This window comes from Jeotgalibacillus sp. 10bf12, assembly GCF_055597105.1.
Genome location: NZ_CP200276.1, coordinates 403699 through 461369 on the forward strand (window position 1 = coordinate 403699; position 57671 = coordinate 461369).

At 45.3% G+C, this 57671-nt stretch carries 52 protein-coding genes, 4 pseudogenes and 2 riboswitches (2 of these 58 only partly in view); of the genes and pseudogenes, 24 read left to right on the forward strand and 32 right to left on the reverse strand.

Annotated features, from left to right (window positions below; genetic code table 11):
* The 4 genes from DH10bf12_RS01865 to DH10bf12_RS01880 form a co-directional block, all read right to left on the reverse strand.
* Window positions 1–747, reverse strand: partial view of a carbohydrate ABC transporter permease gene (locus DH10bf12_RS01865; protein WP_471736930.1) — the 5' portion only. 147 nt of this gene lie to the left of the window's left edge; 747 of the gene's 894 nt are visible here — the first part of the coding sequence; its start codon is at window positions 745–747; its stop codon lies off the left edge, out of view.
* Between the two features lie 282 nt (window positions 748–1029).
* A complete protein-coding gene (locus tag DH10bf12_RS01870; protein WP_471736931.1) occupies window positions 1030–2355 on the reverse strand; it encodes an ABC transporter substrate-binding protein in 1326 nt (441 codons plus the stop codon).
* Window positions 2356–2415: 60 nt separating this feature from the next.
* Window positions 2416–3333, reverse strand: a complete 918-nt coding sequence (gene murQ, locus DH10bf12_RS01875) for an N-acetylmuramic acid 6-phosphate etherase (protein WP_471736932.1) — start codon at window positions 3331–3333, stop codon at window positions 2416–2418.
* Between the two features lie 6 nt (window positions 3334–3339).
* A complete protein-coding gene (locus tag DH10bf12_RS01880) occupies window positions 3340–4302 on the reverse strand; it encodes an N-acetylglucosamine kinase (RefSeq protein ID WP_471736933.1) in 963 nt (320 codons plus the stop codon).
* Between the two features lie 283 nt (window positions 4303–4585).
* Here DH10bf12_RS01880 and nagA point away from each other — a divergent pair, with 283 nt between their 5' ends.
* From nagA to DH10bf12_RS01895, 3 genes are all read left to right on the forward strand, one after another.
* Window positions 4586–5743, forward strand: a complete 1158-nt coding sequence (gene nagA / locus DH10bf12_RS01885; protein ID WP_471736934.1) for an N-acetylglucosamine-6-phosphate deacetylase — start codon at window positions 4586–4588, stop codon at window positions 5741–5743.
* On the forward strand, window positions 5725–6447 hold the full coding sequence (gene nagB, locus DH10bf12_RS01890) for a glucosamine-6-phosphate deaminase (protein ID WP_471736935.1): 723 nt from the start codon (window positions 5725–5727) through the stop codon (window positions 6445–6447). Before nagA ends, nagB begins: the two co-directional genes overlap by 19 nt.
* 72 nt (window positions 6448–6519) lie before the next feature.
* Window positions 6520–7677: a GGDEF domain-containing protein gene (locus tag DH10bf12_RS01895; RefSeq protein WP_471736936.1), complete on the forward strand. Its 1158-nt coding sequence runs from the start codon at window positions 6520–6522 to the stop codon at window positions 7675–7677.
* A gap of 38 nt (window positions 7678–7715) precedes the next feature.
* On the opposite strand, the gene DH10bf12_RS01900 is transcribed toward DH10bf12_RS01895, so the two are convergent.
* The 4 genes from DH10bf12_RS01900 to DH10bf12_RS01915 form a co-directional block, all read right to left on the reverse strand.
* A complete protein-coding gene (locus DH10bf12_RS01900; protein ID WP_471736937.1) occupies window positions 7716–8324 on the reverse strand; it encodes a DUF421 domain-containing protein in 609 nt (202 codons plus the stop codon).
* Between the two features lie 51 nt (window positions 8325–8375).
* Complete coding sequence (locus DH10bf12_RS01905) at window positions 8376–8741, reverse strand: DUF2512 family protein (protein ID WP_471736938.1); 366 nt, start codon at window positions 8739–8741, stop codon at window positions 8376–8378.
* 120 nt (window positions 8742–8861) lie between these two features.
* The gene (locus tag DH10bf12_RS01910) at window positions 8862–9305 is read right to left on the reverse strand and encodes a threonine/serine exporter family protein (RefSeq protein WP_471736939.1); all 444 of its coding nucleotides are present in this window, start codon (window positions 9303–9305) and stop codon (window positions 8862–8864) included.
* Window positions 9306–9320: 15 nt separating this feature from the next.
* Window positions 9321–10082: a threonine/serine exporter family protein gene (locus DH10bf12_RS01915; RefSeq protein ID WP_471738170.1), complete on the reverse strand. Its 762-nt coding sequence runs from the start codon at window positions 10080–10082 to the stop codon at window positions 9321–9323.
* Between the two features lie 287 nt (window positions 10083–10369).
* On the opposite strand from DH10bf12_RS01915, the gene DH10bf12_RS01920 reads away from it, so the two are divergent.
* Together DH10bf12_RS01920 and DH10bf12_RS01925 are read left to right on the forward strand one after the other, a co-directional pair.
* Window positions 10370–10831, forward strand: coding sequence for a helix-turn-helix domain-containing protein (locus DH10bf12_RS01920; protein WP_471736940.1), 462 nt, complete (start codon window positions 10370–10372; stop codon window positions 10829–10831).
* On the forward strand, window positions 10815–11987 hold the full coding sequence (locus DH10bf12_RS01925; RefSeq protein ID WP_471736941.1) for a PstS family phosphate ABC transporter substrate-binding protein: 1173 nt from the start codon (window positions 10815–10817) through the stop codon (window positions 11985–11987). Before DH10bf12_RS01920 ends, DH10bf12_RS01925 begins: the two co-directional genes overlap by 17 nt.
* Before the next feature lie 184 nt (window positions 11988–12171).
* Here DH10bf12_RS01925 and DH10bf12_RS01930 read toward each other — a convergent pair whose 3' ends face one another.
* The 12 genes from DH10bf12_RS01930 to DH10bf12_RS01985 form a co-directional block, all read right to left on the reverse strand.
* Complete coding sequence (locus tag DH10bf12_RS01930; RefSeq protein WP_471736942.1) at window positions 12172–13170, reverse strand: acrylyl-CoA reductase family protein; 999 nt, start codon at window positions 13168–13170, stop codon at window positions 12172–12174.
* A 20-nt stretch (window positions 13171–13190) separates the two neighbouring features.
* Entirely contained in the window at window positions 13191–13775 is a 585-nt protein-coding gene (locus DH10bf12_RS01935) for a DNA-3-methyladenine glycosylase (RefSeq protein ID WP_471736943.1), read from the reverse strand.
* A 325-nt stretch (window positions 13776–14100) separates the two neighbouring features.
* Window positions 14101–14301 (reverse strand): cold-shock protein, encoded by a 201-nt coding sequence (locus DH10bf12_RS01940; protein WP_041123677.1) that lies wholly within the window; start codon window positions 14299–14301, stop codon window positions 14101–14103.
* 673 nt (window positions 14302–14974) lie between these two features.
* The gene (locus DH10bf12_RS01945) at window positions 14975–15937 is read right to left on the reverse strand and encodes an ABC transporter ATP-binding protein (RefSeq protein ID WP_471736944.1); all 963 of its coding nucleotides are present in this window, start codon (window positions 15935–15937) and stop codon (window positions 14975–14977) included.
* A 13-nt stretch (window positions 15938–15950) separates the two neighbouring features.
* A complete protein-coding gene (locus DH10bf12_RS01950) occupies window positions 15951–16859 on the reverse strand; it encodes a C40 family peptidase (RefSeq protein WP_471736945.1) in 909 nt (302 codons plus the stop codon).
* Complete coding sequence (locus tag DH10bf12_RS01955; protein WP_471736946.1) at window positions 16856–17956, reverse strand: dipeptide epimerase; 1101 nt, start codon at window positions 17954–17956, stop codon at window positions 16856–16858. The genes DH10bf12_RS01950 and DH10bf12_RS01955 overlap by 4 nt, the downstream gene beginning before the upstream one ends.
* On the reverse strand, window positions 17956–18876 hold the full coding sequence (locus DH10bf12_RS01960; protein WP_471736947.1) for a S66 peptidase family protein: 921 nt from the start codon (window positions 18874–18876) through the stop codon (window positions 17956–17958). Before DH10bf12_RS01960 ends, DH10bf12_RS01955 begins: the two co-directional genes overlap by 1 nt.
* 310 nt (window positions 18877–19186) lie before the next feature.
* The gene (locus tag DH10bf12_RS01965; protein ID WP_471736948.1) at window positions 19187–20821 is read right to left on the reverse strand and encodes a peptide ABC transporter substrate-binding protein; all 1635 of its coding nucleotides are present in this window, start codon (window positions 20819–20821) and stop codon (window positions 19187–19189) included.
* A gap of 84 nt (window positions 20822–20905) precedes the next feature.
* Window positions 20906–21934 (reverse strand): ABC transporter ATP-binding protein, encoded by a 1029-nt coding sequence (locus DH10bf12_RS01970; RefSeq protein WP_471736949.1) that lies wholly within the window; start codon window positions 21932–21934, stop codon window positions 20906–20908.
* A gap of 211 nt (window positions 21935–22145) precedes the next feature.
* Entirely contained in the window at window positions 22146–23099 is a 954-nt protein-coding gene (locus tag DH10bf12_RS01975; RefSeq protein ID WP_471736950.1) for an ABC transporter permease, read from the reverse strand.
* Window position 23100: 1 nt separating this feature from the next.
* Window positions 23101–24033 (reverse strand): ABC transporter permease, encoded by a 933-nt coding sequence (locus DH10bf12_RS01980; RefSeq protein ID WP_471736951.1) that lies wholly within the window; start codon window positions 24031–24033, stop codon window positions 23101–23103.
* 12 nt (window positions 24034–24045) lie between these two features.
* Window positions 24046–24867 (reverse strand): M55 family metallopeptidase, encoded by an 822-nt coding sequence (locus DH10bf12_RS01985; RefSeq protein WP_471736952.1) that lies wholly within the window; start codon window positions 24865–24867, stop codon window positions 24046–24048.
* 614 nt (window positions 24868–25481) lie between these two features.
* Between DH10bf12_RS01985 and tnpA (DH10bf12_RS01990) the strand changes: the two genes are divergently transcribed.
* From tnpA (DH10bf12_RS01990) to tnpC (DH10bf12_RS02000), 3 genes and pseudogenes are all read left to right on the forward strand, one after another.
* Window positions 25482–25808 (forward strand): IS66 family insertion sequence element accessory protein TnpA, encoded by a 327-nt coding sequence (gene tnpA / locus DH10bf12_RS01990; protein WP_471736260.1) that lies wholly within the window; start codon window positions 25482–25484, stop codon window positions 25806–25808.
* Window positions 25805–26163 (forward strand): annotated as a pseudogene (tnpB, locus tag DH10bf12_RS01995) (IS66 family insertion sequence element accessory protein TnpB). The gene tnpA (DH10bf12_RS01990) and the pseudogene tnpB (DH10bf12_RS01995) overlap by 4 nt, the downstream one beginning before the upstream one ends.
* An 89-nt stretch (window positions 26164–26252) precedes the next feature.
* Window positions 26253–27802 (forward strand): annotated as a pseudogene (tnpC, locus tag DH10bf12_RS02000) (IS66 family transposase).
* Window positions 27803–28101: 299 nt separating this feature from the next.
* Here tnpC (DH10bf12_RS02000) and DH10bf12_RS02005 read toward each other — a convergent pair.
* Window positions 28102–28851 (reverse strand): sugar phosphate isomerase/epimerase family protein, encoded by a 750-nt coding sequence (locus tag DH10bf12_RS02005; RefSeq protein WP_471736953.1) that lies wholly within the window; start codon window positions 28849–28851, stop codon window positions 28102–28104.
* A 177-nt stretch (window positions 28852–29028) separates the two neighbouring features.
* Between DH10bf12_RS02005 and DH10bf12_RS02010 the strand changes: the two genes are divergently transcribed.
* The 4 genes from DH10bf12_RS02010 to DH10bf12_RS02025 all read left to right on the forward strand — a co-directional run bounded on the left by DH10bf12_RS02010 (window position 29029) and on the right by DH10bf12_RS02025 (window position 34891).
* Window positions 29029–31149 (forward strand): beta-propeller domain-containing protein, encoded by a 2121-nt coding sequence (locus DH10bf12_RS02010; protein WP_471736954.1) that lies wholly within the window; start codon window positions 29029–29031, stop codon window positions 31147–31149.
* A gap of 313 nt (window positions 31150–31462) precedes the next feature.
* Window positions 31463–32266 carry a Cof-type HAD-IIB family hydrolase gene (locus tag DH10bf12_RS02015; protein WP_471736955.1) on the forward strand — a complete coding sequence of 268 codons (804 nt, stop codon included), beginning with the start codon at window positions 31463–31465 and terminating at the stop codon, window positions 32264–32266.
* Complete coding sequence (locus DH10bf12_RS02020; protein WP_471736956.1) at window positions 32267–32950, forward strand: pseudouridine synthase; 684 nt, start codon at window positions 32267–32269, stop codon at window positions 32948–32950.
* Window positions 32951–33070: 120 nt separating this feature from the next.
* Window positions 33071–34891: a mechanosensitive ion channel gene (locus DH10bf12_RS02025; RefSeq protein WP_471736957.1), complete on the forward strand. Its 1821-nt coding sequence runs from the start codon at window positions 33071–33073 to the stop codon at window positions 34889–34891.
* Between the two features lie 320 nt (window positions 34892–35211).
* Here DH10bf12_RS02025 and DH10bf12_RS02030 read toward each other — a convergent pair whose 3' ends face one another.
* The 6 genes from DH10bf12_RS02030 to DH10bf12_RS02055 form a co-directional block, all read right to left on the reverse strand.
* The gene (locus DH10bf12_RS02030; RefSeq protein WP_471738171.1) at window positions 35212–36165 is read right to left on the reverse strand and encodes an ABC transporter permease; all 954 of its coding nucleotides are present in this window, start codon (window positions 36163–36165) and stop codon (window positions 35212–35214) included.
* Between the two features lie 22 nt (window positions 36166–36187).
* On the reverse strand, window positions 36188–37729 hold the full coding sequence (locus tag DH10bf12_RS02035) for a sugar ABC transporter ATP-binding protein (protein WP_471736958.1): 1542 nt from the start codon (window positions 37727–37729) through the stop codon (window positions 36188–36190).
* Window positions 37726–38880, reverse strand: coding sequence for a sugar ABC transporter substrate-binding protein (locus tag DH10bf12_RS02040; protein ID WP_471736959.1), 1155 nt, complete (start codon window positions 38878–38880; stop codon window positions 37726–37728). Before DH10bf12_RS02040 ends, DH10bf12_RS02035 begins: the two co-directional genes overlap by 4 nt.
* Window positions 38881–39110: 230 nt before the next feature.
* Window positions 39111–40160: an S-methyl-5-thioribose-1-phosphate isomerase gene (mtnA, locus tag DH10bf12_RS02045; RefSeq protein ID WP_471736960.1), complete on the reverse strand. Its 1050-nt coding sequence runs from the start codon at window positions 40158–40160 to the stop codon at window positions 39111–39113.
* Window positions 40157–41371 carry an S-methyl-5-thioribose kinase gene (mtnK, locus tag DH10bf12_RS02050; protein WP_471736961.1) on the reverse strand — a complete coding sequence of 405 codons (1215 nt, stop codon included), beginning with the start codon at window positions 41369–41371 and terminating at the stop codon, window positions 40157–40159. Before mtnK ends, mtnA begins: the two co-directional genes overlap by 4 nt.
* Before the next feature lie 15 nt (window positions 41372–41386).
* Window positions 41387–42049 carry a sulfite oxidase-like oxidoreductase gene (locus tag DH10bf12_RS02055; RefSeq protein ID WP_471738172.1) on the reverse strand — a complete coding sequence of 221 codons (663 nt, stop codon included), beginning with the start codon at window positions 42047–42049 and terminating at the stop codon, window positions 41387–41389.
* Window positions 42050–42301: 252 nt separating this feature from the next.
* A riboswitch (SAM riboswitch) is annotated at window positions 42302–42422 on the reverse strand.
* A gap of 518 nt (window positions 42423–42940) precedes the next feature.
* A riboswitch (SAM riboswitch) is annotated at window positions 42941–43050 on the forward strand.
* Between the two features lie 76 nt (window positions 43051–43126).
* Here DH10bf12_RS02055 and DH10bf12_RS02060 point away from each other — a divergent pair.
* The 8 genes and pseudogenes from DH10bf12_RS02060 (at window position 43127) to DH10bf12_RS02095 (ending at window position 50345) form a co-directional block, all read left to right on the forward strand.
* Window positions 43127–44344 carry a 2,3-diketo-5-methylthiopentyl-1-phosphate enolase gene (locus tag DH10bf12_RS02060; protein ID WP_471736962.1) on the forward strand — a complete coding sequence of 406 codons (1218 nt, stop codon included), beginning with the start codon at window positions 43127–43129 and terminating at the stop codon, window positions 44342–44344.
* Between the two features lie 4 nt (window positions 44345–44348).
* A complete protein-coding gene (locus tag DH10bf12_RS02065; RefSeq protein WP_471736963.1) occupies window positions 44349–45014 on the forward strand; it encodes a 2-hydroxy-3-keto-5-methylthiopentenyl-1-phosphate phosphatase in 666 nt (221 codons plus the stop codon).
* Window positions 45011–45640: a methylthioribulose 1-phosphate dehydratase gene (locus DH10bf12_RS02070; protein ID WP_471736964.1), complete on the forward strand. Its 630-nt coding sequence runs from the start codon at window positions 45011–45013 to the stop codon at window positions 45638–45640. Before DH10bf12_RS02065 ends, DH10bf12_RS02070 begins: the two co-directional genes overlap by 4 nt.
* 2 nt (window positions 45641–45642) lie before the next feature.
* Window positions 45643–46185 carry a 1,2-dihydroxy-3-keto-5-methylthiopentene dioxygenase gene (locus DH10bf12_RS02075; RefSeq protein ID WP_471736965.1) on the forward strand — a complete coding sequence of 181 codons (543 nt, stop codon included), beginning with the start codon at window positions 45643–45645 and terminating at the stop codon, window positions 46183–46185.
* 349 nt (window positions 46186–46534) lie between these two features.
* Window positions 46535–46861: an IS66 family insertion sequence element accessory protein TnpA gene (gene tnpA, locus DH10bf12_RS02080; RefSeq protein ID WP_471736260.1), complete on the forward strand. Its 327-nt coding sequence runs from the start codon at window positions 46535–46537 to the stop codon at window positions 46859–46861.
* Window positions 46858–47216: pseudogene (tnpB, locus tag DH10bf12_RS02085) on the forward strand (IS66 family insertion sequence element accessory protein TnpB). Before tnpA (DH10bf12_RS02080) ends, tnpB (DH10bf12_RS02085) begins: the two are co-directional and overlap by 4 nt.
* A 39-nt stretch (window positions 47217–47255) precedes the next feature.
* A pseudogene (tnpC, locus tag DH10bf12_RS02090) lies at window positions 47256–48852 on the forward strand (IS66 family transposase).
* Between the two features lie 350 nt (window positions 48853–49202).
* Window positions 49203–50345 (forward strand): CAP domain-containing protein, encoded by a 1143-nt coding sequence (locus DH10bf12_RS02095; RefSeq protein WP_471736966.1) that lies wholly within the window; start codon window positions 49203–49205, stop codon window positions 50343–50345.
* A 43-nt stretch (window positions 50346–50388) separates the two neighbouring features.
* Here the strand turns inward: DH10bf12_RS02095 and DH10bf12_RS02100 are convergent, their stop codons facing one another.
* Genes DH10bf12_RS02100 through DH10bf12_RS02110 form a run of 3 tightly spaced genes read right to left on the reverse strand, consistent with a single transcriptional unit; the run spans window position 50389 to window position 51791 of the window.
* Entirely contained in the window at window positions 50389–50934 is a 546-nt protein-coding gene (locus tag DH10bf12_RS02100) for a GNAT family N-acetyltransferase (RefSeq protein WP_471736967.1), read from the reverse strand.
* Entirely contained in the window at window positions 50934–51221 is a 288-nt protein-coding gene (locus DH10bf12_RS02105; RefSeq protein WP_471736968.1) for a hypothetical protein, read from the reverse strand. The genes DH10bf12_RS02100 and DH10bf12_RS02105 overlap by 1 nt, the downstream gene beginning before the upstream one ends.
* 51 nt (window positions 51222–51272) lie before the next feature.
* The gene (locus DH10bf12_RS02110; RefSeq protein WP_471736969.1) at window positions 51273–51791 is read right to left on the reverse strand and encodes a GNAT family N-acetyltransferase; all 519 of its coding nucleotides are present in this window, start codon (window positions 51789–51791) and stop codon (window positions 51273–51275) included.
* Between the two features lie 270 nt (window positions 51792–52061).
* Here DH10bf12_RS02110 and DH10bf12_RS02115 point away from each other — a divergent pair, with 270 nt between their 5' ends.
* The 4 genes from DH10bf12_RS02115 to DH10bf12_RS02130 all read left to right on the forward strand — a co-directional run bounded on the left by DH10bf12_RS02115 (window position 52062) and on the right by DH10bf12_RS02130 (window position 56034).
* The gene (locus DH10bf12_RS02115) at window positions 52062–52832 is read left to right on the forward strand and encodes an SDR family oxidoreductase (protein WP_471736970.1); all 771 of its coding nucleotides are present in this window, start codon (window positions 52062–52064) and stop codon (window positions 52830–52832) included.
* Between the two features lie 157 nt (window positions 52833–52989).
* Window positions 52990–54729 carry a carbon starvation CstA family protein gene (locus DH10bf12_RS02120; protein WP_471736971.1) on the forward strand — a complete coding sequence of 580 codons (1740 nt, stop codon included), beginning with the start codon at window positions 52990–52992 and terminating at the stop codon, window positions 54727–54729.
* Window positions 54730–54831: 102 nt separating this feature from the next.
* Entirely contained in the window at window positions 54832–55089 is a 258-nt protein-coding gene (locus DH10bf12_RS02125) for a cory-CC-star protein (RefSeq protein ID WP_204729296.1), read from the forward strand.
* Between the two features lie 15 nt (window positions 55090–55104).
* Entirely contained in the window at window positions 55105–56034 is a 930-nt protein-coding gene (locus DH10bf12_RS02130; protein WP_471736972.1) for an ArsA family ATPase, read from the forward strand.
* A 237-nt stretch (window positions 56035–56271) separates the two neighbouring features.
* Here DH10bf12_RS02130 and DH10bf12_RS02135 read toward each other — a convergent pair whose 3' ends face one another.
* Together DH10bf12_RS02135 and DH10bf12_RS02140 are read right to left on the reverse strand one after the other, a co-directional pair.
* The gene (locus DH10bf12_RS02135; RefSeq protein WP_471736973.1) at window positions 56272–57465 is read right to left on the reverse strand and encodes an NRAMP family divalent metal transporter; all 1194 of its coding nucleotides are present in this window, start codon (window positions 57463–57465) and stop codon (window positions 56272–56274) included.
* Between the two features lie 97 nt (window positions 57466–57562).
* On the reverse strand, window positions 57563–57671 hold the final stretch of the coding sequence (locus tag DH10bf12_RS02140; protein WP_471736974.1) for a LamB/YcsF family protein. It continues 650 nt past the right edge of the window; the window shows 109 of its 759 coding nt (coding positions 651–759); its start codon lies beyond the right edge, outside the window; it ends in the stop codon at window positions 57563–57565.

Genomic DNA, 57671 nt, shown 5'->3' on the forward strand with positions numbered 1-57671 from the left:
GTGCGTTGAGTTATTCGGTCCGCCGCCTGTCATGATCTGAACAATAATGAATGACCCATTTAACGTTGTAATCACGATATACAAAATTGAAATTTTAATCTGTGGCCATACAAGCGGAAGGGTAATTTTCCAGAACTGCTGCCACTGGTTTGCCCCGTCAATTTCTGCTGCTTCGTAATAGCTTTTAGATACATTGGAAATACCGCCGATCAGGAGAAGCATAAAGAGTCCAATTCCTGCCCATACCGACGGCAGCACAAGACTTGGCAGTGCCCAGTCCTGATCACCAAGCCATGGACGCGTCCAGCTCTCAAGCCCTAGAAACTCTAGTCCTGAATTCACAAGACCCAGACTCGGGTTATAGATAAACGTCCACAGGATCCCGATGACAACCACTGACATGATATTCGGGAAAAAGAAGACGACTCTGTAAAAAGGTGCTTCTTTAATTTTCAGCTGAGTCAGTGCGACTGCAAAGAAGATCGCAAGAATCATAATGCCGAATACTTTTGTAATGACAAGGAAGTAGTCGTGCCAGATGGTCTGGGGAATAATGTTATCGCTCAGCAGTCTTTTATAGTTATCAAATCCGATAAATTCCGAGTTTGAAGATGAGCCTGACCAGTCAAAAAATGAATAGTATAGTCCACTAAACAAAGGATATAGCGTAAAGATCGCAAACAAAATAAAGGTCGGCACCAAACAGAAAGCTAAGAACAGATTTTTTTGTTTTTTCGACTGTACCATTCAAATCACTCTTTCTATCTGTTTTTACAGGGTATTTATTATGTAATTCTTTTAAAATGAAGGGTGAAACTCATCTGTTTCACCCTTTTACAACCGGTTTACTACGCTTCAGGCGGACGCTTTCCTGGATGAGCCGTTTTGTGGCTCCATTAGACCTCCTCGGCTTCGCCTGTGGGGTCTCAGCTTCCAACTAATCGTCCCGGAGTCGCCGCCTTACGCTCCGCTCACCTCAAAAATACATTTTAAAGATCCTTAACATTAAGCTGTTCTAAGCAAACAATATTATTGTCTGTACTGACTTGCTGCTTCTTCTGCTGCCTGAACAAATTCTTCAGCCGAGCTGTCTCCGAGCATCAGTGAAAGGAGTGCGTTTCCAACAGGTGTCTCAAGATCAGCGCTCATCGGGTGAGGCTTCTGATAGATCGTTACCTGCTCTGTATCGTTGATCATTTCGTTTGCATCTTTCAGGTACTGAGGTACATTGTCGTTTTCAGACAGGTCAACGCCTGCAACGTTCATGATTGCGCCGGTGTGCTCTGAGAATGATTCTGCATATTCACGAGAGAAGACAAATTCAACAAACGCTTCTGCTGCTTCTTTGTTTTGTGCATTTTCAGCGATTGCAAGTGGACGGAGGTCCGGAACGATTGCGAAGTTTTCACCTGCATCCTGCATTGGTGAAGGGATAAATCCGTATTCAAGGTCTTCCGGCGTATCGTTAGCCATTTCATTTGGCAGCCAGAAGCCAACCGGTACAAATGCATTGTCATGTAACAGGAAGTTCATCTGAGACTGTGTATGGTTCAGTGCACCAAGACCTGAGTCAAAGTAACCCGCCTCTACCATCTGCTCAACTTTTTTCATGACTTCAAGTGTTGTATCAGACGTCCATGCGCCTTCTTCACCTTTAATTAATGAAGCAAGAAGCTCTTCCCCGCCTGCTGCTGCAAAAGCAGGATACAATACGCCGCGAAGGAAGTAGTAAGGGTGCTGACCGCTTGTGACAAACGGGTCAATGTCTGCTTCTTCCTGGATGTTACCCATTGACTCCATAAAGCTGTCAAAGTCTGTCGGCACTTCAAAGCCTTCTGATTCGAACCAGGCTTTGTCATACCATGTACCCCAGGTATCAAATACAAGTGGCAGACTGTAAATCTCTCCGTCATGCTGATCGGGGTCAACGATAAAGTTATCCATCATTGGTGATCCGTCTTCAAGCTCCATCCCTTCCACAAGCTCAGTCAGGTTTGCAAGCTGTCCGTCTTCAATCATTTGCGTTTCACTTGAGCCCGCTCCATCGATGTACACGACATCAGGTGGATCATCCGATACCCAGCGCGATCTCATTTCTTCATTAATATTTGGTCCTGCATGTTCAACAATTGTCAGATCAGGATATTCTTCCTGAAAATCGCCAATGACTTCTTTCCACCAGGAGTCGCCATAGCCGCCGACGAAATACTGAATCTCAAGCTCACCTGACATTCCTTCTCCGCCACCTTCACTCTGGCCGCCGCCTTCCTCATCTGATGAACACGCCCCTAAGAATCCAGCTGAAAGTATAACTCCCCCTAAAATGAAACCGGTACTTCTCCAATCCTTTTTCAAGGTATTTTCCCCCTCTGTTTTGTAAATGATATTGGCACACTCCAGATCATCCGGAATGAATCAACCCGCTTTGTCCTGCTTTGCCAGACGCACTGCTTCCCTCGCATAACCTGAAGCCCGTGTGATGTAGTGATCTGCTTTTTCATAGCTGACGTCCGCTTCAATCATGACGATTGAATGCTTTACTTTCAGATGCGCCTGCTCCAGTGTTTCAGCTGCATGCTCATAAGTTGTTCCTGTGAGATCCATAATGATGCGTTTTGCACGCTCCATCAGCTTATAATTACTGGCATGTACATCAATCATCAGGTTTTCCTGCACCTTGCCAAGCTGTACCATCGCTGCAGTGCTGATCATATTCAGCACCATTTTATGCCCGGTAGCAGCCTTCATTCTGGTCGACCCCGTTAGTACTTCCGGGCCCGTCACCACTTCAATTGCCGTTTCAGCATACTGACTGATTTCAGCCTGCTGATTACTTGATAACGCAACGGTGTAAGCGCCGATCGAACCGGCATACTTCAGCGCGCCTGCCACATAAGGTGTTCTGCCGCTCGCTGCAATCCCAATGACGGTATCCTTTGCAGTCAGCGCTTTATTTTTCAAATCAGCCGCACCCTGACTTTCACTGTCTTCTGCATTTTCTTTTGCCTGACCAAAAGCAGCCATACCACCTGCCATTATGGCCTGCACCATCTCAGGCGGCGTCTTAAATGTAGGCGGACACTCTGAAGCATCTAAATAACCGAGTCTGCCGCTTGTGCCTGCCCCGATATAAATCAGTCTGCCGCCTTCTTTCAGCTTTTGTGCGATCCGGGTCGTTGCTTCCGTAATCGCGGGAAGTGCTTCCCTGACCGCTTCAGCCACCTTCTGATCCTCACCGTTGATGACCTGTAAGCATTCTTCCACCGACAGCTGATCCAGATTCATTGAGTGCTCATTGCGCTGCTCTGTTACAAGTAAAGATAAATCCGACATGCTCAATCACCTTCTTTTCTCTATACTAGCTGACTCTGCTGCTTCAATGAGCGCCCCTTCGACAGGCGTTCCATGCGCTTGTATCCAGATACCGAGCTGCCTTTCATCCAATTCACTGATAAATGCGGTTCTGAGCTGCGTCATGTGTTTGAAAACTGAACCGGTCGTTGTGACGATCGTCTGCGCATCATATTCACCGGCTTGTAGGTGCAGGCTCTTCACATGATCTGCCAGGTCCTGTGCAGCTTTATTGATAATCACACCTGCCACTTCATCCCCATTTTCCGCTGCTTCTGATACAAGCCTTGCAAGTGAAGCAACTTCACTTTTATCCCTTTGTTCCTGATACATATATGTAATGAGCTGTGTTTCTTTTTCAAATCCCAGCGTATGTAACATCAGTTCACTGAGTGCTGTTTCAGGTCCCCTTTTGTCAAATGCTTTAACGACGGCCTTTAAACCGGCAGCTGCAATCGCATAACCACTACCCTCATCACCAAGCAGATGTCCCCACCCGCCTGACTTAATCATCGAACCATCTCTTAGCAGCCCTGCAGCATTTGATCCTGTTCCAGAGATGATCAGCATGCCCTGCTCACGCTCAGGCGGGATTGCTCCTTTTAGTGCGATCTGTAAATCTGATTTTATTAAAGCGCTTACATTTTTGTAAAAGCCGTTTGTTTGAAGTTTCTTATCCAATGCATGACGCGCTGTTTCAGCATCATTGCTTCTTCCTGCTCCGGCAAATCCACCGCATATGGCTTTAATCTGGTGCTTTTCAATCTGATGAACTGCAAGCAACTCTTCAAGCTTTAAGCTGATTCGCTCTGCCATTTGTTGAAACCCTACAATCTGCGGATTCGTGCCGGGTCCTTCCAGTGTTTCTCCTAGAATTGAAATCTGATCTGCACGGCTGATTGCATACGTTGTTTTTGTGCCGCCACCGTCTATTCCGATAATATAATCCATCGCGCCCTCCTTGTAAGAGTTTCGTTCATTATAAAGTTTATGATTTTTTGTGTCAATATATTTTAAAATTAATGAATTTTTGTTTCAGTCTGCTATACTTGAGGAAAAAGTAAGGTGTTTAGAGCGTTCGAAACTGTGTGTGACAGCAGTCAATTGGGCTGATACCTACGTCGATTTCGTTGTTATGACACTCAATCCGGGTGTATCCCTACGTCAATCGCATTAATACATACGTCAGCAGCAATTTTAAGACACTCAGTCATGCAAAAAAGGAGCCTGCCCAATGAGAAGCGATTTAATTATCCAGACAACCCTAAAAACGATCATTGTTAATGATGGAAGAATCTCTGCAGTCAATGAGCAGCAGTCTGATTTCAGTACGCCACACATTTCGATCCCACCAACCCATCATCTTCTCCCAGGCTTCATCGATCCTCATATCCACGGGGCGGGTGGTGCAGATGTGATGGATGCGATACCTGATGCGCTTGAGACAATGGCGCAGACGCTTGTCAAAGAAGGTGTGACTTCTTTTCTGGCAACGACGATGACACAGAGTGAAGAAGCCATCCTGAAAGCTTTACGAAATACAGCGGTTTATATGAAACAGCCGGCTAAAGGCGCTGAGGTGCTTGGCATTCATCTGGAAGGTCCGTTTCTTTCACCAGACAAAGCCGGTGCACAGGATCCGGACTTGATGCTTGAGCCTGATATTGAATTATTCCATCGGTTTCAGGAGGAAGCAGACGGTGTGATCAAGGTCGTGACAGCTGCACCTGAGCTGAAAAACGGGATGACATTTACGCATGAGGTTTCAAAAAGCGGCGTTACAGTCTCAATCGGGCATTCGAATGCAACTTACGAAGCGTTTAAGCAGGCAGTTGAGGCCGGCGCCAGTCAGGTGACCCATTTATATAATCAGATGAGTCCCTTTCATCACCGGGATCCGGGTGTGACAGGCGGTGCGCTTTTAGAAAAAGGGGTAAAGGCTGAAGTCATTGCGGATTTCGTCCATAGTCACTCTGAGGCGGTACGGCTTGTCTGGCGCGTAAAAGGGTCGAACGATCTGATGTTGATTACTGATGCAATGCGGGCAAAAGGCTTATCTGACGGTGAGTATGATCTTGGCGGTCAGCAGGTGACTGTAAAAGGAGCGGAAGCGAGGCTTGCTGATGGGACACTTGCAGGAAGTGTGCTTACGATGGAACAGGCTGTTAAAAATATGATGTCACTTAATCACATCACAATAGACGAACTCGCACACATTACTTCAGGGAATGCAGCACGTAAGCTTGGGGTATGGAACCGTAAAGGCAGTATTGAGCCCGGCAAGGATGCTGACTTTGTCGTCTTAGACGAGGCGTACAATGTCGTACTGACGATCTGCCGCGGGGAAATTGTCTATCAAAAGGAGGAACTGCCATGGATATCGTCATTGTGAAAAACTACATTGAAATGAGTAAGTACGCTGCAGGGCTTGTGAGAGACTGCATTCAGAAGAACGATCATCCGGTGCTGGGACTTGCAACAGGCGGCACACCGATCGGACTGTATCAGCTGCTTGTCAGACAGTACCGGGCAGGGCTGCTTTCATTTAAACATGTGCGTAGTTTTAATCTGGATGAATATATCGGACTCGCCCCTGCACATTCGAAAAGCTACCACCGTTATATGCAGGAGCATCTCTTTTCCCATGTAGATATTCCGCGTGATCATACTTTTATACCGGACGGGATGGCACGTAATCTCCAAAAAGAATGCAGACATTATGAAAAGCTGCTGAAGAAATTTGGTCCGCCTGATCTGCAGATTCTCGGGATTGGTGAAAATGGACATATCGGTTTCAATGAGCCTGGCAGTGATTTTGATAGTCATACACATGTGGTCAGGCTTGCCGATTCAACGCGCGAGGCGAATGCACGTTATTTCCAGTCACTTGATGAGGTTCCGACACATGCAATCACAATGGGCGTGAAATCCATTCTACGGAGTAAAAAAATTGTACTGCTGGCATCCGGCGAGAAAAAAGCTGACGCTGTTAAAAGGCTGCTTGAAGGAAAACCTGATCCGGATTTTCCAGCCTCTGCTTTAACAAAGCATCAAAATGTTGTGCTTGTGGTGGATCAACAGGCTTTTGGAAAATAATTTTATTCAAATTAGATATTTAGACCTATTATCCCTTATAATAAAATTATCATATTATGGGAGGTGGGTTTAATGTTGCTGGATCCGATTACGCTTGGCGCAGTCGTCTTTCTTCTCGCTGTAATTTCTGCGGTTGTAATGACCATTACATGGAAGATGAATGTGAAGGAAAGAGGACTGAATATGTGGGCGTGGGCTGCGATCATTGGCGGACTGGGCTTTTTACCTCTTCTATTTGTACAATATATTGGTGCTTATGCAGCGGTATTAAATAATATTTCAACATTACTCACCACCCTTTTGATTCTGGAAGGAATTATGCGCTTCAGAGGGTATAACAAGGATCGTTTCCGTCTCACAATTTACATCTTCCTTATGAGTGCAGTGATGATTCTGATCCTGCTTTTTCGTGAATCACCTAATGAGCGGTTTTTAATTTTTGATTCGGTGGTTGTCGTTATTTTTCTTTTATCCGCATACTTTCTTCTAAGAAAATCATCCGGAACTGAAAGAAATATTTATATGATGTCAGCCGCTGCATTTATTTTGATGGGGCTGGCCTTTACCGGCAGATGGATCCTGGCGCTGAATGAATCTTTTGAAGCGAATTTTGCTTCACATCCTTATATCAGTTTTTTGTTTTTAATTGTCATTGTCTGGACAGTTGGGTGGACCTACGGACTCAGCATTGCAGTACACTTTCGAAACCATAACCGGATTATGAAGCTTGCCACTCACGATTATCTGACAGGTCTTCCGAATAGAAAATATTTAAATGATTATATGGAGAAACTTTTCACTAATAGGGAGAAAGAGCCATTTGTTTTGTTTTCACTCGACTTGAACGGCTTTAAGCAAATAAATGACACATTTGGTCATAAAACAGGTGATGACGTACTGATTAAGCTTGCTGATTCACTGCGTGACTTCACATCGCAGCGTTACACAGCTGTCAGGCTTGGTGGAGATGAATTTGTTGTGATTGTCAGACAACCAACTGATCATCAGGCGATTTCTAAAAAGAAAAGTGAACTCAGACAGGCGATTGAATGCGATAAACGGATTGAAGCCGGCGTCATCAACCTGAAAATTTCCATTGGTCATGCTGCTTACCCTGCCGATGGACAAACAATGGATGAGCTGTTGTCAAAAGCAGATGCAAAGATGTATCAGGAAAAGTCAGTCAGAAAGCAGGGTTCAGCAATCAACTCAGCCGACTATCATATCTAAAATGAAGCGACAAATTTCCCGGGAAATAGACAAGGGTGTTAATTTAAATGCTTTGGTTTATCTTGATCGGGCGGATCAATGATTTCTGTAAAAAGCGGGGCATCTGATTGTTTTGGCAGCTGACCACCATCAATATTCAGCTGCTGAGTGATTATGTTGATCCTTAACATCAGATTTTCATAATCTCCGGTTGTCATCGGCTGATACTCAGGCTTTAACACATAGCCCAATTGTCCGCTTGGTTCAATCGTTGCCCATTGGATTTTATTAAAATCATCAATGCCATTCTGCCTGAGCCACATCTCCAGTTTATCCACGGTTAATCTGATTTTCTTTAAGTTCTTCTCAACAATCTGACCATTTTCAATCACAACTTTTGATTTCCCGCTAAAAAACGTTTCCGCTTTATCCCATTTAAGCTGCATAAATTCAATAAAAACAAGCGTTCCGATCAATAAAGCCGCAACACCGAATGTTGTCCAGATGCTTTTCCCTGACACAGGCTGGATTAATAAACTGCCGATCGAAATCATAATCACCGTCTGGGCTATTGTCATTTGTGAAATGGACTTTCTTCCTGAGATTCTTAACAGTAAGACGCCAGCCACAATGATAAGAATCGCTTTCCATATCCAGTCTAACTCCATGCTAAGTCACTCCTTTACATGTAAAATCCCCTGCTGAGAGGGGATTATTCATCACGTGTGCGCTGCAGGCTCTGCTGTTTCTTCAAACAGGTTATTAATCAGCCATTTGTGATAGAAATATTCTCCGGCTGTCAGGATCAGTCCGGCTGCGATCGATTCACCAAGCATTTGATTATAGCCAATTAGCGTAAGCGTGAACCAGATGACGAGTGTTCCAAGAAGCAGATCGCCAATCGTGCCTATCGTATTCCCTGCATTTCTGACAACCAGCATATCCCCAATATAAGCAACAACATATAAGATAACTGCTACGATCGTTGAATCCAGAAATGTCACCTCATTAAATCCGGTCAGTACAATCCAGATAACCGGAAACAAAAGCAGCGCCTTAATCAGCATGGATTTTCCATGGTTCATGTTTTCACACCTCCGATCCTAACTTGCCCTGTTTTGTAAAGCGGCATACTGAGGAATGAGTGACAGGGTTGTCGGAATTGACCAATCAAAAAAGTCCGGTTTGATCACCGGACTCCCAACTTAACCTATTCTCTTGATCCTGCTCTGCTTCAGGATTTGACTAATCACCTCAGACAATACAATTCCCATCGCAATCGAACCTGACACCATAAATGCTTTTGCCGCAAAGGACAGTGCCATATTATAATCATTTGTCACAAATGAGCGCATTGCATTGTATGCCGTTCCACCAGGCACAAGTGGAATGATACCGGATACGATATAGATGATAATCGGTGCTTTATAGACGCGGGAGAACACCTGACTGATCACTGCGATCATAAAGGCTGCCGCAACCGTTGCAGGCACTTCACCGATTCCCTGGAATGTCAAAACAAAGTAAGCCATCCAGCCAAGCATACCAACCAGTCCGCACTTCCACAAAGCTTCCCTCGGCGCATTAAAAATAATTCCGAATCCTGCCGCAGCGATAAAGCTTGTGACAATGTTGATTAAGAAATCCACACGTTCTCCCCCTTTCTATAATAATGTCACTACAACCGCAATTCCTGAACCGATCGCAAACGCGGTCAGAAATGCTTCGGCCCCTTTAGATAAACCGGAAATAAAATGCCCGGCGATCAGATCTCTTACGGCATTCGTGATTAAAAGTCCCGGTACCAGCGGCATGACAGAACCGATAATGATTTTATCCAGCTCCTGCCCAAGTCCTGTCAGAACTGCACCTGCAGCAAGAAGCCCAATCACCAGCGCCGCCATAAATTCCGAGAAGAACTTAATCAGTACAAGATCATGGACATAGACCACACTTGCAAAACCGATTCCGCCAATAATCATCGCAGGAATAAAATCAGCCCATGACCCCTGAAACATCATTAGAAAACAGCCGCTTGAAATGGCAGCCGCCGCTATACGGGTCGCAAGTGAATAAGTCTCATCGTCTTTATAAATTCTCTTCAAAATCCGGTAAGCCTGCGGGACGCTAAGCTCTCCATTGGCAATACGCCGTGATGTACTGTTTACAAGCACGACCTTGTTCAAGTCTGTGGTGCGGTCAGAAATCCGGATCAGCTTCGTCTTTGTCGGCTCTTCTGTCTCAATCGAAAACATGATGCCAGTCGGGGTTACATAACTGTGAGACTCCTTAATTCCGTAGTTTTTTGCTATGCGCATCATTGTATCCTCTACACGGTATGTCTCAGCTCCGCTCTCAAGCATAATTTTGCCTGCTAAAAGACACACATCCATAATGTCATATTGCTCCTCAAGATATTGCTCCATATCCTCGATCTCCATGCCGTCACCACCTCCGTACAATTTCAGTGCTATTAGTGTACCATGATTTTTATAACAAGGCGGTGAGGAAATGTGGATTTGTTTGTGGAAAACCAATGTTTTTGGTCAGGTATATCCTCACCTTTTAAATAATTATTTTACAAAACAGCTGAATGACGCTTCCTATCCACACCCTTTACCCACAGCTGTGTAAAAAGAAGTGATTGACTCTACATAAAAGTAGTGTAAAATTACACTAATAGTTTCATTTTAAACTGAAAGAGGTGGAAAAGTTGGACAAAGATCAAGTTATCCACATCATTGCGGAAAAATTAAAATTAATCAGAACAGAAAGCGGCTATTCCCAGGATAAAATGGCTGAGCTTTTGGGGATATCTAAAAAAACACTTGTGCAAATCGAGAAAGATCGTATACTGCCCGGATGGAATACAGTCGTTGCTGTGACTGCACTGTTCCATCAGAGTGAAGTGCTGCAAAACACCCTTGGAGATGAGCCGCTCGAAGTCATCAGGCTCGTCACTTTTGAGCATGCGGAAGAACCTTTTAACAGAACGCTTGGCGGTAAGGTCTGGTGGAAGGACATTCACACAACAGGAGCCTATACGCTTCAGCAGAATCTGATCAGCAAACATTATCGGATTCTTGACCAGCAGCGGTTCAGATGGATCAGTACGTTTGATGAAGATGAAGCGGTAAAACGACTGGAGGAATTGTCAGATGGAAAAAAGAGCTAAAGACAATGAAGCACGGCTACTGATAGCCATATTGGTTGGGATTGCGGGATTTTATTTGGTTGGCATCGGCAGTTTCTCTCTTTTATTTGAGAGCGGTCAGCGTGAAGTCTTCATTCTGATCGCTACCAGTATCGCAGTCTATCTGTTGTTTATTTTGAGACTTTTCCGTGTGATCCAGGGTAGAAAATTCACTTACTCAGCTGCCGGCATTGCAGCAGCTGTTTTAATCACCATCGGCAGTATGACAGCGTATGACGCCTACCTTGAAAGCATTACAAATTCAGCCGAAGTTGACCTGACTGCCTATGAGCCATTTGAATCGGGTACAAAAGCTGTCACAATGCCTATGGAAGCATCACTCCATTTAGAGAATGAACTTCCTAAATTAGATGGTGCGACTGCTCTTTATCCACTGTATTCAGCATTTGCTCAGGCAGTCTATCCTGAAGACGATTATCCACATGTGGGTAACTCCAATCAGACGGTCTTGTCCACGAAAACGGATGAAGCATATGATAGATTGATCAATGAAGAAGCGGATATTATTTTCGTAGCAGGTCCTTCTGGAAGACAGGAGTTTGCTGCTGAACGCGCAGGCCATGAGTTTGAGATGACACCGATCGGACGGGAAGCATTCGTCTTTTTTGTCAATGCGAGAAACCCGGTTGATTCTCTAACGATCGAAGAGATTCAGGGCATTTATTCAGGCAAAATCACGAACTGGCAGGAAGTCGGTGGCGAGAATGAGGAAATCCAGGCTTTCCAGCGCCCTGAGGACAGCGGCAGTCAGACTGCTCTTGAAAAACTGATGGTTGGCATTCCGATTATGGAAGCTCCGGGCGAAGAAATCGTGACCGGGATGGGCGGGATCATTAAAGAAACGTCTGATTACCGTAATCATGGAAATGCGATTGGCTTCTCGTACAGATTCTTTTCAACAGAAATGGTGAGAAATGGGGATATCAAGCTGATTGCCATAGAAGGCGTGGATCCTTCAGCAGAATCCATCCGCGACGACAGCTATCCACTTTCAGCTGAATTTTATGCGATTACAGTAGGTGAACGTACTGAAAACGAACAGACATTCATCGACTGGATTTTGTCTGATGAAGGACAGTGGATTGTGGAGGAAACCGGGTATGTGCGTGTGGAATGAGTATGTGATTTGATGGATTGCTACAACTTCAGCGCGGATCAGTGCAACCTCGGCGGGAATTGTGACAAGTAACCAGGTGTATCGCTACATCCTGGGCAGCGATTCCTACAACCTAACGCAAAACCCGTACAAGTCATCAAAAAAAGCTGTCCGGCACCTACATGCCGGACAGCTTTTACTCACTCTATTCTCCTGCAACCTTCACCAGCACACGGCCTTTGATCTTACTTTCAATTATATCCGCCATTGCCTGAGGTACATCCTGAAGTTCGACTTCACGGTCCACCATATCCTCAAGGTTAGCCGGCTTCAGATCTTCACCGAGACGCTTCCAGACTTTTTCACGCAGCGGCATTGCACAGTAAGCTGAGTCAACACCAAGCAGACTCACACCACGCAGGATAAACGGATGTACAGTAGCCGGCACCTTCGTTCCACCAGTTAATCCGCTCACTGCAACGGCTCCATTTTGCTTCATTTTACTTAGAACAGAAGCCAGGCTGTCTCCACCAACCGGGTCTACAGCGCCTGCCCAGATCCCTTTATTCAGCGGTCTGATCTTTCCGCCATCATATACTTCATCACGCGAAATCACTTTGGCTGCACCAAGAGATTTCAGGTACTCATACTCTGAAGATTTCCCTGTACTTCCTGTCACCTGATATCCCTTTGCAGCAAGCATCGCAACAGCCATACTGCCGACACCGCCCGTTGCACCAGTCACAAGCACATCTCCGGATTCAGGTGTAACATCTTCTTTTTCCAGCCTATGTACAGATAAAGCTGCAGTAAAACCCGCCGTACCGAAAATCATCGCTTCACGTAATGATAAGCCTTCCGGAAGCGGGACCACCCAGTCTGCCGGTATGCGCGCGTATTCACTGTATCCGCCAAAATGAGTAACACCGATATCATAGCTCGTCGCAATGACCGGGTCCCCTTTTTTAAAACGGCTGTCTTCAGACGATTCCACCGTTCCAGATAGGTCGATTCCCGGTATAAACGGATACGACTTTACAATATTACCGTCCTTCAACCCTGCCAGTCCGTCTTTAAAATTAATGCTTGAGTAAGCGACCTTAATCAGCACTTCCCCTTCAGGAAGCTGATCTTCTGTTACATCAGTCACTTTAGTTTGTACCTGATCATCTTTTAGATCTACCATTACTGCTTTAAACGTCATCTTCGTTTCCTCCTTTTTGTTTAACGCGAAATATACGGATTGCCTTTTACAAAAAACCGCCATGGATAATCTCTGGCTTCACCAGTATTATCAATCCCAATTCTCGGCCCCGTCATAATCTCAAAATCCTCATGCGCCCATCCCTCAAAAATCTGCAATGGCGGCGCAGTATAATGCGAGCCGTAATCATTCATTGCAATGCCAAGTGCCTTCGTGAGTTTGCCAGGGCCATTTGTCCACTCAACCTGCTTTCTGCCAGGTCGTCTTTTCTCCATTAAATGAAGGCCCTCAACCGGCTCCACCGCCCGGATCAAAACAGCCTGTGGCGTATCCACTTCAGCTGCCACAACATTCACAAGCGTATGCGTATGCATCTGATATGTGTAAACAGATCCTGCCTTCCCAAACATAATCTCAGTCCGGCGTGTCCGGCGGTTCAAGTAACTATGTGCCGCGCGGTCATCTGCGCCCATATAAGCCTCAGTCTCAACAATGATCCCTGAAGCCCTGCCCTCAGGCGTATCCTTTACAAGCAGCTTACCAATCAGGGCTTCTGCAAGCTCCAGTGCATTCCTTTCGTAAAATGGCTGCGTCAGTGCTTCCATGAAAATCCCACACTTTCTATTAAGCAATACTTCCTTCTTTCCCTAAGTGATTCCAGGTTAAAACAATTTTTTTGGTGGCGCAGGCGGGACGGAATTGAGTGTGCTGATTTTAGAATGATTACAGAAATGGATCACACGGGGACGGAGTTCAGTGAGTCAAAAATAGAATGATTATAAAAATGGATCACATAACTCCGTCCCCACACGAGTCATTTTTAGAATCACTACAAAAACGAATCATTCAACTACGTCCCCGCTGTACCGCTAAAATCACAAAAAAACACCCGCTCCTCAAAAGAGAAGCGGGTGTTTTGAAAGTGTAAAATTATAATTTTACAACGTTAGCAGCTTGGTCGCCACGGTTGCCTTGAGTGATTTCAAAGCTAACTTTTTGACCTTCTTCAAGAGTTTTGAATCCGTCGCCAGTGATAGCTGAGAAGTGTACGAATACATCTTCGCCGCCGTCTACTTCGATGAAGCCAAATCCTTTTTCTGCATTAAACCATTTTACTGTACCTTCGTTCATGGGTAATTCCTCCACTGTGTTCTAAGTTTTACTTAATAGCTGAGTAAAAACAAAGAATTCACATGCTATCACAAGCTTTTTACATGATAGGAAAATGTAAAAAGTTCCTGATAACATGTGAATTAGATGGTGTTACGTATTAAGCATAGACTTATGATAGCATGGGATTTTGGAAATAGCAAACCTTTTGGCAAAATACTTTACGACACGATTCGTCATTGATGGTTGTGCAAGCGTTACGATGGTGATCAGAATAGGATTGCTGTTGCAGAAAAATAAATGATAAAAAATTAATTCAAATCTGGAAAGTAAAACTTGAATATGAAGGAGTGTGATGTTAAATCCTCTAACTGCACGTGTTAATGACCCGAAACCTGGTGAATATAACTTTACACTTCCCGGATCTGACCCGGAGTTTTCCGAATCTGACCTTAATTCCCGCTTATCCCCCGTCAGCAAACCTTGCACACCGTCAAACAAAAAAGACCACCCAGAGGACGGCCTTTTCTTATTAATATCGCTTAGATTTACGGCTATTTAAAAACTTACGGATGAACGGGTATACGATCGGTCCGTATTTGATTGCGCGTTTAATCAGTCTTCCCATTATGAATCCCTCCCGGTTGTGCTCATGTTAATCTTGTTATTCCCACAACGCGGAAGATACAAACATTTACTCTGCGTAGTGACATGCAGCAAAATGTCCCGGACGTACTTCACGCCACGCCGGCACTGCTTCTGCGCAATGTGCTGTTGCGACCGGACAGCGCGTTCTGAATACGCAGCCTGATGGCGGATTGATCGGACTTGGCAGTTCACCTTCAAGCAGAATCCGTTCCCGTGACTCCTCTACATCAGGGTCTGGAATCGGGATTGCTGACATAAGTGCTTTTGTATATGGATGAAGCGGCTCATCATAGAGCTTCTCACTTGTTGTAAGCTCCATCATCCGGCCGAGATACATCACGCCAATGCGGTCTGAAATGTGCTTTACCATTGAAAGGTCATGGGCGATAAATAAATACGTCAGCCCTTTTTCTTCCTGAAGAGACTTAAGCAGATTCACGACCTGCGCCTGTACGGATACATCAAGCGCTGAGATCGGCTCATCTGCTACGATAAAGTCCGGATCGAGCGCAAGGGCACGTGCAATCCCGATTCTCTGGCGCTGACCGCCTGAGAATTCGTGCGGGTAACGGTTGGCATGATCACGGTTCAGTCCCACATCTTCAAGGAGCTGATACACCTTTTCTTTCATTTCTTTCTGATTTTTATATAAGCCGTGAATATCCATCGGCTCTGAGATAATTTCTAGTACAGTTGATCTCGGGTTCAGCGAAGCGTAAGGATCCTGGAAAATCATCTGCATGTTGCGCAGAAAGTTAAAGCGTTCTTTTTCTGACATGCTGTGCACGTCTTTCCCGTCAAATGTCACTGCGCCTTCAGTCCGGTTGTATAAGCCCATGACTGTGCGTCCGGTCGTTGATTTTCCGCACCCTGATTCTCCTACAAGACCGAGCGTTTCCCCTTTATGTACATCGAAGCTGATCCCGTCTACCGCTTTCAGGAGCTGATTTTTACCGAGATCAAAGTGTTTTTTAAGGTCTGTTACTTCCAGCAGCTTCTGCCCGCTCATGATGTTATCCCCCTTATTCCTGCCAGTAGCGCCTTGTCTGGCACCATTCTTTTTCGTAAAACGTTCCTGCAATTTCCTGAATCATAATTTTTTTACCCGGTGTGGGTGAGTGAATCATTTTGCCGTCACCGTGATAAATTGCCACATGATGCAAGCGCCCTTTACCTTCTTCATAAGCAAAAAAGATCAAATCCCCAGGCTGTACATCTTCCTTCGCAACTTCTTTACCGTCAGCTGCCTGATCAGATGCGTCACGCGGGATTAAATAACCGTTTGCTCTCATCATCGAATAACTGAAGCCTGAGCAGTCATACCCGTATGGCGTCATGCCTCCCCACAAATACAGGAGATCCTGGAACCTTTCAGCGTCTTTTAAAATGGCTTCAGGCGTCCCTTTTTCAAGCTCATCTGTAAAAAGTTTCACCGCATCTCTTTTGATAAAAGCCTGTCCATGCGGTGTATGTACTTCCACCTGATCTTCAGCGAGATCTGTTACCGGCAGAATCGTTGTAAATGCAAGTGGCACAAGCGTTTCGCCATTTTCATTTAAAAGCTGTGTGAAGTCTGACGTGACAATTGCTTTTTCCTCAGCCGGATCCATATCATCAGCGTCGATCTCAGTCAGCTGTGCCATTGGAATCCACCCAGGGTACCCAGCCGGATGCTTTTTAGAACTTTGGGACAGAACAACGACCTGCGCCCAGTCATCCTTTACTTCTTCAATTGTGACCGTATCCCCGTAAAGCACCTGCGACTGAACTTTATTGTCATCAAGCAGTGCCTTACGCTGTTCAGCTGTCATGCCGCTCAGCCAGTCTTCCATGTTAACCGGGACTTCAAGTGCAGGCTGATCGAGCTTGCGCGGTGATGCCGGTTCTGTCCAGAGTATCGCTGCTGTTACATTGATGTGTGCTGTTCTCATTTGTTAACCTCCCCAAGCACTGCGTGTTCCTTAATTGATTCAATGCCAAGTCCTGACGCTTTGTTAAATGTCATTTGGGCGCCGTTAAACTGAACGCCTCCATTGACGATATCCTCAGCAAGCAAAAGTGGTGCGTCAAAATCATAGCGCGTGATATTCCGCTGACTAGCAGCAAAATGGGCGGCGGCTGAAATGCCGACCTTTGTTTCAATCATACTGCCTGTCATACAAGGAATATCGTAGGCTTCCGCAAGCTTTGCAATCGTCAAAGCTTGATGGATGCCGCCAGCTTTCATGAGTTTAATATTAATCAGGTCAGCTGCACGCATCCCAAGCACGCGAATGGCATCCTGCGGGCTGAAGACACTTTCGTCTGCCATAATCGGCGTATATGTATGGTCTGTTACGTATTTTAATCCTTTGAGATCATGGGCTTTCACCGGCTGTTCGACGAGTTCAATGTTCAGTCCCTCATCCTCCATCCTGCTGATCGCATACACTGCCTCTTTCGCTGTCCAACCCTGATTTGCATCAAGTCTCAGCGTACAGTCCGTCTTTTCACGAATGGCTCTGATTCGCTTGAGGTCGTCCTCAATCTCGCCAATGCCGACTTTAATTTTCAGGACAGAAAAACCGTCCTGATTAAATTGCGCTGCATCTGCAGCCATTTCGTCCGGCTCATTGACACTGACCGTGTAGTCCGTTTCAAATGAATCTGCAGCGCCGCCTAAAAATTGATACAGCGGCATTCCTGCATGCTGTGCAAGAAGATCATGAATCGCACAATCCACAGCTGCCTTCGCGCTTGTATTGCGCACCATTGACGTATTCACTGTATGAAGCAGATTTTCTCTATTTAAAAGAAACTGGCCGATACATGTCGGTGCAATGATGCCATTGACCGCTTCTTCAATACTTGAAAGGGAGTCACCGGTAATGACATGTGTCGGCGGTGCCTCCCCGTATCCCGTGCGTCCATCCTCATCCATGATTTTCACAATCACAGAGTCAGAAACCGTCAGTGTCCTGAGCGCCGTTTTAAAAGGTTTTTTCAGTGGCACTCTGACACGGAACGTTTCAATGGAGCGGATCTTCATCACTCCACCCCCGGCAGCAGCGTCAGCGTCTTATCAGCAGCTGAGAGCTTTACATTTACGCCAAGCGGCACTGCAAAATGTGGTTCACAGTGACCTATTTTAAAGCCTGATACAACCGGAATACCAAGATCGCCTAAATAATGCTCGAGCACTTCATCAAGCGATAGCGACGGCTTTCCGTTTGTCGGCACTGCATTTTTAAAATCACCTGCTACAATGCCATTGAGCTCCTGCAGTTTACCCGCTGACTTTAACTGACTCAGCATCCCGTCAATTCTGTACGGCTCTTCATCCACATCTTCTATTAAAAGAATCTTGTCTTTCATTTCAATTTCGTGCTTTGTATTCAGCGTGCTCACAATCAGCGACAGATTCCCACCCGTCAGTTCACCCGTTGCACCACCTGCTGAAATCACATTCAACTCACCGATCGCTTCAGTGTAATGAAGTTCCCGTGGCTCAAACAGCTGCGCAAACATTTTCCCTGAAAGCTCATGGAACTCATCCTTGCCGATATCAGAAGCAGGCATTGGACCGTGGAACGTGACCAGTCCGGTTTCCTGGCGGATGGCTGTGTGTAAATAGGTGATATCACTGTATCCCCAGAAAATTTTCGGGTTCTGGCGGATCAGCTCATAATCAATGTTGTCAGCGATACGACCTGTGCCGTAGCCACCTCCTGCGCATATTACTGCACTTACTTCAGGGTCTGCAAACATGGCATGCAGGTCTTCCAGTCGTTCTTCATCTGTTCCCGCTAAATAACCGTGGACATTACGGACATGTTTACCTTCTTTTACTTTTAATCCGAGTGATGTGAAAAATTCGATGGATTTCTCCATGCTTTTTATATTTGGCGGGCTTGCCGGCGCGATAAATCCGACTGTGTCCCCGCTGTGTAATCGTTTAGGTAAGATCATATGTGTCGTGCTCCTTTCTGTACTCTGAAAAAGGGGTGAGTGACCCTCTTTTCAGAAAACAGAAGTGGTTTTTTCAGAATAAAACATGTTTGACGCGTAGGTCGATATACCCTAAGTGGCGAACATCTGTTAATAAGTGTTGAAGTCGTGCTTTTGAGCGTCGAAGGTTACCATCATTGCGTTGAACATCACCGATTGAACGTCGAACACCCTGGCGCAAACGCCGAACCACTGCCCCGCGCACTACACCACACCCAACCAACCTAACAAACAGGAAGCACCGCCCAACAGCGGCACTTCCCATTTTAACTTAAGCTTCCTTATCTGCCCACTTCAGTTCAAGGTATCCAACCGGGTGGCGTACAACATCAGAGATGCTGTCTGCATAAAGGTAAACCTGGTTGTAGTAGTGAAGTGTGAAGATTGGTGCTTCTTCCATTAATAGCTTTTCAGCTTCATAGAGAAGCTCGTAGCGTGCCTGCTCGTCTGTTTCTGCTTTTGCATCAGCAATCAGCTGATCGTATTCTTCGTTTGACCAGCCTGTACGGTTCATTGATGAACCAGTAACAAAGCTCTCAAGTGCGTTTACAGGGTCAGCGTAGTCATGCAGGAATGAGCTTCGTGACAGCTGGTGCTGCAACGCGCGCTGCTCATCTAGGAAGACGTTACTTTCTGAAGCTGAAAGCTCCATCTCAACGCCGATGTTCTGGCTGACCATCTGCTGGATTGCTTCAGCGACAATACGGTTTGATTCTGTATTGCTGTAAGTCAGTGTAATCGTTGGAAGCTCGTCATAGCCTTCCTCTTCCATACCTTCTTCAAGAAGGGTCTTTGCTTCTTCAGCATCAAATGTCTGAAGGTCGCCGTTTGTTTCGCGGAAATCATTACCTTCTGCATCTTCAAATCCAGGTGAAACGAATCCTGTTGCAGGGACTTCACCCATTTTTGTTACATAATCAACAAGCTCCTGCTGGTTCACGGCTTTACCGATCGCCTGGCGGATTTTCTTGTTCTGGAATGGCTCTTCTTCTACGTTAAAACGGTAGAACGCAAGACCAGCCTGATCTTCGATGACGACATTTTCAGAGTCGATCAGTTCTTCAGCGCTGTCTGCAGGGATTTCTGTCATATCAAGGTCTCCACTTTCAAACATCTGATACTCAGTGTTTGTATCGCTAACCATTGCCCAGTGAACTTTATCAAGCTTTACAGTATCTGCATCCCAGTACTCTTCGTTTTTCGCCATGACGATTTCGCTGTCAGGTGTCCATGACTCAAGCATAAACGGTCCATTCGCTACGAATGTGTCAGCTGAAGCGAACCATTCAGGATTTTCTTCAGCCGTTGCTTTGTGCACCGGGAAGAATGAAGGGTTTGAGATGATATTTAAAAATGCGCCAGTTGGCTGTGAAAGTGTTACTTCAAATGTTTTTTCATCTACTGCTGCAAGACCAAGGTCTTCTGCACTTCCTTCACCTGCGTTGAAAGCTTCAGCGCCTTCGATGAAGTAAGCAAGGAATGCTGCAGGTGATGCTGTCTCCGGCTCAAGCATGTAAGTCCATGCATAAACGAAGTCTTCTGCTGTTACAGGCTCTCCGTTTGACCAGTTTGCATCTTCACGGATGTTGAACGTGTATGTAAGTCCGTCTTCAGATACTTCCCATGACTCTGCCATTGCTTCCTGTGGCTGGTCGTCCTGACCAAGACGCGTCAGTCCTTCCATTACATTATTCAGTACGTTCCATGACGATGCATCAAATCCGATTGGCGGGTTCATTGAAGTCGGCTCTGTGCCGTTGTTCATACGAAGGACTTTCTCTCCGCTTCCCTCTTCACTCTGAACGCCTTCATCCTGCTCGTCTTCGCCGGCTTCATCGTTTGCCGTACAGGCTGCAAGTACAAGCACCATGATGATTGAAAATAAAAAGATTCCCCATTTTTTCATGCTGTGATTCCCCCTAAGGTGTATGTTTTTTGCCGGCCTGAAAACCGTCCGGACGAACCGGAGACGTCTCTTTCAGACCAGTTGTTACCTTTGTGCTCTTTCATCTAAAAGCCAGCAGTCTGCCTGGTGTGTTTCTGACAGATGCTCTGTTTGCGGCACCACTTTTTCACACACAAGCATGGCGTGCGGGCACCTCGCTGCAAATGGACAGCCGGCCGGTGGTGAAAATAAATCAGGCGGTGTACCTTCAATCGGCTCAAGCGGCTTCCCTTTTAAATCAAGTCGCGGGACTGAATTCAGCAGACCCTGCGTATAAGGATGCTCAGGCTGATAAAAGACTTCGCGCTTTGTACCGATTTCAACAATTTTACCGGCATACATCACTGCAATCCGGTGGGCGATCTTTGCTACTACGCCAAGGTCATGCGTGATCAGAATGATCGACACGCCGGTTTTCTTCTGAATTTCTTCAAAAAGTTCAAGGATTTGCGCCTGAATCGTTACATCAAGCGCTGTTGTCGGTTCATCTGCAATGAGCAGCTCCGGCTCACACATCAGCGCAATGGCAATCACGATCCGCTGTCTCATCCCGCCACTGAACTGGTGCGGGTATTGATTCAGCCGCTCTTCAGGATTCGGAATGCCGACAAGCTTCATCATATCCAGTGCCTTTTTATTCGCCTGGGCTTTTGAAAGCTTCTGATGCTGGCGGATCCCTTCTGTCAGCTGATCGCCTATTTTTAAGGTAGGGTTCAGTGCCGTCATCGGGTCCTGGAAGATCATTGAGATATCAACACCGCGGATCTCCCGCATGTCTTTTTTAGACAGCTTCGTCAGGTCTTTTCCTTTGAACTGAACGTTCCCCCGTGTTATTTCGCCAGGCGGTGATGGGATCAGCCCCATGATCGCGCTTGATGTCACGCTTTTACCGGAACCAGATTCACCTACGATTGCAAGTGTTTCTCCTTTATATACGTCAAAGTTCACACCGCGCACAGCCTGTACGGTTCCTCCGTAAGTTTTGAATGTTACTTCGAGGTCGCGCACTTCAAGGACAGGCTCTCCTGCTTTTGTCCCATCGACTGTACGGTGTTTTCTGTCTGCTACAGTCATCTGTTGTTCACTCCTGGCAGTTTATTTTAGCTTTGTTGAGTTTGGCTGATGAGCTCCGTTTCAGGGGGACGCTTTCCGCGGCCGGGCGGTGAGCCACTTCCATGCTTCGCATTACAGTGTCTCACCTGTCCCTTTTCCGCCGCTGGAGTCGCCCCCTTCCACTCCGGTCATCAGCTGTGCAATAAGAATCATGTCTTTCTAACATCACTCTTTACTTTCTAAGTTTCGGGTCTAATGCATCCTGCAATCCGTCGCCGAGTACGTTGAAGGCGAACATGGTCAGTGAGATGAAGAATGCCGGGAAGAATAGTCTCCACCAGTGGCCTGAGATGATGACGCCAAGTGCGTCGTTGGCCATGACACCCCAGCTCGCATGAGGTGCCTGAATACCAAGTCCGAGGAAGCTTAGGAAGGCTTCAGCGAAAATGGCTGTCGGTACGGTCAGCGTCATCTGAACGATGATTGGTCCCATCGTATTTGGCAGCAGGTTTTTACGGATAATCCGTGATGTTTTTGCGCCAAACGATTGTGATGCTGTGACGAATTCATAGTTTTTAATCTGCATGACCTGACCGCGGACAATCCGGGCCATTCCGATCCAGCCGGTAACCGTCAGTGCCACGATGATTGTCACAAGGCTTGGTCCCATGACAACTAACAGCAGAATGACAACGAGCAAGTATGGTAATCCGTATAAAATTTCAATCACGCGCATCATCGCTGAATCGGTTCTGCCGCCCTTGTAGCCGGCGATGCCCCCGTAAATGATGCCGATTGTAAAGTCAATGAGTGCGGCCATCAGTCCGACGAATAAACTGATTCTTGCGCCGTACCATGTACGGGCAAATACATCGCGTCCCAGATTATCCGTTCCAAACCAGTGTGTACTGTTTGGTGAAAGGTTCTGATTCGGCAGGTTCTGTGTTGTTGGTGAGTGCGGTGTCAGCATCGGGCCGAATATCGCCATAAACGCAAGACCGATTAAGAAAATTAACCCTGCCATTGCCAATTTGTTTTTAAGTAATCTTCTCCACGCGTCTCTCCAGTAGGAAAGTGATGGACGTACAACCTCTTCCGCTTTTTCGCGATCCTGTCCGACCGGGCGGAACCAGTCATCAGGTATTTGTTCATGATTTGAAGGAGGATTTTCAACCGTCTTTCTCACCTTACTCTCCTCCCTTCTTCACGAGCTTAATCCGCGGATCAAGCAGCGTGTATGCGACATCCACAAGGAAGAGCATAATCACAAGAATCGTACTGTAAAAGACTGTGGTTCCCATGATGACCGGATAATCACGGTCGTTTATACTGTCGACGAAATATTTACCCATACCGGGAATCGCAAAGATTTTTTCGATTACGAACGTTCCTGTTAAAATACCGGCAACCAGTGTACCGAGTATCGTAACGACTGGAAGCATTGCATTTTTCAAAGCGTGTTTGACAACGATTTTAAAAGGAGTGAGTCCTTTTGCACGCGCCATTTTTATGTAATCCTGCGTGAGTACTTCAAGCATGCTTGACCGTGTCAGACGGGCAATGATCGCCATCGGCCCTGTTGCCAGCGCAATGACCGGAAGTACCATATGTGCGGGGCTCGACCATGTTGCTGCCGGGAGAATGCCCCAATTTACCGCAAACTGCTGAATGACGAGCGTCGCAAGCACGAAGTTCGGAATCGAAATCCCTAGTACTGCAAGTGTCATCGCAAGGTAATCAATTACGCCGTTATGTCTGAGCGCTGCAAGCACGCCAAGTACGACACCGGAGACTAATGCAAGCAAAATGGTGATAATCCCGAGCTCTGCTGATATCGGAAATCCTCTGCCCAACAGATCATTCACGGTCTGATTCGGATTCTTAATTGACGGTCCGAAATCAAATGTCGCGATACTTTTCAAGTACATGCCGTACTGCACATACAGCGGCTGATCAAGCCCGAAGTGTGCATTTAAGTTTGCCTGTACTGCTTCACTCGTTCCGCGGTCCTCATTAAATGGAGAACCCGGAATTGCATTCATTAAGACGAATGTCAGTGTTGCAATCACAAGGATGGTTACCACCATCATCATAAAACGTTTTGCTATGTATCCTGCCACCTGCCGCTCCCCCTAACAAAATGATGTGCGCATCGCAAGCTCTGTCATGACTAACATGGCCTGGTATGCTTCTAAGATGTTTTTCGCTCTGAATGTCACGATGCAGGTATCCGGCTCTATCTCTGTTCCGGGCATCAGATTCGCCCATTCCGCCATACCGTAATTCGTGAATTCGATTTTAAAAACAGGTGATTCAGATGCGATTAAAGGCTTCACCTGAATGTCTTTTAATGCATCAGCCGCTATTTCTTTTAAAAGTGCGCGGGCTTTTACTGGCGTCAGACTTTTTACAGCTGACCTTGAGATCGTCTCCTTAACTGCTGCCGTCTTCACCCCGCTGATCAGTGCCTTCGCTTCAGCGGCTGCACAATCATCGCCGCCAACCATCACAACAGGAACACCAAAGTGTCCTGCAACCATCGCATTGAATCCCAGCTCACCGACGACTTCATCGTCCACCCACATATTGCGCACGCCCCACGTCATTGCGTGTGACATCACACCTTTTTGGCCGGCTCTGGCGTGATAGCCGAGGAAGATCGCCGCGTCAAACGTTGAATCAAGTCCCTGCACCATCGAAAATGGTTTTACATCTCCAGTGATTAATAGAGCATCAGAATGGAGCTCCTCAATCACCATATTATTCATCTTGGAATGTGAATCATTGACGAGCACTTCTGTTGCGCCTGCTTCAAAAGCAGCTTCAATGACTGCATTTGCTTCATGCGTCATCATCAGCCGTCCGCGTTCATAGTTTTTTTCATTCGAACTGACATATGTATAATCCGGAAGGCCTGTGATCCCCTCCATGTCCACTGACAAGTAAACCTTCATCGACAAATTCCCCTTTTTCTTCAATCACAATTTTCAAACAACTATACCAAAGAGAGGGAATTCGATCAAATGGAGGAAGCACTGTTCAAGACTGTCATATAAGGGTTCAGGTGGTAATCCAATTGTCCCTGAACGCTGTTAAATCAACTATTTCGTTTAGGTAAATAGTTTGATTGAAGCGCTGAAAAATTTTTTTAATTTTCTGTTGGTTTTTAGATATTTTTGTTTATGCAGACGGTTAATTATGCTCTGGCGTGGATAATTATGTGTGATGGATTTTAGGTTCGCAGAAAAACAAGCGATGTTCATAGAATAAATGAAGTGGTTCGTAGAACAGGAAATATTGTTCCCAGAAAAACATAAGCCCTTCTTAGAAAAAATAAGGTAAGCGTCAAACGAACCACACCTTCTGTTGTGTAACCTTCCGTGACAAAATGAAGGAAATCAAATATGTAACGAACGTGTTCAATCAAGCTACGATTTTTTCTACTTTCTCTTCACATAGACATTTCAAACGGATCTTAAGCCAGATGAAATGCTCCTTTCTTCGAAAGGTACACCGACTGCCTCTTATCCTATGAACACATTGGTTATATGGAAGGTGTGGTTATTGAATGGATGTAAAAGAAAGCTCAAATCACGTGCCAAGTGGATACGTAGAAAAGATGTCGCGTATCTATGAAGAGTGGCGTGAAAGTGACTTATCATTAAAAGCATTTTGCGAGACTCGGGATGAAGTCACGTACAGTCAGCTTCATTATTTTAGAATGACTTACCGGCCAGAGGATATCCAACAGGAACGTCCAACTGGATGGGCAAAAATCAATATGCAATCCCCTACTACGAAGCTCGACCTGCACGTAGGGCCATATAAAGTTGTGATCCCTCCGGGATTTGATAAAGAATTATTAACTGAACTGCTGGAGGTGATCACGCCATGATTCTTCAACCGGAATCTATACGCAATATATACCTCGCTCAAGGCGTGACAGATATGCGATTATCCATTGATGGTCTTGCGGCCATCGTACAGGAAACGTTTGAATTAGATCCGTGTTCTTCAGATATCTTTTTGTTTTGTAACCGTGAACGGGATAAAGTGAAGATTCTACACTGGGAGCACAATGGTTTTTGGCTGTATTATCGCAGACTTGAAATGGCCGATTCCGTTGGCCCGAAGGGCGTGAAGATGAAACCACTTCTCTGAACCCTAAACAGTTAAAGTGGTTGTTAGAAGGACTGACGATTGAAGATGGAAAAGTTCATCCGAAACTTTCCGGCATGAAAGTTATATAAGGGGTAGACCTCAGACAGAAGGTGTCGTACCCTAGGGGTATGAAAAACAAACGACACCTTCTCATCCTAAAACTTCAAATAAAGACCGCATTCATGAACTGGAAAAGCGTAACGAAGAGCTCGAAGCTCTTGTCTCTTGGTATGAAGGCCAATTCAAACAGCTTCAAACCGAGAAATTCGGCCGTTCCAGTGAAAAGACGAATACCTCCGATGGTCAGATTGAACTTCCACTTTTTAATGAAGTAGAGATCACTCAAGATTCAGCACATGAAGAACCACAGTTAAACGAAAGCGATCTCGTTTCAAGCACTCAAAAAAACAAGCGAAAGCGTTCATCACATGAACTGAACCTTCCGGTTGAAAAAGTCACTTATCATTTACCTGAAGCTGAACGAAATTGCGAAAGCTGCGGGCATGACCTACACGTTATGACGACAGAAACAAACCGCACACTTGAAATTATTCCGGCCAGTGTCAAAGTCACTGAACACGCGCAAGAAGTATATGCTTGCCGTCAGTGTCAGGAATCTGGGATTGAAACACCTATTATCAAAGCGCCAAAACCGGCATCAGTCTACCCTAAAAGCATGGCATCTGCCTCATCGATGGCTTACGTGCTGACCCAAAAATATCAATCTGGTCTCCCTCTGTACCGTCAGGAACAGCTCTTTAAACAACAGGGGATTCCTCTTTCGAGACAGACAATGGCGAACTGGGCAGTTTATGGGGCTGATCAATGGTTATCACCATTAGTGACACAGATGAAGGCTAAAATGATGAAGGAAGCTGTCTTACATGCAGATGAAACGTCTGTTCAAGTGCTGAACGAAGAAGGTCGTGCAGCTTCATCAACTTCTTATATGTGGCTCTATCGGACTGGTCAGACTTCTTTTCCGTGCGTGGTTTACGATTATAAAACCACTCGTGCCGGAAAAAATCCGAAGGAGTTTCTTAAAGACTTCAAAGGATTTCTTCATGTGGATGGCTATGCAGGCTATCACAAAGTTGCGAACGTGAAACTGTCAGGTTGTTGGGCGCATGCGCGAAGATACTTTGTTAAAGCTGCCAAGAGTGCCCCGAAGAAAAAAGGGGAACTGTTAAACCTCCCTGAACAGGCAGTTCAAAAAATTGGGCAGCTGTATAAGATTGAAAAAGAAATACGAGAGCTGAACTTAAATAGCGATAAACGTCACCAGCTTCGAAAAGAAAAAAGCCTGCCAATTGCGGAGGCTTACTTCGAGTGGCTGAAAAAAATTCGTCCAACTGTGTTGCCGAAAAGCCCTTTGGGCGAAGCCATTGTATACTCACTCAATCAAAAAGATGCTTTGCTTACCCCTTTTCAGATGGTCGACTTGAAATTGATAATAATTTAGCTGAACGTAGTATCAAACCTTTTGTGATCGGCCGAAAAAACTGGTTGTTTTCGAATTCGATGAAAGGCGCAGATACCAGCGCACTTATTTACAGTGTGATCGAATCAGCTAAAGAAAATGATCTAAAACCGTTTGAATATCTCACTTATTTATTTGAAAAAATGCCAAACACAAATCTGTCTGATCAGCAGAATCTGGATCAGTTTCTGCCGTGGTCTAAACAAATACCTGATCACTGTCGAATTGAAAAAGTAAACAAGCATTAAGTAAAAGCCGTCCCGAAGGGTACGGCTTTTCTGTTGCCTCAAATATCATCATCAAAATAATCAATGTGTGTTTGCTTTGACGCTTACAAAATAAGCTGGTTCGTAGAATAGTGATATTTGACCTAACCTTCACCTGAAAAGCGGAAGGCGCACGTTCACTCTGAAAGGCATGAGACGCGGAGCGGAAAACGGGTGAACTTTCCCGTTTTCCGCTCCGTGGCTTATGATCCGAAGAGCTAGCGCCTGGAGCTGGACACATACAAAAATCCGGAGCATCACCCCGGATTTTGAATCAAAACTTATTTATACCAGCTTTTAACAACCTTCGCGCTCGGCTTTACTTCTTCAAGCGGATCACCGTCAAAGTGCTCCTGCTCTACAACGAGCCAATCGGTCTGAACGCGGTCAGCAAAGCCTTTCAGGTCAAGGCTTCCTTTACCAATTGCAGCCGTTCTTTTATTGCCATTTTCCTCAATCATGTCTTTTAAATGAATAGAGAAAACATTCTTTTTGAGGCGGTCCAGGAGGTTATATGTATGAATACCTGCATATTCTGTCCAGTAGACGTCAATTTCAAAATGGATGTAATGCGGATCTGCTGTTTCTTCTATCACATCCCAGCCTGTCATGCTTGTTTCCACCGTTTTAAATTCGAAATCATGATGGTGATAACCAAGCTTGATACCGGCTTCACCTAAGTGAGCAGCAGCTTCATTCATCAGATTTGCCAGCTTTTTATAGCCTTCAAGCGTACGCCATTCTTCATCTACAAATGGAATAATCAGCTTTGTATTGCCGATTTCTTTGCTGAAGCTGATCCAGTGATCAAGCTCAGATTTGTTTTCAAGCGCAGTCACCGGCATATGAATACCTGCTGCTTCTAAGTGATTTTCTGATAAAATCTTTTTCCATTCTTCACCTGATTTCCCGTAATCACCTGCAAGCTGTACACCGTCGTACCCTGCCTCGCTCAGTGCTTGAATTGTTTGTTCAGGATTTTCTTCCATTGCTTCTTTTACAGACCAGAGCTGTATTGCTACTTTTACCATATGAAACCCTCCTCTTTTACATAAGGGTATTATGAAAACACTTTCATCTCAAGTATTATCCATTTTCAGATTATTCCTGTAACTTAATTGAAATCATTACGTCTTATATGTAATAAGGAAAATGAAGGCAGGATATTGAACATAGAAATCTATACTGTTGATTGGAGGTTATGATGTATGAAAAAGTGGATGGTTTTATCTGTGATTCTGCTGATCTCTGCTGGCGGGCTGGCTTTTTATCTACTTCAAAAGCCAGAGGTGACCACTACGGCAACTGGTGCTGAGGTCAGGTCCGTGTTCAGTGATCATACGTGGCAAATGAACTTTACTGAAGAGATGCGCGAAGAGACGGTTAATGAAGAAACGGTCTTTGTAGAAGACAAGGACGGGAATAAAACGGCTGTTTCAATTGAATTATCCAATGAAGGACATACACTTGTCGTTGCACCTCCGGACGGTGGATACAAAAACGGAGCATTTTACACGCTTCATTTATCAGAAGAAATCAAGTCCTCACTGGGATTGAAGTTAAAAGATGACCAGGCAATTGAGTTTAAAATCGTGACGGACCTCCCTCGATTTGCAAATGAGCAGGAGCTGAGAGATCACTTCTCAGCGCTGATGGAAAACAGCCGGTCATTGGGCATTGACGAAGACTTTGCGGTGGAAGAGTCCGTATCAGAAAGCACCGCTGATTCTGCAGATAGTTCGTCAGGCGGTGGAGGCGGCGACTTTTCCACTGTGAATAACCAGGTGGATGGCGTGGAGGAAGCAGACATTGTTCAGACGGATGGCGACTATATTTATATGCTTTATCAAAATGAGAAAATCAGAATTGAAAAGATTTTAGAAGACGGCTCGACTGAAACAGTTCACACAATTACGCTTGGTCAGGGGAATTTTTACGGTTCATCTCTTTACCTGAACGGCGACACGCTGGTGGCAGTCGGTGATTTCTGGTACAGCAGGCCCGGCCAGGAAGTGAGCACAACGACGGCTAAAATATATGATGTAACTGATCCTGCTGCCCCTGAATTAACAAGAGAATTTTCAGCAGAAGGGTACCTCGCAAGTTCGAGAATGGTGGATGACGTTCTGTACCTTGTGACAAATCATCACCCTGATGTCTGGATTATGCAGGAAAATGTAGAGGCCGATGTGAGACTGCAGCCTTTTATCAAAGATACGGCCGTTTCTGATGAATTCTTTACACAGCCGGTTGAACAGATTCAGAAGATCCCTGAGTCAAACAGTACTGAATACGCAACAATCTCAGCAGTGCCGATTAATGAACCGGATACAGAAGCAAATGTTCACTCCTATTTAGGCAGCAGCGGTCAGATTTATATGTCTAAAAACAATTTGTATATTGCATCCATGCAGCACACCTTCTTTCCGATGATGGATATTATGCCTGCCGGGGGCGGCCCTGGAGATGAAACGGAAATTTATAAGTTTTCAATCGATAGGCTGAACGTTCAGTTTGCCGCACAGGGAAAAATACCGGGGCGCATCCTGAATCAGTTTTCAATGGATGAACACAACGGTTATTTCCGCGCAGCTACAACAAAAGGATCTATGTGGTCAGAGGATCAGCCTTCAGTTAATAACCTGTACATTTTAGATGAGCAAATGGAGATGAGTGGATCTGTTGAAAACCTTGCACCGGGTGAGCGTATTTATTCAGCCAGGTTCATGGGAGATAAAGCGTATATCGTGACATTTAGAGAAACGGATCCGCTTTATGTGATTGATACATCTGATCCCACTGCTCCTGAAGTGCTTGGCGAACTGAAAATTCCGGGTTTTAGCACATACCTCCACCCGCTTGATGAAAATCACCTGATCGGCTTTGGTGTGGAAACGTCGCTTGAGGAAACAAAGCCTGGCGAAGCACCGATTGTCAGACAGGAAGGTATGAAAATTTCACTTTTCGATATCACAGACTTTACGAACCCGGTTGAAAAGGATGTAGAAGTCATCGGTGGACGCGGGACGCACTCCCCGATCCAATACGATCATAAAGCACTTTTCAGACATGAGGAACGCGGACTGTACGGATTCCCGATCATGTTATATGAAGGAAATGATGATATGAACCTGACATTTGAGGGTCAGGGGGCTGTGCTTTACAGCATTACAACTGATGGCATTGAACCTGCAGCTGAATATATGGATGAAAAAGATCCAAACCAGCTGTATGAAGAATACGAAAGCATGGTGCAGCGCATGATTTATGTGGAGGATGACCTGTATCTGATCAAGTATAATGGGATTGATCATCATCCTCTGCCTTAACCTTAATGGCTGATTTGAGGATGGGCCTGCGAATGTCATATGAACGGGTTTGAGTGTTGTATTGTGCTGATTGAATGACATACGACTCGTTTTGAGTGCTGAATCGAGCTGATTAAATGGAATCGAACGCAATTTGATGTCTATTGAATGTCACATCACTCAAACCCGCTGCGTTCGCTCCATCTTCTTCATGCCCCGGGACACTTCTGAAGTGTCCCGGGGCATTTTTATCTCATCCACCACACCTTCCCCCTCCTTGCCTCTCCCTCTATCCTCAAGTAAAATGAAGATATGTACAAGAAGGAGACTTGAAATGACTTATAAAATGATTGTTTTAGATATGGATGACACGTTACTGCAGGATGACCATACAATTTCAAAAGAAACGGCCGCTGCACTCATGAAGGCACAGGAAAAGGGTGTGAAGGTTGTGCTGGCTTCAGGACGCCCGACGTTTGGCATGTGGGATACAGCAAACGAGCTGCGCCTTGCAGATTACGGAAGCTATATTCTTTCATATAACGGTGCAAATATTTTCAATGCCAAAACAAAGGAACTGCTGTTTGAAAGTACGCTTTCACCTGAAACGGTTCATCATCTATATGATCTGAGCATCCGCGAAAATGTCGGGATCCAGACGTATGTAAACGAAGCGATCCTGACACCTGAGGATAATGAATATACACAGATTGAATCTACCCTGACAGGTCTGCCGATTGCACTGACAGATGATTTTAAGCAGGCTGTGAAAGAGCCGGTCGTTAAAGTACTGATGCTTGAAGAAGGCAGTGTACTTAAAAAGGTTGAAGAGAAGTTAAAGCAGGAGCTTGCTGGCACGTTGAGCGTATACCGTTCAAAGCCATACTTCCTTGAATTCACTGAGGCTGGTGTAACAAAAGGGACAAGCCTTGAGCAGCTGGCTAAAAAACTTGAGATCGACCAGTCTGAAATTATCGCAGTCGGTGACAGCTACAACGACCTTGAAATGATTCAGTATGCAGGTCTTGGTGTTGCAATGGGTAATGCACCAAAGGACATTCAGCAGGAAGCTGACTTTGTTACTAAATCAAATATGGAACACGGCGTAGCGCACGTTGTAGAGAAATATATCCTCTAAATGCAGCATATCCAGACGGTTTTAGCGAAAAGTGGCGTGTACTCAAGACGTGAAACTGGCCGAATGATCGAACAGAAGCGTGTAACGGTCAATGGTGTCCCGTGTACCCATTCAACTGAAGTGCTGGCTGAAGATGTGATATTAATTGATGGTATGCCCTTACCAGAGCCTGCTGAACGCATCTATTTGGCTTTTCACAAACCACCAGGCATTACCTGTACAGCGCAGCAGGCCGTTGAGGGGAATCTTGTCGACTATCTTAACTTCGAAACAAGGATTTTTGCTGTTGGGAGACTTGATAAAGCATCAACAGGGCTGCTCCTGCTGACAAATGACGGATCAATTGTCAATCCTTTAATGAAGGAAGAGTCTGCAAAGGAAAAGGAATATCTCGTGGAAACGAAGCGGCCGGTGACAGATGAAATGATTGAAAAAATGTGCGCAGGCGGTTTGCTGATTAAAGGGAAAACAGCCTCCCCCGCCATCGCTGAGAAAACAGGTGAATACTCATTCCGTATTATTTTAAAACAGGGATTGAACCGCCAGATCAGGCGTATGTGCAGTGCTTTTGGTAACACTGTGGTCAGCCTCAAGAGAGTACGCATTTCTCATATTCAACTTGGTTCACTCGAGCCTGGCGAATGGCGTTATTTAACCAATGAAGAAATAAAAGGATTAAAATAAACAAGCTGATGCGTTTGCATCAGTTTTTTCATTTTTCTGAAAATTATATGTAATACTTGTTTTTTTCTGTCTTAATAAGGGAAATAACTAGTTGAACATCAATTACTAAGGAGGGTGTATATGAACAATAACTGGTTTGGGGGAGGCGGCTTTAATACAAGCGGCTTTCTGAATTCACTCGGAAACCTTCTGCTGGCCTTGCTCGTACTGTTGATCGGCTTTATTATTGCCAGGGCAATAGCAGCTGGTGTCGAAAAATTACTTAAGAAAACAGGTATTATCCGTAAATACGGGACACCTAAAAGACGCTCTTCAGCATCGGGTGGAGAAAAAGATACGTCTAAAAAATGGACGCCTGAAAAGATTGCCGGAACCATTGTATTCTGGATCATCATGGTATTTGTCTTTATTTTATTCTTTAACTTACTTAATCTGAATATCATCGCTTCACCACTTGTCGATATGATGAGTACGATTCTGGCATTTATTCCGAATATCCTGACGGCTGCACTGATTCTGCTTTTAGCATATGTGCTTGCACTTGTCCTGAAAACAGTCGTCGTCAAGGTCGGACATAAACTTGTTCAGAACCGCAAAGTACGTGACAGTAAATACATCAAAGACTCTTCTAACCTCGGAAACTATGTAGATAGTGCGGGAACCATTGTATTCTATCTCGTATTACTGATGTTCCTGCCTGGTATTCTTGGCGCACTTGGTATTGATGCAGTCTCTGAACCATTCAGCGGCATGCTGGCAGGCTTCCTGTCATTTATCCCAAGACTTGCAGCAGCTGTCCTGATCTTTATCATTGGCTGGATTGTTGCAAAGATTGTCAGAGACATTGTGTCTAACTTCCTTCATGCAGTAGGAGCTGACAAACTCGGCGCAAGACTGGGCCTTGATCAGGCACTGAAGGATACATCAATTTCTTCGATTATCGGAACAGTTGTTTTTGTTCTGATTATGATTCCTGTTACAATCTCAGCACTTGAACGTCTGCAGATTGCAGGTATTACAGACCCTGCGATCAATATGCTTGATGACGTAATGGCGATGATTCCAAACATCATTATTGCGATTCTGCTGATCTTTGTTGGTCTATTCGTTGGTAAATGGGCCCGACGCTTTGTTGCCGATCTGCTTTCAAGACTCAGCTTCAACAACGTAACAAGTCAGCTGCGGGTTGGCGGTTGGAAAGCATCCGGCAACAGCATGACACCATCAGATATCGTCGGTTATCTGGTCCAGATGATTGTAGTCATCCTGTTTGTTGTAGAAGCATTTCAAATTGTGGGACTCAGCTTCCTTGTAGATCTTGGTACAGCTGTCCTTGCATTCCTGCCAAGCGTGATCACTGCGATTGTGATCCTTGGACTTGGTATTATTCTTGCAAATGTTGTGAAGCGTATCCTTGCAAGCCTGTTCGAAGGTTCAGAGCTTGAAGTGCTGAGCTCGGTTGCAAAATATGCCATTATGGCACTTGCCCTGTTTATGGCGCTTGATCAGCTTGGTGTTGCCGATACCATTGTCAACTCAGCGTTTATCCTGATCCTTGGTGCGGTTGCACTGGCATTCGGCCTTGCATTCGGTCTTGGCGGACGTGACAATGCTTCTCGCTATCTTGATAAAATTGAGCGTAAAGCTGAAAACACTGAAATGAATAAAGAAAACGCAAGAATGGAAAGAGAAAAAATGAAGCAGGAGAACCGTAATGAAGGATCTCAGCACACAGCTTCAACACCACCTCAGGAAGCCGTTCATGACGATGTTGTTGATCAGCGTCCGGTTGATAATGACTGGAGCGGAGACGACCTGTCACGTGACACTTCTGCGTGGGACAGTGTGAATGATGCGGACGATTTCCCTGAAAATGATCAGCGTGGACATAATAACCCTTATGCGCCGGATGATTTTGACAATGATCGCCGCGGTGAATAATGAAGTTGAAAAAAGCGCTCATGCTGCGGCATGGGCGCTTTTTGTGTGGTTGAAAGGATGATTTGAGCTGGGTTCGATGGCGCGGTGCGGGCGCTGGGGATCAGGGGCGCTGGTGGGCGGGCGTTAATTCGGACATCTTTGTGATTATATCTATCACCTTTGCCAATTATCGCGTCACCTTTTCGGTTATTCCACCGTTCCCGTTTTACCGGCTCGTTTTTCAATGAGCATTTGACATAATTCCATCACCTATCTAATTAATTACGTCACCTTTTCGGTTTTTCGCTCGCACGCCACACTTCGTTCCCAGCCGCTCTCCTCTACTCCTTTTTCCTAAAATAAGTAAGCGCAAGAGCCAATACTAAAATACCACCTTTAATAATATCCTGTGCATAATACGGTACATTCATCATCGTCAGTCCATTTAACAAAATCCCGATAATGATTGCCCCGATAAATGTGCCAATGACATTCGGCTTTCCTGCACCGAATACTGAATAGCCAATTAGTGCTGCTGCCACGCCATCCATCAGCAGCGGATCGCCAGCTGATACCTGTCCTGTTCCAATCCGGGCTGCAAGCACAATCCCTGCTAGTGCCGCAAACACCCCGCTGATCACATAAGCGTATGTACGGTAACGGTTCACAGGTACTCCGGACAGTCTGGCTGCCTCTTTGTTACCACCTGTCATATAAAACAGGCGTCCTGCACGCGTATAATTTAAGAATAAATGCACGAGTGCGACAATCACGACCATTAAAATAACAGGAAACGGAATGTTGAACAGTCTGCCCTGTCCGATAAACTGGAATGCCGGAATAAAGATACCCGGTGCTGTGCCACTTCCATCAGGCATTGGCATATTGCTGTAAATGGAATAACCTTTTGTATAAGTCAGGTGGACACCATTGATGATATACATGACTGCAAGGGTTCCGATTAAATCAGGAATTCTGATTTTCACTACGATAAATGCATTGATCAATCCAATTAAAGCACCGAGCACGAGTGGCACAAGAAGTACCACTAGAAGCTCCTGGCTGTACCAGACTAACAGTGCACCACTTGCAACGGTTGCCAGACTGACTGTGGATCCGACTGATAAGTCAAATCCGCCGACAATCATAGAGAACGTCACACCGATCGCGACAAGCGTCACAATCGAAATGGAACGGAGAATATCAGTAATATTGCCGTATGTTAAAAATTGCTCATTTGTCAGACTGAAAATAAGTATGATCAGTGCAAGTGCCAGGAGTGTGCCAAATTTCATAAAAAAATTGACGATCCGCTCCTTAAGATCTGCCTGCTGCGGATAATCGCTGCTGATATTCAGCTGTTTCAACTGCATTCCCTCCTGTCGCTGCTGTCATCAGACGTGCTTCTGTCGCTTCCTGATTCAGCATTTCATCGATAATTTCCCCGTCCGCCATGACCAGAATCCGGTCGGCGATCTGGAGCAATTCATCAAATTCACTCGTAAAATATAAAATGCCTTTCCCCTGACCCGCTAAATGTGTGATCAGACGGAAGACATCGTTTTTTGCACCGACATCAATTCCTTTTGTCGGTTCATCAAACATAAACACACTGCTGTCATGATTCAGCCACTTTCCAATCGATACCTTCTGCTGATTACCACCACTGAGGTGCTTCATCAAAGCTTTTGGTGAAGATGTCACAATTCCAAGCTCCTGTATCTGCTGAAGTGCCGACTGGTGTTCCTTTTTCCGGTTAATAAAGCCTGCTGTTGAAAAGCTTTTTAATGCCGGAAGTGACAGGTTTTCCTGTACGTTTGACTCAATCAGCACACCGCTTTTACGACGCTCTTCAGGGATAAATGACAGTCCGGCCTGAACAGCATGACTCGGACTTTTCACCTTTACTTCGGTGCCGTTTACAAGCCACTTGCCTTTTGCATTTGTTACGCCGAATATTGCATTGGCAGTCTCAGATTTCCCTGCACCGACAAGTCCTGCGATCCCGACAATTTCACCGGCTTTTACTGAGAGACTGATATGTTTTCCGGTCTCAGGTACGGTGACATGTTCAATTTCAAAAACGGTTTCTTCACTGAAATCACGGTGGTGATAATCTGCTTTATGAAGCTGCTTCCCAAGCATGGTTTTTACCACTTCTTCAGTTGTTACGCTGCCAGTTTCATATACTGCAACTGCTTTTCCATCCCGCATAATGGTCATTCGTTCTGCAATCTGCTTAATTTCCTGCATGCGGTGGGAGATATAAATCATTCCGATCCCCTGTGCTTTCAGTTCTTTTATGACGCTGAAAAGCTGCTTTGTTTCCTGATCACTTAATGGCGCAGTCGGCTCATCAAAAATAATAATTTTCGCATCAGATGCTACTGCACGTGCTAAAAGGATCATCTGCTTCTGGGAAAGTGTGCAGTCTTCCACCAGGCGATTCAGCTGAATCTGTGTTTGAACTTTCGCCAGCCGCTCTTCTGCAATCAGTTTGCGTTTTTTCCAGCTGATCGGTTTGCTGTTTTTCCCGCCAACGGTCAGATCGAGCGTGACGTTTTCAGTGACTGACAGGTTAGGAATCAGCCCTGTATCTACCTCCTGCACAACGATCGCTATCCCTTTTTCCTGAGCGTCAGATGGGGAAGTGAAATGCACTTCTTCCCCATCAATTAAAATCGTGCCACCATCTTTTTCATAGTCGCCTGATAAAATTTTGACGAGCGTACTTTTACCGGCTCCATTTACACCAAGCAGCGCATGGACTTCACCAGGTTCAACTGAGAAGTCCACTTGCTTTAGTACATTGACTGGACCAAATGACTTTGTAAGTTGTTGAACCTGAAGAGTACTCATTGTCCGTTTTTCGCCTCCAGTGCGTCCATCCAGGGTGAACGCGCAGCATTCGGTGATCCCCATCCTTCAATATGCTGACCAACATCAGCCATTGTGACAGGCTCATCAGGAAGGTCACTTACATTTACAACTGATGGATCAAGCGCATAAATGGAAGGCGTTTCTTCACCGGCAATTTTCTGATACAGGAACCTTACCTGAACGCCTGCCACTTCAGCAGGGTCTGTTGCGGCCGTTGTTACCCATGGGCTGTTTTCTGCCTGCATGATTTGTAAATCCTCATCACTCAGGTCAATGCCGTATACTTTGATTTCATCGCGGCCTGCCTGCTGAATTGCACGCGTTACACCTTTTGCAAACTCATCATATGGTGCAAATACTGCATCAATTGAGCCTTCTTCAGGATATTTCTTCAGTACAGCCTCCATTTGATTTTGTGAATCAAGTGCCGTATTGTTACTCACGCTTCCAAAGCGCGCAACCTCTGAAACGTTCGGATAGTGCTCAAGGAATGCTTCATAAATGACGTTACGTCTTTCAAGCGGTGTAAAGCCTCCCGCCCATACATAAACGATGTTACCTTCCCCGTCGATGTCCTGTGCCATCTGCTTCAGCGTGCCCCATGCAAGGCTGTAGTCATCCTGGCTGATTGCTGTTACGCCGTCTACAGTAATGTCATTATCAAATGTTACGACAGGGATGCCTTTTTCAAGCGCTTCTTCCACGCCCTGATTCAGTGCTTCTGCACGGCCGTGGTCGATCAGGATTCCGTCGACGCCCTGGTTAATCGCTGTCTGAAGGTGATTTGCCATTTGTGAGAGATCATTGTTAGCATTGTAAATCTGTACTTCTCCGCCAAACTTTTCAACCTGCGCTTCAAGTCCGCTTACGTATTGTGAAGCGAATGTGCCAGTTGAGAATTCCATGATGGCTGCGATTTTAAGTGGCTTGTCTACTGCTGCCGGGATTTCTGCATCGTCCGCCTGTGTGGTTTGTTCAGTTGATGCTTCTTCTGTTTCTTCTGCAGCTTCAGTCGATTCTTCTGCTACTGCTTCTTCCGGTGCTTCCTCTTGCGAAGCCGGCTGCTGGTCTGTGCATGCTGCAAGGATAAGTGTTAGTGAGAGTAATAGTAAAATAAGTCCTTTTTTCATTTTCCGCACTCCTTTAAAAGGTTAATTTGGTAAAGTGTTAGGGTGTAATGGTGTTCTGTATGCTGGCTGATCATTTCCACTTCAGGGGGACGCTTTCCGCGGCCGTGCGGTGAGCCCCTCCGGCTTCGCCGCAAGGTCTCACCTGTCCCTTTTCCGCCGCAGGAGTCGCCCCGTTACGCTCCAATGATCAGCTGTGCAAGTATAGTAATGGACTTTAATAAGCGAATAAATTAAATCGTTACACCTTCAAATAATTCTTTTAACTTCGTCTGATAATCCCCTCTAACGATACCTTTTTCCGTCACGATGCCTGAGATGAGGCCGTGTGGTGTTACGTCGAATGCCGGGTTGAATACCTGAATACCTTCGGGTGCGATTCGTTTGCCGGCGAGATGGGTGATTTCTTCGGCGTTTCTTTCTTCGATGACGATGTCGTCGCCGGTTGCTGTTTCGAGATCAATGGTTGAGAGTGGTGCAGCGACGTAGAATGGGATACCGTGGGCTTTTGCTAAGATGGCAAGTCCATATGTACCGATTTTATTTGCTGTGTCTCCATTGGCTGTAATTCTGTCTGCACCGACTAAAATCGCGTCGACATTTTTTGTTCTCAGTACGTGTGCAGCCATATTGTCTGTGATCAGTGTGACGTCTATGTCTGCCTGCTGAAGCTCCCATGCAGTCAGCCTCGCTCCCTGCAAAACAGGTCTTGTTTCAGTTGCATAAACGTGAATGTTAGATCCGCGTTCTTTTGCGATATAAAATGCGCCGAGTGCTGTGCCGTATTTCGATGTGGCAATTGCGCCTGTGTTGCAGTGGGTGAGAACCGTTGCGTCATCAGGAAGCAGCGAAAAGCCGTTCTCCCCAATGCGCTTACACGTTTCTTCGTCCTGCTGTTGTATAAGAATCGCTTCTGTTTCAAGACGCTCAATTACTTTGGCAGCTGTTGGTTCTTCTTCAGCGACCTTCAATAACCGCTGCAGTGCCCAGGACAGGTTCACTGCAGTCGGACGCGAGGAATTCAGATAAGCTGCCTTCACAGCAAGTTCTGCCTTAAGTATTTCAGGCTCTTTCAGCCCGCTGTTCTTTGCCCATAAAGCAAGTCCGAACGCAGCTGCGATTCCGATTGCAGGCGCACCTCTTACTTTCAATTCGGTAATGCTGTCCCACACATCTTCAATCGTTTTTAAAAAAATATATTCCACTTCTCCGGGAAGCTTCTGCTGATTCAACAGACGGATTGCATCGCCTTCCCAGATGACCGGTTTAATCAAGTTTGTCATTTTGCCAGCCCCTTCAGATAAGCAGTCAGGCTTTTCGGTGAGCGCCATACTGCGCGGTTGAAAATCAGTGATCTGCCCGTTTCAATCGCACGCTGCTGCGCCTGCAGTCTGCCCGCTTCATCTTCAATTCCATCAATGTCTTCAACGTGCGCCAGTCCGATGATTCGGCGGATTGTTTTACAGCCGGCAAATCCGAGTGTATCCTGCCAAATCTTTTCAAGCACATAGTCTGCATACTGATCTGTGCGCTGTCTTTCTTCAAACCCTTTTTCAAGCAGCAGCTCGCGGTAACGTTTCTCAAATACTGCCCATGTCTGTTCGATCGTTTTAAGCAGGTAGTCGCTAATATCAGGGCGCTTATTTTCATCCGCTCTTTCCTGCTGTGCGATATAGTTCAGCGTCAGGTTGGCAATGAATGCACCGATATCAAATCCTGCCGGACCGTAAAATGCAAATTCAGGGTCAATGACTTTTGTGGACTCCTCCGTTACAAAGACGCTGCCTGTATGGAGATCTCCGTGAAGCAGTGTTTCACCTTCAGTCAGGAATTGTTTTTTCAATTTTGCGACTTCAAAGATTAGACGATCGTCCTCCCACAGCGACTCCACTGTTTCCTGAAGGTTCTCAGGGTATGAATTAGATTCAGCATTTTGGTAAGGATCTGTGAATACAAGTTTTTCAGTAATGTCACACAGGTCAGGATTCACAAACTGACGTGCCAGCTTTTTCTTTTCAATCGGTCCAAGCGCTTCATCAGAGGCGTTGAACAGGTTTTCTGCAAGATATGAACCAATATGCGCTGAAATGTGAGGATAAAGGTTCCCTTCAATTAATCCTTTTCTGAGAATCACGTGATCTGACAGGTCCTCCATGACAGTTACTGCATAATCATCATCATAATCGAAAACTTCCGGCACAAGCGATGGCACATATTTCGCTGCTTCCTGCAGTGCCTGGCGCTCAATGCGTGCACGATCAAGCGACAGCGGCCAGCTTTCACCGACAACCTTTGCATATGGCAGCGCCTGCTTCACAACAAGTGATTTGTCAGTCTGCAGATCCTTCACAATAAACACATAATTCAGATTGCCATCTCCAACTTCTTTACACGTTACCTGCTCTTTATCAGTGATCAGTCCCTTATTTTCTAAATAAACGAGGACACTCTGTTCAGTAAATGGTTCATACACATGCTCACGTACATTTGTCATTAACGTTCCTCTCCTTTAATCAAATTCTTTTTTATGCCATTCATCTTCAGGAATATCGAGATCCTCTCCTGAAAAACGCTCTTCTCTGAATACTTCACCGTAATTGTGGAATCCGTTACGCTCCCAGAATCCTGGGCGGTCTTCCTTTAAAAATTCAATGCCTCTGATCCACTTCACACTCTTCCAGAAATACAGATGCGGCACGACCAATCTGAATGGATAGCCGTGCTTTGCTGTCAGCGGCTTTCCCTCAAAGGAATGTGCCAGTAGAATGTCATCTCCGAGCAGATCCTCAAGAGGAAGGTTCGTCTCATAGTCATGATCTCCATAAATCATGACGTGTTTTGTGCCTTCAGGAATATCGTAGTCTTTCAGTAAGTCTTTGATTGTGACGCCTGTAAATGCATTATCAAACCGCGACCATCTTGTGACGCAGTGAATATCTTTCACAACCGTCGTCTGCGGCAGCTGCATGAGCTCGTCATATGTGAATGTCCTTTTCGTTGCCCCTTCACCAAACAGCGTGAAATCCCATGTAGCAAGATTGTATTCAGGGACCTCGCCTTCATGCAGAATCGGAAATTTTTCTGTCAGCGTCTGACCTGGCGGGAGTCTGCCATCATGTGTATTTTTCTGTACCGGCGGCCGTGCTTTTTTCAACCGTTCTGCCTTACCCATTGTTTCACGCTCCTTGTTTGATTCTTTCTTAGTAAAAGCCATTTTCATCTTTCCTCAGCTGAGATTGGAGCGTAAGGCGGCGACTCCTTTGGCAGGAAGGGACAGGTGAGACGATCACGGCGAAGCCTGATGGCTCAGCGCCCGGCCACGGAAAGCGTCCGCCTGAAGCGGAAATCACAGCCAGCTTTATAAAGTTAAACAATAAAAAGCCCCTTTCTAAGATAGAAAGAGGCAGAATTAGACTGATTCGACCTCTTATCTCTCAGACCATTACGTCTGTTGGATGTAGCACCGTGTCCCTGCTGAATGTATACAGCGGGGCCGGTTGCCGGGCTTCATAGGGCCAATTCCCTCAGCCAACTCTCGATAAGAGTGGTATATGTAGTTGGTTGTTTTTGGTTATTTCGAATTCATAATTGCAAGTTTACGGAATAGAGTGACGTTTTGTCAATGAGTTTTTTAAAAATTATTTTTGAGGGCTTCTGGGAACCGCTGTTGACCTGCGTTTCAGGCGGACGCTTTCCACGGCCGGGCGGTGAGCCCCTTCCATGCTTCGCATTACAGGGTCTCACCTGTCCCTTTCCGCCGTTGGAGTCGCCGCCTTCCACTCCGGTCAACAGCTGAGTTATCTTTTAAAATTATATAGAGTCGGTTGATCAATTATCTCTCATTCTTTAAAGTTTCTTAAAAAATCTTAGTACCTGCTCAGCGGGTGGTTAAAGCGTCCCCCTGAAGCGGAAAACACCCACCAAATTATTAAGAGACAAACACAATATTACTCATAAACTAAAATCACAATAATATAATTTTCTGAAAAAGCAGCTTGACGTTTTTGAAGATGTCTGCCATAATTCGGTACATGATTTTAAATCCAACCGAATACGTATGAAACTCTTATAAAGAGCAGGTGGAGGGACCGAGCCCGATGAAACCCGGCAACCTGTTTCAGCTAACGCTGATTCAAGGTGCTAATTCTCACAGCGACAGCTGAAGGATAAGAGGAAGAACGTTCATTTTGATGTCCGCTTCCTCTTTGGGAGCGGATTTTTTATTTCTTTTTTTGAAAGGATGTCAATAATGTCAAAAATTACAGCGACTTATCTCGTACATGATGCAAAAGGAAATTTAGAAAAAAAGGCCGAGTCTATTGCACTTGGGCTGACGGTCGGTTCATGGACGGACCTGCCGGCGGTTGATCAGGAGCAGTTGAAAAAACATAAGGGTGAGGTTGTTTCTGTCAGTGAAACGTCACCTTCAGCAGCAGCCGGCCACCTGGGTGAGCGTAAGGCAGGGCTGATTAAAATCGCCTATCCGGCAGCAAACTTCAGTGCTGATATTCCGGCAATCCTGACTACGATTTTTGGAAAGCTTTCACTGGATGGTGAAGTGAAGCTTGTTGATATCGAGCTTGATGAAGCACTTGAACAGCAGTTCCCCGGTCCCCAGTTCGGGATTGATTCAATCAGAAATAAACTTGGCGTACACGATCGCCCACTGCTGATGAGTATTTTTAAAGGGATGATCGGCCGCGGAACAGACCTGTTTGAAGAACAGCTTCGCGCACAGGCTGCAGGCGGCGTTGATCTTGTAAAGGATGATGAGATTTTATTTGATAATCCACTTACACCTTTTGAGGATCGGATCCGCCGCGGCGTAAAGGTTTTGAATGAAGAATATGAGCGCACAGGCCACCGCACGTTATATGCAGTGAATCTTTCAGGAAGAACATTTGATTTAAAAGAAAAAGCACGAAAAGCAGTGTCACTTGGCGCAAATGCACTTCTCTTTAACGTATTTGCTTACGGACTTGATACATTGCAGAGCCTTGCTGAAGACCCATATATTGATGTGCCGATTATGGCGCACCCTGCTGTATCCGGCGCCTTTACGGCTTCACCGCTTCACGGAATTTCTAATCAGGTACTGCTTGGTAAATTGCTTCGTCTTGCAGGTGCAGATTTCGTGCTGTTCCCTTCTCCATACGGCAGTGTCGCAATGGAAAAAGCTGAAACATTTGCAATCAGAGATGCCCTTACCTCTGACAGCCGTCTGAGACGCGCCTTCCCTGTTCCGTCAGCAGGCATTCACCCGGGGTTAGTGCCTCAGCTGATCGAGGACTTCGGTAAAGACTCCATTATTAATGCAGGCGGCGGGATCCATGGTCACCCAGGTGGCGCGGCTGCCGGTGCAAAAGCGTTCCGTGATGCCATCGCAGAAGTGCAGGCCGGTGGTACTTTAGAGGACGCTGCTGCAAAGTCAGCAGAGCTTGAAAAGGCACTTGCATTATGGGGGTGAGCGCATGCCGAGCGTAATCTTTTGTGATTTTGATGGCACGATTACAAAATCCGACAACATTATTTCCATCATGCAGCACTTTGATCCACCGGGATGGGAACAGATTAAAGATCAGATTCTTTCCCGGGAAATATCGATTCGTGAAGGCGTAGGAAAAATGTTTGCAACCCTCCCTTCTTCTTTAAAAGATGAGATCATTCATTATGTTGTCGAAACAGCTGAAATACGTGATGGTTTTGGGGATTTTGTCAGCTATACAAGAAAAGAAAATGTACCCCTGAACATCGTCAGCGGCGGCATCGACTTTTTCGTAAAGCCTATGTTAAAACCATATGACCTTGAAAAGCAGCTTTACTGCAACGGCAGTGATTTCTCGGGAAATACGATTCAAATCACCTGGCCGCATACATGTGATGAACATTGTTCAAATGACTGCGGGTGCTGCAAGCCAAGCATTATCAGAGAACTTGCTGATGAACATGTACAGAAAATTGTCATTGGTGATTCAGTCACAGACCTTGAGGCAGCAAAGCTTGCTGATCTGGTATTTGTCTGTGGTGATTACCTTGAGGAAAAGTGCAGGGAGCTGAATCTTCCGTATAAGCGTTTTACTCATTTTGATGAAGTGGTTACGTATCTTGAACAGTCCAAGGAGGTTGTACACCGTTGAAAACACTTGACCTTGAAGCACGCTGGCAGGAGCTTGCCGATGTAAAGGATGCACTTGGTGCAAGATACTGGTTCCCGGGTACAAGCGGCAATCTGTCGATTAAAGTATCTGATGATCCGCTCGAATTTTTAGTCACAGCAAGCGGTAAGGATAAGTATCAGCGGACCGATGAAGACTTTCTTTTAGTCGACCGGAACAGCCAGGCGGTTGAACAAACCGGATTAAAGCCTTCTGCTGAAACACTTTTACATCAAAAGGTCTATGAATTGACTGATGCAGGCTGTTCCCTTCACGTTCACACAGTAAGCAATAATGTCATTTCCGAGCTGTACGCTGAAAAAGGAGAAATTACTTTTCAAAATCAGGAGCTGATCAAGGCATTTAATCTATGGGATGAAGATGCTGTACTGAAGGTACCGATTATTGAAAACCCTGCGCACATTCCGGACCTGGCAAACCTTTTGGCAGAGAAAATTGATGAAAATATATTTGGCGTATTAATCCGCAATCACGGCATTACCGTCTGGGGACGGAATGCTTTTGAAGCAAAAAAGCATCTTGAAGCATTTGAATTTCTATTTGAGACACATTTAGCACTGCGACTACACACTCAGGGAGGAAGATAAAAATGGCGACAATTACAATCAGAGATACTCAGGAAACGATTAAAGGCGAAGAACAGGTTCAGGCATTCCTGTCTGATCAGGGCGTATTATATGAAAAGTGGGATCCTGCAAAGCTTCCGGAAACACTTCAGGGTGTGACAGGACTTTCTGATGAAGATAAGGAAACTGTTCTTTCAGTATTTGACGAAGAGATCCGTTCACTGGCTGAGCGCCGCGGTTATCATAACTGGGACGTGATTTCACTGAATGAACAGACACCAGGTCTTGAAGATCTGTTGAAAAAGTTCGAGCAGGTACATACGCATACGGAAGATGAAGTACGTGCCATTACTGCCGGATCAGGTATTTTCATTATTAAAAGTGAAGAAAAAGGCTACTTTGATGTAAACCTTGCACCTGGCGATGTGATTTCTGTACCGGTTGACACGCCTCACTTCTTTACGCTGACTGATGAGCGAGAAGTGGTAGCTGTGCGCCTCTTTATTGAAAAAGAAGGCTGGGTTGCACACCCTTATCACGACCCTGCATTTGAAGAAGCAAAATAAGATGATGAACCGCATCCTTTAGGGGTGCGGTTTTTGTTTTTGAGGCGTAGTGTGGCGTAGGTCTAATTTCACTTTTCTAAGGACCACGACGTTTTTTCTCCGAACAGCACCTTATATTCGTAAGCGTCAAACGAACCACACCTTCTGTTGTGTAACCTTCCGTGACAAAATGAAGGAAATCAAATATGTAACGAACGTGTTCAATCAAGCTACGATTTTTTCTACTTTCTCTTCACATAGACATTTCAAACGGATCTTAAGCCAGATGAAATGCTCCTTTCTTCGAAAGGTACACCGACTGCCTCTTATCCTATGAACACATTGGTTATATGGAAGGTGTGGTTATTGAATGGATGTAAAAGAAAGCTCAAATCACGTGCCAAGTGGATACGTAGAAAAGATGTCGCGTATCTATGAAGAGTGGCGTGAAAGTGACTTATCATTAAAAGCATTTTGCGAGACTCGGGATGAAGTCACGTACAGTCAGCTTCATTATTTTAGAATGACTTACCGGCCAGAGGATATCCAACAGGAACGTCCAACTGGATGGGCAAAAATCAATATGCAATCCCCTACTACGAAGCTCGACCTGCACGTAGGGCCATATAAAGTTGTGATCCCTCCGGGATTTGATAAAGAATTATTAACTGAACTGCTGGAGGTGATCACGCCATGATTCTTCAACCGGAATCTATACGCAATATATACCTCGCTCAAGGCGTGACAGATATGCGATTATCCATTGATGGTCTTGCGGCCATCGTACAGGAAACGTTTGAATTAGATCCGTGTTCTTCAGATATCTTTTTGTTTTGTAACCGTGAACGGGATAAAGTGAAGATTCTACACGGGAGCACAATGGTTTTTGGCTGTATTATCGCAGACTTGAAAATGGCCGATTCCGTTGGCCCGAAGGGCGTGAAGATGAAACCACTTCTCTGAACCCTAAACAGTTAAAGTGGTTGTTAGAAGGACTGACGATTGAAGATGGAAAAGTTCATCCGAAACTTTCCGGCATGAAAGTTATATAAGGGGTAGACCTCAGACAGAAGGTGTCGTACCCTAGGGGTATGAAAAAACAAACGACACCTTCTCATCCTAAAACTTCAAATAAAGACCGCATTCATGAACTGGAAAAGCGTAACGAAGAGCTCGAAGCTCTTGTCTCTTGGTATGAAGGCCAATTCAAACAGCTTCAAACCGAGAAATTCGGCCGTTCCAGTGAAAAGACGAATACCTCCGATGGTCAGATTGAACTTCCACTTTTTAATGAAGTAGAGATCACTCAAGATTCAGCACATGAAGAACCACAGTTAAACGAAAGCGATCTCGTTTCAAGCACTCAAAAACAAGCGAAAGCGTTCATCACATGAACTGAACCTTCCGGTTGAAAAAGTCACTTATCATTTACCTGAAGCTGAACGAAATTGCGAAAGCTGCGGGCATGACCTACACGTTATGACGACAGAAACAAACCGCACACTTGAAATTATTCCGGCCAGTGTCAAAGTCACTGAACACGCGCAAGAAGTATATGCTTGCCGTCAGTGTCAGGAATCTGGGATTGAAACACCTATTATCAAAGCGCCAAAACCGGCATCAGTCTACCCTAAAAGCATGGCATCTGCCTCATCGATGGCTTACGTGCTGACCCAAAAATATCAATCTGGTCTCCCTCTGTACCGTCAGGAACAGCTCTTTAAACAACAGGGGATTCCTCTTTCGAGACAGACAATGGCGAACTGGGCAGTTTATGGGGCTGATCAATGGTTATCACCATTAGTGACACAGATGAAGGCTAAAATGATGAAGGAAGCTGTCTTACATGCAGATGAAACGTCTGTTCAGTGCTGAACGAAGAAGGTCGTGCAGCTTCATCAACTTCTTATATGTGGCTCTATCGGACTGGTCAGACTTCTTTTCCGTGCGTGGTTTACGATTATAAAACCACTCGTGCCGGAAAAAATCCGAAGGAGTTTCTTAAAGACTTCAAAGGATTTCTTCATGTGGATGGCTATGCAGGCTATCACAAAGTTGCGAACGTGAAACTGTCAGGTTGTTGGGCGCATGCGCGAAGATACTTTGTTAAAGCTGCCAAGAGTGCCCCGAAGAAAAAAGGGGAACTGTTAAACCTCCCTGAACAGGCAGTTCAAAAAATTGGGCAGCTGTATAAGATTGAAAAAGAAATACGAGAGCTGAACTTAAATAGCGATAAACGTCACCAGCTTCGAAAAGAAAAAAGCCTGCCAATTGCGGAGGCTTACTTCGAGTGGCTGAAAAAATTCGTCCAACTGTGTTGCCGAAAAGCCCTTTGGGCGAAGCCATTGTATACTCACTCAATCAAAAGATGCTTTGCTTACCCCCTTTTCAGATGGTCGACTTGAAATTGATAATAATTTAGCTGAACGTAGTATCAAACCTTTTGTGATCGGCCGAAAAAACTGGTTGTTTTCGAATTCGATGAAAGGCGCAGATACCAGCGCACTTATTTACAGTGTGATCGAATCAGCTAAAGAAAATGATCTAAAACCGTTTGAATATCTCACTTATTTATTTGAAAAAATGCCAAACACAAATCTGTCTGATCAGCAGAATCTGGATCAGTTTCTGCCGTGGTCTAAACAAATACCTGATCACTGTCGAATTGAAAAAGTAAACAAGCATTAAGTAAAAGCCGTCCCGAAGGGTACGGCTTTTCTGTTGCCTCAAATATCATCATCAAAATAATCAATGTGTGTTTGCTTTGACGCTTACTTATATTCTACGAACCACACTTGTTTTTCTTTGAACATGACACTGCATTCCAAGAACAACAGCCACCTTTTTGCGAACCCCACACCAAGCAGCCGCGCATCCACACGCGGCTTTTTGTTTGCCCTTTTATTCAAAAGGGTACGTATTAATACCTTATAACGTGTTCATACTTTTGACATTCCTGACGCATGATGAGCCCCTTCTCACTTCCGCCCGACCCTTACAGTCATGTAAAATAAAGTACAGATAGGGGGAAATACGCTTTGAGAAAACTACTTCTATTGATCGTCATCGCCTTTGGCCTTTTTCTCTCAAAACCGATGTGGGAAGATCAAATCCCGGAATCGGTTAATCTGTCTGCTGTAAGTGACTTATCTGACCGTGCAACGGCTGCTTTTGAAGGCGGCGGAATACAAGATGCATGGGAATCTTTATTGGAATCAATGACTGATTTTATTATAGAGATTGATGAGATTATTCAGGACGCACCGGAGCTCTCCACTGAAAATGAAACAGCTGCAGTGGAGCGGCCCGATCTTGCCGTCCCTTCCGAAGAGCTGTTTGCCATTCATAATATTGAGCTTGGACAGGCAAAAGCTGACGTAGAAGCCGCAGCCGGCCAGGCGAGCCGCAATTCAATCAATGAATTCGGCGTTAACTGGCATGCTTATCATGAACAATACCAGAACTTTTTTATGGTTTCTTATAATGAGGAAAATGAAGTGAACGGACTGTTTACCAACCAGGACCTGATTTCTTCCTCCATGCCGCTCCAAATGGGCAGCACACGTGATGAAGTAAGAGCTGAGCTTGGCGAACCTCTTACTTCTATTCAAAAAGGATTCGTACGATATGAGCTGCAGGACGATGGGGAGTACGATTTGTTTTCCTTTGATGGCGCTTATGTCACTGTTTTTTATGATCAGCATGAAAACAATACTGTCACTGCGCTTCAGGTCGTTTCAGAAGAGCTTGAGGACCAGCGTGATGCACTGTATGCTGAACCCTCTGCTGAGCTTGCAGAAGGATTTAAATATCAGCTGTTTGACATAACCAACGCAGCAAGAGTCATGCATGGACTGGATACACTCACATGGGATGAAGCTGTCAGTGAAACGGCACGCAAACACAGTGCAGATATGGCTGAGAACCGCTTCTTCTCACATGACAATCTTGATGGAGAATCACCTTTTGACCGCATGGATGCGGATGGCATCAACTACAGAGTCGCCGGGGAAAACCTCGCGTATGGCCAGTATAGTGCCATTTTCGCACATGAGGGCCTCATGAATTCACTCGGTCACCGCGAGAATATCCTGAAGCCGGACTATGGCTACCTTGGAGTTGGCGTAGATTTCAATACAGAGAACCAGCCGTTTTTTACGGAGAAATTTTTTAATAACTGATGATAGCTAATAAAAGCATTGAACCAGATACGGTTCAATGCTTTTATAATGAGTTCCACTCCCGCCGCAAAAGCGAGTAGCTGTAATGATCATAATATTTCCCCTGAAACAAATGCTTATCCCGCACAAGCCCTTCCTGCCTAAAGCCAACCCGCTCAAGCAATTTCATCGAAGCAGCGTTCCCTTTTGCTGCATAGGCTTCAATCCGGTTCAGCTTCATTGCTTCAAAACCGTGTTCAATCATACCTTTGACCGCTTCACTTCCATATCCTTTTCCCCATTTAGACGGGGTGAGGTCATAGCCGACCTCTGCAATATTGTTATAGCGGTCCCACTGGTGAAAGCCGCATGTCCCAATGACAATGCCGGTCTCTTTTTCTACAATTGCCCAGCGGTTATTGTTCTTTTTAGGATGGTACGCATTAAACAAAATAAAGTTCTCTGCCTCTTCTAACTCTGTGTAGACTTCCTCATCCAGCAGATACCTGCAGACGACAGGATCTGAAAAATGCTCGAAAACAAACTGTGTGTGCTCTTTGGTGAGTGGAGTGAGCATTAAGCGCGCTGTTTCAACTTCAGTAAATACCATCAGATCTTCTTCTCAAGCTCCGGATTCTTTTCGAGTTCAATTTTCTTCTGCTTTCTCACCCACAGCATACCTGATACTGCAACAACAAAAAATAACATATAAATGCCAAGCTCCATGTTACTCACTGTCTGCATGGTAATATCATCAATCATTAATACATTGATTAAGCGAAAATTTAACCCGAGGGCGCCGCCAATCAGCAGTCCCAGGAAAATCTTTTCACGGGATTTTAATTTATCCATTCTTGTTGGTTCAGAAGCATTGCTCATTAAGATCGTTCCTTTCAAATCTGTTCTTCTTACACTATATCAAAGAAGTAGCAGGAATTATGAAAAATCTTATCGAATCCAATAGCGTCTTATGAGAACGCCACCCTCTTCAGCATCCTGCAGGTCCCGGATACCGCCATTTGACTCGATGGTTTTAAAGGATCCCGGATTATCATCGTCACAGGTAATCAGCACTTCATTGATCCCAAGGTTTCTTGCTTCATTTAATGAAAGCTTCAGAATCTCTGTTGCATACCCTTTTTTACGTTCGTCCGGTCTGACACCGTAGCCGATATGGCCACCCCGCTGAAAAAGTAGTTCTGTTAACTCATGCCGTATGTGAGCCGCGCCAAGTACTTTTTCTTCACTGTTGACTAAAAATAACAGTGACCCACTCACCCAGCCTTCAGGAATGCCGACTCCCTGTTCTTCCTTTTTCCATATTTCCACCTGCTCGTCATATTTCTTACCCTTGGGCATAGAAGCATGCGGAATAATCTCCTCTCCTGCTTCCTGCCATTCTCTTATGTATGCCTCATACGCTTCTTCCCTTACCTGTTCCGGTTTCACAAGCTTTAGGCTTTCCATTTCCCACCCCGCCTTTACTTCCAATAATTTCTTTTGTCTATGTTAACGTTATAATAGTAAAAAGAGAAGGCTTTTATTATACAAAATGGAAAAGTGATCAATGTTACTGCACAGCTGATGATTGAAGCGTAAGGGGGCGGCTCGCAGGAAGGGACAGGTGAGGCTTTTGGCGAAGCCTGCGGGCTCACCGCCCGGCCGCGGAAAACGTCTCCCTGAAGCGGAAATCATCGGTCAATATTGGAAAGATAAAAAACTGAAAGTGGTGATCATATGACACGCAGACTTGCGCTTGTTACTGGCGTTGGCAGAAAAATCGGAATCGGTGCTGCACTTGCTGAAAGATTAGCAGCAGACGGAATGGACGTTTTATTTACCTATTGGCATGCTTATGACCGTGAAATATCCGCTCATAAAAGAAGCGAAGATACAGATGATATTTTACAATTATGCCGGGAAAAGAGCGTTCATGCTGAAATGATCGAACTGAATTTAGCTGAGGTTCATTCAATAGATGAACTGTTTTCCTATTGTTACTCAGTCTTTGGCCGCTATCCGGATACAGTGATTCATAATGCAGCTGTCTCAATGAACGATACAATTGAAACCGTCACTGCAGAACAGCTTGACCAGCACTATGCAATAAACACGCGTGCTGTTACTTTACTGACGCAAAAGTTTCTAAAGCACCTGGCATACGACTTTGGAAGAATCATCTGCCTGACAACCGGCTGGGCACAGGGACCAATGCCAAATGAGCTTTCCTATGCCATGACAAAATCCACGATGGACACGCTTGTCTATACGATTTCGCCAGTACTGGCTAGAAGAAAGATCACCATTAATGTCATTAACCCAGGCCCGACTGATACCGGGTGGATGAGTGATGAATTAAAAGATGTACTATTGGAACGATCACCTCAGGGACGTGTGGGGAAGCCCTCAGACGTTGCAAACCTTGCATCATTTTTAGTCAGCGAAGAGGCACAGTGGGTGACAGGACAAACGATTCATTCTGAAGGCGGTTTTATCAACCATTTTTAGCTGTGTGACTTTTCAACTAAATCTTTGTTTATTTGAATCTATTATTGTATTAATATTTACACAATTCTCACAATACCCTATTATGGAACATGACATTGGAAGTGCTTACATACAATGTATCACAATGTCGAATTACATAACCAAGGGGGAAAACTGAATGAATGCAATTGCATTAGCAGCGATCGGGCTATTTGTATTTGTACTGGGCTACAGATTTTATTCGAAATTTGTTGCTGAGAACATTTACAGACTGGATCCGGATTACGTCACACCTGCACACCGTTATAAAGACGGCGTCGATTTTGTCCCGACAAATAAGTTTGTGCTGTGGGGACACCACTTTACCTCTGTAGCCGGTGCTGCACCCATTTTAGGACCGGCCATTGCTGTCTACTGGGGGTGGCTCCCGGCAGTACTCTGGGTCGTCTTTGGAACGGTTTTTGCTGCCGGCGTTCATGACTTTGGTACACTCGTTGTATCGGTCAGAAACAAAGGACAGTCAATGGGAACACTTGCAAATAAATTAGTCGGCCAGCGTGCAAAGATTTTGTTCTTATTTATCATTTTAATTCTTGTACTGATGGTTAACGCCGTATTTGCTTGGGTTATTGCTAACCTGTTTATCACATTTCCATCTAGTGTACTGCCTGTATTTATTCAAATTCCGCTTGCAGTCTGGATTGGGCATGCAGTGTACAAGCGCAATGCAAAAATGCTTGTCCCATCACTTGTGGCACTTGCGGTTATGTACCTTGTTGCCGTACTTGCAGCTGAATATCAGATTCTGCAGATCGACCTTGTCCGCTATATGGGCGGCGAAGAAGGTGCCGGAATCTTTGGACTTGGTGCGATTTCAAGTGCGTTCTTTATCTGGATTATCGTCCTGATGATTTATGTGTATATCGCGTCTACCCTTCCTGTATGGAAGCTTCTGCAGCCGCGTGATTTTATTAACTCACATCAGCTTGTGGTTGGTCTTGGTATTTTGTATCTGGGTCTGTTATTTACAAACCCTGAGATTACAGCACCGATTACGAACCCTGATGCAAATGATGTATCCTGGTTCCCACTTCTCTTTATCACCATTGCCTGCGGGGCAATTTCAGGATTCCACGGGCTTGTATCATCTGGTACTACCTCAAAACAGCTGAATAAAGAAACCGATGCACGCTTTGTCGGTTATGCGGGTGCTGTAGGTGAAGGTGTACTCGCTTTGATTTCGATCATTGCGGTCATCACGTTCTTTCCAAATGCTGATGCATTTAAAGAATCTTATAACAGTTTTGCAGCAGCAAGCGGCGGCGGCCTTGGTAACTTCGTCCAGGGTGCCGGTCAACTAGCAGGCGGTCTTGGCATCCCTGCTGAAGTCGCAGCGACGATCGTATCGATTATCGTCGTCAGCTTTGCGGCGACAACGCTTGATACGTCTGTCCGTCTGATGCGCTACATTATCTCTGAGCTTGGAACAGAATATAAGGTACCTGCCCTTGAAAAAACGCATGTTGCTACAACAATCGCAGTCGTATCAAGTGCTGCGCTCGTGTTAATTCCTGAAGGTCCAAACGGATTTGGTTCAGGCGGTTACCTGCTGTGGCCATTGTTTGGTACATCCAACCAGTTATTAGCCGGCATTAACCTTTTACTGATTTCCATCTGGCTGAAAAGACTCGGCAGAAATTATCTCATCACCCTGATTCCAATGGTTTTCCTAATGTTTATGACGCTTTATGCCATGATCAGTCAGGTATTTACCCAGTGGGCGTGGTGGAATGAGCAATCCAGCACACTGCTGTTTGTATTCGGGGCATTGATTCTTGGATTCGCACTATGGATTTGCTTGACAGCGATCTCTGCGCTGATGTCTAAAAACCAGATACCGGTTGATCCGAACGAATAAAATTGAAGAGGCTGAGACAAAAAATGTCTTAGCCTCTTCAATCATTATGCCGGGCATTACAAAGTGATTATAAGTTTGAAACCAAAAAGGAGGCGCTCACTCATGCTAGACCATATCAAAAAACTCATCGCCTACTATGAAGAAGTACTGAGCATGCCCCATCGTCAGGAAATCGCACGTGAACTGCGTAATGAGGATGACCTTTTTTTACTCATGCTCTACTCTGAAATGATCGGCATTCCTAATCCGGTCTATTATTACACGCTTGAACTGTATCCTCATATGATCGAAAAATTTCATGACTGGCATCTGCGGATGGGAATGGAGAAATCTCCGCTCTCCGGCATCCGCTGCTGCTGATAAAGGAGCCGTCGAATGGATATTTTAAAGAACAACATTTTATTTGTTGGTGGAAAAGGCGGCGTTGGCAAATCCACTTCTGCTGCAGCGATCGCATGGAAATCTGCAAAACAGGGTCATCGCACACTACTTGTTTCCACTGATCCTGCCCATAATGTCGGGGATATCTTTGACCGGAAAATCGGGGGTAAGAACACAGAGATTGCACCGAATTTGTTCGCACTTGAGATTGATCCTGAGATTGAAACGGCGAATTATATTAAAGGTGTAAAGGCGAACATCAAAGGTGTGGTGCATGCCGGTATGATGGAGGAGGTTCACAGACAGCTTGATACTGCTAAATCTTCTCCCGGTGCGGATGAGGCTGCCCTTTTTGATAAGCTGATCTCAATTGTGTTAGAGGAACGCGAGCAGTTTGATAAGATCGTTTTTGACACAGCGCCAACGGGACACACAATCCGCCTTTTAACGCTGCCTGAACTGATGGGCATCTGGATTGAAGGCCTGCTTGAAAAGCGCAGAAAAACAAATGAGAATTACGCTGCCCTTTTAAATGACGGGGAGCCTGTGGAAGATCCGATTTATGATGTGCTCAGAACGCGTCAGGACCGCTTTTCAAGAGCACGGGAGATCCTGCTTGATCCAAAGGAAACAGGCTTTATATTTGTGTTGAATCCTGAGCGCCTGCCGATTCTTGAAACAGAGAAAGCACTGCAGCTGCTTGATCAGTACGATCTGCATGTGAAGACATTGATTGTCAATAAAGTGCTGCCTGAAGATGTAGACGGCACCTTTATGCAGGAACGCAAGAAGCATGAGAAGCCGCACTTAGAGAAAGTGAAAGAGACATTTAAAAAGCAGCAACTGATCTATGTGCCGTTTTCATCACAGGATATTGTGAATAAGGATTTGCTGGAGTGGTTCAGCGGGCACCTTGACCAGTAGAAGTGTAGAAGCGAAGTGATCCGGAGTGGATTGCTACATCCTTGGCACGAATTAAGACAAGTTCCCGGGTGGATCGCGACAACTCCAGCGGTAATTGAGACAACCTCAGGCTGAAAAGGCGCAACTCCAGCAAAAATTGCTACATCTCTGCTAAGATGCCCTGCATGCATTCAGGAAACAGGCACTTTCAGCCACCAAAAAACAGGATGAACACTCATCCTGTTTTTTAATACTCATTTATGAAAATAACTCAGGCAGCTGATTAATCATCGTGTAACCGCCAAGGTAAGCCATTACAACGACGATCAGGATGCCAAATCCAGTTAACCACTTTGGATGGTTATAGTTCCCGACAATTTTCTTGTTATGTGCTGCGAGTAAAATCACACCAAGTGAGATTGGCAGAATCAGACCGTTCAGTGCCCCTGCAAGAATCAGCAGCCTTACAGGTTGTCCGATTGACGCGAAGATCAGCGTTGATACTCCGATAAAACCGACAATCAAAAACTTCTCGTATTTTGCGAAAACTGGACTGAACGTTTTGATGAACGATACAGATGTATAAGCTGCGCCAACCACGGAACTGATTGCAGCTGACCACATGACCACACCAAAAATTTTATAACCGATATTACCTGCTGCAAGCTGGAACACTGAGGCAGGCGGATTATCAGGATTAATCTCAAGTCCCTGTGCAACAACACCAAGTGTAGCCAGAAACAGGAAGATTCTAATAATTGAAGCAAACCCGATCGCAGAGACCGCACTCTTATTCACTTCAGGTATATTTTTCGTACCGCTTAAGCCAGCATCAAGCAGTCTGTGCCCACCTGCAAACGTAATATATCCGCCAACAGTACCACCGACCAGCGTTACGATTGCGAGAAAGTCTACTGTTTCAGGAATAAAAGAGCGCGTAATGGCTTCTCCAATAGGCGGCTGTGACTGGAACATGACAAACACAGTCAGTCCAATCATGAGGAAGCCAAGCACCTGGATAAAGCGGTCCATGACGCGTGCAGCTTCCCTGACAAGGAAGATTCCGACTGCAATGAGTCCGCTGAACAGAGCACCTATTTCAGGAGAAACACCAAAAAGCACATTAGTCCCAAGACCGGCTCCTCCGATATTCCCGATATTAAAGGCCAGTCCACCGAGAACAACGAGTACAGCCAGTACTACACCAAGACCGGGAAGCACTTCATTGGCGATTTCCTGAGCACGCTTACCCGATACTGTGATAATGCGCCAGATATTCATCTGAACACCTATATCAATAATAATTGAAATTAAAATAACAAACCCGAAGCTTGCTGCAAGCGTCTGGGTAAATGTTGTTGTCTGAGTTAAAAAGCCCGGTCCGACGGCGGATGTCGCCATCAGAAAAGCAGCACCGAGCAGGATACTGCGGTTTGATTCCGGTTTTTTCATCGCTGTTCATTCCTTTCCTGCTGTCTCAAAAAGCTCCTGATGCCTTTAGCCGGCATATATTTTATGCTGTCTAAAGGCATCATGGGCTTAAAACCTCTTATTTTAAGCTTTGTAAGCTGATGTTTTCTTCTATTAACTTCTGATTGATCTTCTCTGCAAATGCAAGCGCATGAGCACCGTCTCCATGAATACAGACCGTGTCTGCT

Bases quoted from the DNA above. Each gene is read 5' to 3' on its own strand.
- DH10bf12_RS02065 (WP_471736963.1), top strand. From the start codon at position 44,349: ATGCCGAGCGTAATCTTTTGTGATTTTGATGGCACGATTACAAAATCC.
- DH10bf12_RS02075 (WP_471736965.1), top strand. From the start codon at position 45,643: ATGGCGACAATTACAATCAGAGATACTCAGGAAACGATTAAAGGCGAA.
- DH10bf12_RS02035 (WP_471736958.1), bottom strand. From the start codon at position 37,729: ATGAGTACTCTTCAGGTTCAACAACTTACAAAGTCATTTGGTCCAGTC.
- DH10bf12_RS02100 (WP_471736967.1), bottom strand. From the start codon at position 50,934: ATGGTATTTACTGAAGTTGAAACAGCGCGCTTAATGCTCACTCCACTC.
- DH10bf12_RS02125 (WP_204729296.1), top strand. From the start codon at position 54,832: ATGCTAGACCATATCAAAAAACTCATCGCCTACTATGAAGAAGTACTG.
- tnpA (WP_471736260.1), top strand. From the start codon at position 25,482: ATGGATGTAAAAGAAAGCTCAAATCACGTGCCAAGTGGATACGTAGAA.
- DH10bf12_RS02030 (WP_471738171.1), bottom strand. From the start codon at position 36,165: ATGAAATTTGGCACACTCCTGGCACTTGCACTGATCATACTTATTTTC.
- mtnA (WP_471736960.1), bottom strand. From the start codon at position 40,160: ATGACAAACTTGATTAAACCGGTCATCTGGGAAGGCGATGCAATCCGT.
- DH10bf12_RS01935 (WP_471736943.1), bottom strand. From the start codon at position 13,775: ATGGAAGCACTGACGCAGCCATTTTACGAAAGGAATGCACTGGAGCTT.
- DH10bf12_RS01905 (WP_471736938.1), bottom strand. From the start codon at position 8,741: ATGAACCATGGAAAATCCATGCTGATTAAGGCGCTGCTTTTGTTTCCG.
- DH10bf12_RS01970 (WP_471736949.1), bottom strand. From the start codon at position 21,934: ATGACTGTAGCAGACAGAAAACACCGTACAGTCGATGGGACAAAAGCA.
- DH10bf12_RS01950 (WP_471736945.1), bottom strand. From the start codon at position 16,859: ATGAGAACAGCACACATCAATGTAACAGCAGCGATACTCTGGACAGAA.
- DH10bf12_RS02020 (WP_471736956.1), top strand. From the start codon at position 32,267: ATGCAGCATATCCAGACGGTTTTAGCGAAAAGTGGCGTGTACTCAAGA.
- DH10bf12_RS01945 (WP_471736944.1), bottom strand. From the start codon at position 15,937: ATGAGCGGGCAGAAGCTGCTGGAAGTAACAGACCTTAAAAAACACTTT.
- DH10bf12_RS02120 (WP_471736971.1), top strand. From the start codon at position 52,990: ATGAATGCAATTGCATTAGCAGCGATCGGGCTATTTGTATTTGTACTG.
- DH10bf12_RS02005 (WP_471736953.1), bottom strand. From the start codon at position 28,851: ATGGTAAAAGTAGCAATACAGCTCTGGTCTGTAAAAGAAGCAATGGAA.
- DH10bf12_RS02135 (WP_471736973.1), bottom strand. From the start codon at position 57,465: ATGAAAAAACCGGAATCAAACCGCAGTATCCTGCTCGGTGCTGCTTTT.
- DH10bf12_RS02055 (WP_471738172.1), bottom strand. From the start codon at position 42,049: ATGGGTAAGGCAGAACGGTTGAAAAAAGCACGGCCGCCGGTACAGAAA.
- DH10bf12_RS01960 (WP_471736947.1), bottom strand. From the start codon at position 18,876: ATGATCTTACCTAAACGATTACACAGCGGGGACACAGTCGGATTTATC.
- tnpA (WP_471736260.1), top strand. From the start codon at position 46,535: ATGGATGTAAAAGAAAGCTCAAATCACGTGCCAAGTGGATACGTAGAA.
- DH10bf12_RS02115 (WP_471736970.1), top strand. From the start codon at position 52,062: ATGACACGCAGACTTGCGCTTGTTACTGGCGTTGGCAGAAAAATCGGA.
- nagB (WP_471736935.1), top strand. From the start codon at position 5,725: ATGGATATCGTCATTGTGAAAAACTACATTGAAATGAGTAAGTACGCT.
- DH10bf12_RS01915 (WP_471738170.1), bottom strand. From the start codon at position 10,082: ATGGAGCAATATCTTGAGGAGCAATATGACATTATGGATGTGTGTCTT.
- DH10bf12_RS02025 (WP_471736957.1), top strand. From the start codon at position 33,071: ATGAACAATAACTGGTTTGGGGGAGGCGGCTTTAATACAAGCGGCTTT.
- DH10bf12_RS01985 (WP_471736952.1), bottom strand. From the start codon at position 24,867: ATGAAGGTTTACTTGTCAGTGGACATGGAGGGGATCACAGGCCTTCCG.
- DH10bf12_RS02015 (WP_471736955.1), top strand. From the start codon at position 31,463: ATGACTTATAAAATGATTGTTTTAGATATGGATGACACGTTACTGCAG.
- DH10bf12_RS01955 (WP_471736946.1), bottom strand. From the start codon at position 17,956: ATGAAGATCCGCTCCATTGAAACGTTCCGTGTCAGAGTGCCACTGAAA.
- nagA (WP_471736934.1), top strand. From the start codon at position 4,586: ATGAGAAGCGATTTAATTATCCAGACAACCCTAAAAACGATCATTGTT.
- DH10bf12_RS01880 (WP_471736933.1), bottom strand. From the start codon at position 4,302: ATGGATTATATTATCGGAATAGACGGTGGCGGCACAAAAACAACGTAT.
- murQ (WP_471736932.1), bottom strand. From the start codon at position 3,333: ATGTCGGATTTATCTTTACTTGTAACAGAGCAGCGCAATGAGCACTCA.
- mtnK (WP_471736961.1), bottom strand. From the start codon at position 41,371: ATGACAAATGTACGTGAGCATGTGTATGAACCATTTACTGAACAGAGT.
- DH10bf12_RS01940 (WP_041123677.1), bottom strand. From the start codon at position 14,301: ATGAACGAAGGTACAGTAAAATGGTTTAATGCAGAAAAAGGATTTGGC.
- DH10bf12_RS01895 (WP_471736936.1), top strand. From the start codon at position 6,520: ATGTTGCTGGATCCGATTACGCTTGGCGCAGTCGTCTTTCTTCTCGCT.
- DH10bf12_RS01900 (WP_471736937.1), bottom strand. From the start codon at position 8,324: ATGGAGTTAGACTGGATATGGAAAGCGATTCTTATCATTGTGGCTGGC.
- DH10bf12_RS02060 (WP_471736962.1), top strand. From the start codon at position 43,127: ATGTCAAAAATTACAGCGACTTATCTCGTACATGATGCAAAAGGAAAT.
- DH10bf12_RS02040 (WP_471736959.1), bottom strand. From the start codon at position 38,880: ATGAAAAAAGGACTTATTTTACTATTACTCTCACTAACACTTATCCTT.
- DH10bf12_RS02110 (WP_471736969.1), bottom strand. From the start codon at position 51,791: ATGGAAAGCCTAAAGCTTGTGAAACCGGAACAGGTAAGGGAAGAAGCG.
- DH10bf12_RS01925 (WP_471736941.1), top strand. From the start codon at position 10,815: ATGGAAAAAAGAGCTAAAGACAATGAAGCACGGCTACTGATAGCCATA.
- DH10bf12_RS02010 (WP_471736954.1), top strand. From the start codon at position 29,029: ATGAAAAAGTGGATGGTTTTATCTGTGATTCTGCTGATCTCTGCTGGC.
- DH10bf12_RS01930 (WP_471736942.1), bottom strand. From the start codon at position 13,170: ATGACGTTTAAAGCAGTAATGGTAGATCTAAAAGATGATCAGGTACAA.
- DH10bf12_RS01965 (WP_471736948.1), bottom strand. From the start codon at position 20,821: ATGAAAAAATGGGGAATCTTTTTATTTTCAATCATCATGGTGCTTGTA.
- DH10bf12_RS02130 (WP_471736972.1), top strand. From the start codon at position 55,105: ATGGATATTTTAAAGAACAACATTTTATTTGTTGGTGGAAAAGGCGGC.